This is a genomic window from uncultured Escherichia sp., assembly GCF_948475835.1.
Taxonomy (GTDB): Bacteria; Pseudomonadota; Gammaproteobacteria; order Enterobacterales; family Enterobacteriaceae; genus ECMA0423.
In genome coordinates this window covers 1-53,521 of sequence record NZ_CAOLGM010000013.1, presented here as the reverse complement: position 1 = coordinate 53,521, position 53,521 = coordinate 1, and the positions used below count along the sequence as shown (strand labels likewise).

50 protein-coding genes and 1 pseudogene are annotated in these 53,521 nt (G+C 53.4%); 15 read left to right on the top strand and 36 right to left on the bottom strand.

What is annotated here, in order from left to right; all coding sequences use genetic code 11:
- A pseudogene (gene ligA, locus QZF50_RS04725) lies at positions 1-733 on the bottom strand (NAD-dependent DNA ligase LigA); the annotation flags it as partial.
- Positions 734-803: 70 nt separating this feature from the next.
- Positions 804-1,790: a cell division protein ZipA gene (zipA, locus tag QZF50_RS04720; protein WP_001297862.1), complete on the bottom strand. Its 987-nt coding sequence runs from the start codon at positions 1,788-1,790 to the stop codon at positions 804-806.
- A 229-nt stretch (positions 1,791-2,019) separates the two neighbouring features.
- Here zipA and cysZ point away from each other — a divergent pair, with 229 nt between their 5' ends.
- The 5 genes from cysZ to crr all read left to right on the top strand — a co-directional run bounded on the left by cysZ (position 2,020) and on the right by crr (position 6,900).
- Positions 2,020-2,781, top strand: a complete 762-nt coding sequence (cysZ, locus tag QZF50_RS04715) for a sulfate transporter CysZ (protein WP_000254843.1) — start codon at positions 2,020-2,022, stop codon at positions 2,779-2,781.
- Positions 2,782-2,965: 184 nt separating this feature from the next.
- Entirely contained in the window at positions 2,966-3,937 is a 972-nt protein-coding gene (gene cysK / locus QZF50_RS04710) for a cysteine synthase A (protein ID WP_000034402.1), read from the top strand.
- 383 nt (positions 3,938-4,320) lie between these two features.
- On the top strand, positions 4,321-4,578 hold the full coding sequence (ptsH, locus tag QZF50_RS04705) for a phosphocarrier protein Hpr (protein WP_000487600.1): 258 nt from the start codon (positions 4,321-4,323) through the stop codon (positions 4,576-4,578).
- Positions 4,579-4,622: 44 nt separating this feature from the next.
- On the top strand, positions 4,623-6,350 hold the full coding sequence (gene ptsI / locus QZF50_RS04700) for a phosphoenolpyruvate-protein phosphotransferase PtsI (protein WP_000623136.1): 1,728 nt from the start codon (positions 4,623-4,625) through the stop codon (positions 6,348-6,350).
- A 40-nt stretch (positions 6,351-6,390) separates the two neighbouring features.
- Positions 6,391-6,900 carry a PTS glucose transporter subunit IIA gene (gene crr, locus QZF50_RS04695; RefSeq protein WP_000522247.1) on the top strand — a complete coding sequence of 170 codons (510 nt, stop codon included), beginning with the start codon at positions 6,391-6,393 and terminating at the stop codon, positions 6,898-6,900.
- Between the two features lie 41 nt (positions 6,901-6,941).
- Here crr and pdxK read toward each other — a convergent pair whose 3' ends face one another.
- Entirely contained in the window at positions 6,942-7,793 is an 852-nt protein-coding gene (gene pdxK / locus QZF50_RS04690) for a pyridoxine/pyridoxal/pyridoxamine kinase (RefSeq protein WP_000096660.1), read from the bottom strand.
- A gap of 104 nt (positions 7,794-7,897) precedes the next feature.
- Here pdxK and QZF50_RS04685 point away from each other — a divergent pair, with 104 nt between their 5' ends.
- Complete coding sequence (locus QZF50_RS04685; protein WP_000719943.1) at positions 7,898-8,266, top strand: YfeK family protein; 369 nt, start codon at positions 7,898-7,900, stop codon at positions 8,264-8,266.
- Positions 8,267-8,268: 2 nt separating this feature from the next.
- Here the strand turns inward: QZF50_RS04685 and cysM are convergent, their stop codons facing one another.
- The 7 genes from cysM to murR form a co-directional block, all read right to left on the bottom strand.
- Positions 8,269-9,180 (bottom strand): cysteine synthase B, encoded by a 912-nt coding sequence (gene cysM, locus QZF50_RS04680; RefSeq protein WP_001297645.1) that lies wholly within the window; start codon positions 9,178-9,180, stop codon positions 8,269-8,271.
- Positions 9,181-9,313: 133 nt separating this feature from the next.
- Positions 9,314-10,411 carry a sulfate/thiosulfate ABC transporter ATP-binding protein CysA gene (gene cysA, locus QZF50_RS04675; protein WP_000021039.1) on the bottom strand — a complete coding sequence of 366 codons (1,098 nt, stop codon included), beginning with the start codon at positions 10,409-10,411 and terminating at the stop codon, positions 9,314-9,316.
- Positions 10,401-11,276 (bottom strand): sulfate/thiosulfate ABC transporter permease CysW, encoded by an 876-nt coding sequence (gene cysW / locus QZF50_RS04670; protein ID WP_000852686.1) that lies wholly within the window; start codon positions 11,274-11,276, stop codon positions 10,401-10,403. Before cysW ends, cysA begins: the two co-directional genes overlap by 11 nt.
- Positions 11,276-12,109: a sulfate/thiosulfate ABC transporter permease CysT gene (cysT, locus tag QZF50_RS04665; RefSeq protein ID WP_000458406.1), complete on the bottom strand. Its 834-nt coding sequence runs from the start codon at positions 12,107-12,109 to the stop codon at positions 11,276-11,278. The genes cysW and cysT overlap by 1 nt, the downstream gene beginning before the upstream one ends.
- Positions 12,109-13,125 carry a thiosulfate/sulfate ABC transporter substrate-binding protein CysP gene (gene cysP, locus QZF50_RS04660; protein ID WP_000290223.1) on the bottom strand — a complete coding sequence of 339 codons (1,017 nt, stop codon included), beginning with the start codon at positions 13,123-13,125 and terminating at the stop codon, positions 12,109-12,111. Before cysP ends, cysT begins: the two co-directional genes overlap by 1 nt.
- A 170-nt stretch (positions 13,126-13,295) precedes the next feature.
- Positions 13,296-14,087 carry an SDR family oxidoreductase UcpA gene (ucpA, locus tag QZF50_RS04655; protein WP_000517431.1) on the bottom strand — a complete coding sequence of 264 codons (792 nt, stop codon included), beginning with the start codon at positions 14,085-14,087 and terminating at the stop codon, positions 13,296-13,298.
- Between the two features lie 128 nt (positions 14,088-14,215).
- The gene (gene murR, locus QZF50_RS04650; protein ID WP_000966471.1) at positions 14,216-15,073 is read right to left on the bottom strand and encodes an HTH-type transcriptional regulator MurR; all 858 of its coding nucleotides are present in this window, start codon (positions 15,071-15,073) and stop codon (positions 14,216-14,218) included.
- Positions 15,074-15,236: 163 nt separating this feature from the next.
- Between murR and murQ the strand changes: the two genes are divergently transcribed.
- From murQ to pbp4b, 3 genes are read left to right on the top strand one after another with little or no spacing between them, the layout of a single operon-like run.
- Complete coding sequence (murQ, locus tag QZF50_RS04645; RefSeq protein ID WP_001175648.1) at positions 15,237-16,133, top strand: N-acetylmuramic acid 6-phosphate etherase; 897 nt, start codon at positions 15,237-15,239, stop codon at positions 16,131-16,133.
- A 3-nt stretch (positions 16,134-16,136) separates the two neighbouring features.
- Positions 16,137-17,561: a PTS N-acetylmuramic acid transporter subunit IIBC gene (gene murP / locus QZF50_RS04640; protein ID WP_001040482.1), complete on the top strand. Its 1,425-nt coding sequence runs from the start codon at positions 16,137-16,139 to the stop codon at positions 17,559-17,561.
- A 4-nt stretch (positions 17,562-17,565) separates the two neighbouring features.
- The gene (pbp4b, locus tag QZF50_RS04635) at positions 17,566-18,870 is read left to right on the top strand and encodes a penicillin binding protein PBP4B (RefSeq protein ID WP_061892466.1); all 1,305 of its coding nucleotides are present in this window, start codon (positions 17,566-17,568) and stop codon (positions 18,868-18,870) included.
- 57 nt (positions 18,871-18,927) lie between these two features.
- On the opposite strand, the gene yfeX is transcribed toward pbp4b, so the two are convergent.
- The 4 genes from yfeX to QZF50_RS04615 form a co-directional block, all read right to left on the bottom strand.
- A complete protein-coding gene (gene yfeX / locus QZF50_RS04630; protein ID WP_000084590.1) occupies positions 18,928-19,827 on the bottom strand; it encodes a porphyrinogen peroxidase in 900 nt (299 codons plus the stop codon).
- A gap of 95 nt (positions 19,828-19,922) precedes the next feature.
- Entirely contained in the window at positions 19,923-20,498 is a 576-nt protein-coding gene (locus QZF50_RS04625) for an RpoE-regulated lipoprotein (RefSeq protein WP_000838945.1), read from the bottom strand.
- Between the two features lie 60 nt (positions 20,499-20,558).
- On the bottom strand, positions 20,559-21,008 hold the full coding sequence (locus QZF50_RS04620) for a DUF2919 domain-containing protein (RefSeq protein WP_000842944.1): 450 nt from the start codon (positions 21,006-21,008) through the stop codon (positions 20,559-20,561).
- On the bottom strand, positions 20,995-21,420 hold the full coding sequence (locus tag QZF50_RS04615) for a GNAT family acetyltransferase (RefSeq protein WP_000406000.1): 426 nt from the start codon (positions 21,418-21,420) through the stop codon (positions 20,995-20,997). Before QZF50_RS04615 ends, QZF50_RS04620 begins: the two co-directional genes overlap by 14 nt.
- Before the next feature lie 213 nt (positions 21,421-21,633).
- On the opposite strand from QZF50_RS04615, the gene amiA reads away from it, so the two are divergent.
- Positions 21,634-22,503, top strand: a complete 870-nt coding sequence (gene amiA, locus QZF50_RS04610) for an N-acetylmuramoyl-L-alanine amidase AmiA (protein ID WP_000102891.1) — start codon at positions 21,634-21,636, stop codon at positions 22,501-22,503.
- A 3-nt stretch (positions 22,504-22,506) separates the two neighbouring features.
- The gene (gene hemF / locus QZF50_RS04605) at positions 22,507-23,406 is read left to right on the top strand and encodes an oxygen-dependent coproporphyrinogen oxidase (protein ID WP_000801367.1); all 900 of its coding nucleotides are present in this window, start codon (positions 22,507-22,509) and stop codon (positions 23,404-23,406) included.
- Positions 23,407-23,411: 5 nt separating this feature from the next.
- Here hemF and eutR read toward each other — a convergent pair whose 3' ends face one another.
- The 18 genes from eutR to maeB form a co-directional block, all read right to left on the bottom strand.
- Positions 23,412-24,464, bottom strand: a complete 1,053-nt coding sequence (eutR, locus tag QZF50_RS04600) for an HTH-type transcriptional regulator EutR (RefSeq protein ID WP_000753700.1) — start codon at positions 24,462-24,464, stop codon at positions 23,412-23,414.
- 45 nt (positions 24,465-24,509) lie between these two features.
- A complete protein-coding gene (gene eutK / locus QZF50_RS04595; RefSeq protein ID WP_000606257.1) occupies positions 24,510-25,010 on the bottom strand; it encodes an ethanolamine utilization microcompartment protein EutK in 501 nt (166 codons plus the stop codon).
- A 12-nt stretch (positions 25,011-25,022) separates the two neighbouring features.
- The gene (eutL, locus tag QZF50_RS04590) at positions 25,023-25,682 is read right to left on the bottom strand and encodes an ethanolamine utilization microcompartment protein EutL (protein WP_001111038.1); all 660 of its coding nucleotides are present in this window, start codon (positions 25,680-25,682) and stop codon (positions 25,023-25,025) included.
- A gap of 9 nt (positions 25,683-25,691) precedes the next feature.
- The gene (eutC, locus tag QZF50_RS04585) at positions 25,692-26,579 is read right to left on the bottom strand and encodes an ethanolamine ammonia-lyase subunit beta (protein ID WP_000372364.1); all 888 of its coding nucleotides are present in this window, start codon (positions 26,577-26,579) and stop codon (positions 25,692-25,694) included.
- 20 nt (positions 26,580-26,599) lie between these two features.
- Positions 26,600-27,961 (bottom strand): ethanolamine ammonia-lyase subunit alpha, encoded by a 1,362-nt coding sequence (eutB, locus tag QZF50_RS04580; protein WP_000769961.1) that lies wholly within the window; start codon positions 27,959-27,961, stop codon positions 26,600-26,602.
- 11 nt (positions 27,962-27,972) lie between these two features.
- On the bottom strand, positions 27,973-29,376 hold the full coding sequence (gene eutA, locus QZF50_RS04575; protein WP_001471952.1) for an ethanolamine ammonia-lyase reactivating factor EutA: 1,404 nt from the start codon (positions 29,374-29,376) through the stop codon (positions 27,973-27,975).
- Complete coding sequence (gene eutH / locus QZF50_RS04570; RefSeq protein ID WP_000512372.1) at positions 29,373-30,599, bottom strand: ethanolamine utilization protein EutH; 1,227 nt, start codon at positions 30,597-30,599, stop codon at positions 29,373-29,375. Before eutH ends, eutA begins: the two co-directional genes overlap by 4 nt.
- Positions 30,600-30,715: 116 nt before the next feature.
- A complete protein-coding gene (gene eutG / locus QZF50_RS04565) occupies positions 30,716-31,903 on the bottom strand; it encodes an ethanolamine utilization ethanol dehydrogenase EutG (RefSeq protein ID WP_001297322.1) in 1,188 nt (395 codons plus the stop codon).
- Complete coding sequence (gene eutJ / locus QZF50_RS04560; RefSeq protein ID WP_000929709.1) at positions 31,893-32,729, bottom strand: ethanolamine utilization protein EutJ; 837 nt, start codon at positions 32,727-32,729, stop codon at positions 31,893-31,895. Before eutJ ends, eutG begins: the two co-directional genes overlap by 11 nt.
- A gap of 10 nt (positions 32,730-32,739) precedes the next feature.
- Positions 32,740-34,143 (bottom strand): aldehyde dehydrogenase family protein, encoded by a 1,404-nt coding sequence (locus QZF50_RS04555; RefSeq protein WP_001075690.1) that lies wholly within the window; start codon positions 34,141-34,143, stop codon positions 32,740-32,742.
- 11 nt (positions 34,144-34,154) lie between these two features.
- Complete coding sequence (eutN, locus tag QZF50_RS04550) at positions 34,155-34,442, bottom strand: ethanolamine utilization microcompartment protein EutN (RefSeq protein WP_000762196.1); 288 nt, start codon at positions 34,440-34,442, stop codon at positions 34,155-34,157.
- 106 nt (positions 34,443-34,548) lie between these two features.
- On the bottom strand, positions 34,549-34,842 hold the full coding sequence (gene eutM / locus QZF50_RS04545) for an ethanolamine utilization microcompartment protein EutM (protein ID WP_000387713.1): 294 nt from the start codon (positions 34,840-34,842) through the stop codon (positions 34,549-34,551).
- A 38-nt stretch (positions 34,843-34,880) separates the two neighbouring features.
- Positions 34,881-35,897 (bottom strand): phosphate acetyltransferase, encoded by a 1,017-nt coding sequence (gene pta / locus QZF50_RS04540; RefSeq protein ID WP_000582977.1) that lies wholly within the window; start codon positions 35,895-35,897, stop codon positions 34,881-34,883.
- Positions 35,894-36,697, bottom strand: coding sequence for an ethanolamine utilization cob(I)yrinic acid a,c-diamide adenosyltransferase EutT (gene eutT, locus QZF50_RS04535; RefSeq protein ID WP_000651298.1), 804 nt, complete (start codon positions 36,695-36,697; stop codon positions 35,894-35,896). The genes pta and eutT overlap by 4 nt, the downstream gene beginning before the upstream one ends.
- Positions 36,694-37,395 (bottom strand): ethanolamine utilization acetate kinase EutQ, encoded by a 702-nt coding sequence (gene eutQ / locus QZF50_RS04530; RefSeq protein WP_000733903.1) that lies wholly within the window; start codon positions 37,393-37,395, stop codon positions 36,694-36,696. Before eutQ ends, eutT begins: the two co-directional genes overlap by 4 nt.
- Positions 37,370-37,849 (bottom strand): ethanolamine utilization acetate kinase EutP, encoded by a 480-nt coding sequence (gene eutP / locus QZF50_RS04525; protein ID WP_000820764.1) that lies wholly within the window; start codon positions 37,847-37,849, stop codon positions 37,370-37,372. The genes eutQ and eutP overlap by 26 nt, the downstream gene beginning before the upstream one ends.
- 12 nt (positions 37,850-37,861) lie before the next feature.
- Positions 37,862-38,197, bottom strand: a complete 336-nt coding sequence (eutS, locus tag QZF50_RS04520) for an ethanolamine utilization microcompartment protein EutS (RefSeq protein WP_000356956.1) — start codon at positions 38,195-38,197, stop codon at positions 37,862-37,864.
- Between the two features lie 292 nt (positions 38,198-38,489).
- Positions 38,490-40,769 (bottom strand): NADP-dependent oxaloacetate-decarboxylating malate dehydrogenase, encoded by a 2,280-nt coding sequence (gene maeB / locus QZF50_RS04515; protein ID WP_000342642.1) that lies wholly within the window; start codon positions 40,767-40,769, stop codon positions 38,490-38,492.
- Between the two features lie 288 nt (positions 40,770-41,057).
- On the opposite strand from maeB, the gene tal reads away from it, so the two are divergent.
- Together tal and tkt are read left to right on the top strand one after the other, a co-directional pair.
- On the top strand, positions 41,058-42,008 hold the full coding sequence (tal, locus tag QZF50_RS04510; RefSeq protein ID WP_001003709.1) for a transaldolase: 951 nt from the start codon (positions 41,058-41,060) through the stop codon (positions 42,006-42,008).
- A gap of 19 nt (positions 42,009-42,027) precedes the next feature.
- Complete coding sequence (gene tkt, locus QZF50_RS04505) at positions 42,028-44,031, top strand: transketolase (RefSeq protein ID WP_000087298.1); 2,004 nt, start codon at positions 42,028-42,030, stop codon at positions 44,029-44,031.
- Positions 44,032-44,126: 95 nt separating this feature from the next.
- Here the strand turns inward: tkt and QZF50_RS04500 are convergent, their stop codons facing one another.
- From QZF50_RS04500 to aegA, 3 genes are all read right to left on the bottom strand, one after another.
- Positions 44,127-45,170, bottom strand: coding sequence for a DUF1176 domain-containing protein (locus QZF50_RS04500; RefSeq protein ID WP_001270524.1), 1,044 nt, complete (start codon positions 45,168-45,170; stop codon positions 44,127-44,129).
- 125 nt (positions 45,171-45,295) lie between these two features.
- Positions 45,296-45,871, bottom strand: coding sequence for a GDP-mannose pyrophosphatase NudK (gene nudK / locus QZF50_RS04495; protein ID WP_061892467.1), 576 nt, complete (start codon positions 45,869-45,871; stop codon positions 45,296-45,298).
- A 67-nt stretch (positions 45,872-45,938) separates the two neighbouring features.
- On the bottom strand, positions 45,939-47,918 hold the full coding sequence (gene aegA / locus QZF50_RS04490) for a formate-dependent uric acid utilization protein AegA (RefSeq protein ID WP_001078875.1): 1,980 nt from the start codon (positions 47,916-47,918) through the stop codon (positions 45,939-45,941).
- Between the two features lie 205 nt (positions 47,919-48,123).
- Between aegA and narQ the strand changes: the two genes are divergently transcribed.
- Entirely contained in the window at positions 48,124-49,824 is a 1,701-nt protein-coding gene (gene narQ / locus QZF50_RS04485) for a nitrate/nitrite two-component system sensor histidine kinase NarQ (RefSeq protein WP_000636129.1), read from the top strand.
- Positions 49,825-49,987: 163 nt separating this feature from the next.
- Positions 49,988-53,101 carry a multidrug efflux RND transporter permease AcrD gene (gene acrD / locus QZF50_RS04480; protein ID WP_001273136.1) on the top strand — a complete coding sequence of 1,038 codons (3,114 nt, stop codon included), beginning with the start codon at positions 49,988-49,990 and terminating at the stop codon, positions 53,099-53,101.
- 98 nt (positions 53,102-53,199) lie between these two features.
- On the opposite strand, the gene ypfM is transcribed toward acrD, so the two are convergent.
- On the bottom strand, positions 53,200-53,259 hold the full coding sequence (gene ypfM, locus QZF50_RS04475) for a protein YpfM (RefSeq protein ID WP_001386977.1): 60 nt from the start codon (positions 53,257-53,259) through the stop codon (positions 53,200-53,202).
- Between the last annotated feature and the right edge of the window lie 262 nt (positions 53,260-53,521).

Here is a 53,521-nt window from a genome sequence, read left to right as displayed (position 1 = left end):
GCAGTAAACGGCCAAGATGAGTATCCGGCAGCTCGCCACCTTCCAGAACACCAACGCCATAGCAGAAAAAAGTGAGCGGTCGCTTCGCTGTAATACGCGGATCAAGCTGACGCAGTGAACCAGCTGCCGCATTACGTGGGTTAGCAAAAACTTTCCCGCCCGTGCGTCGCGCATCTTCGTTAATCTTTTCGAACCCCGCCTGCGGCAGGAACACTTCACCACGCACTTCCAGACGCGCCGGGATATTCTCTCCGTGCAGCTTCAGCGGAATAGCGCGAATAGTACGCACATTAGACGTGATATCTTCCCCGGTGGTGCCATCGCCACGGGTCGCGGCACTGACTAAAACGCCATTTTCATACAGAATACTGACGGCAAGGCCATCCAGCTTCAGCTCACAGCACCAGGTGACTTTCTCGTTGTTTTTCAGACGGTCCTGCACACGTTTGTTGAAAGCAAGAAAGCTTTCTTCATCAAAAACGTTATCCAGTGACAGCATTGGTACTTCATGGCGTATCTGGCTGAAAGCCGCCAGCGGCGCAGCGCCTACACGTTGGGTAGGCGAATCAGGCGTAATCAGTTCTGGATGTTTGGTTTCCAGCTCGCGCAGTTCGCGCATCAGCCTGTCGTATTCAGCGTCGGGAATTTCCGGCGCATCCATCACATGATAAAGATATTCATGATGGCGAAGCGTCGTTCGCAGTTCTGTCAGTTGTTGTTCGATTGATTCCATATCGCACCATCAATGCTAAAAACCCCCGACAAGCGGGGGTTCGAAGAGGAGTTAATTTGCCTTAAGTGTATCAGGCGTTGGCGTCTTTGACTTCGCGGATGATGTCCTGGTACTCGCGCAATTTCTGCGGAGTCATCATACGGCGCTGATCGTCAAGCACGACACCGCCCACTTCATCGGCAATATGCTGCGCAGATTGCAGCATCAGCTTGAAGTTCTGCAGCTCGTCACCGTAAGACGGTACCTGCATAAAGATGGTGACACCCGGAGTAGTGAAATCCTTCATTTCAGGATCAAAGGTTCCCGGTTTCACCATATTCGCCAGGCTGAATAACGCCGGGCCGCTGCCATCCGGGCTAAGATGACGATGGTAAATATTCATATCGCCAAAAATGAAGCCCGCTTGTTGAATGCTGTTAAGAAGCAGTTCACCGTTTAGCTCGCTACCGTGATGCGCCGCGACGTTCATGATAATCACCGCTTCTTTGCGCTTCGGTTTATCCATAACTGGAGCCGGTTCCGCTACAGGCTCAGGCTGTGGTGCCGCTACGGGTTCTGCAGGCTGGAAAGCCTGTTGTGCCGGTTGCGGTGCTGAATGCACAGGCTGCGGCGCTGGCGCGACCTGTGGCGAAACTGGCTGCTGCAACGGCTGTTCAGGCTGCGGCTGATAGGCAGGCTGCTGCACCGGCTGCGCTGGACGCGGAGCATGTTGCGGCGGTACCTGCGCTTCAGGCGGCTGCTGGACCGGTTGACGCGGCTGCGCAGACGCATAAGGCGGTTGGTACTGGTGTTGCGGCGACGGACGAGCAGCCTCATGCTCCTGAGCGTTAGCCGGGGCATGATTCACGCGGTGAACACGAACCTCACCAACGCCCTCATCATCTTCGACATCCTCGTCATAAGAATCGTCGTCACGTTTTGACTTCATTCGTTTTAATGGCCGATCGCGGAACATAGAAGATCGTTCTTTACGGCTGGTCCAGAAACCATGTACCAGTAAAGCGATTATGGCGATCGCGCCAACAATGATTAATATCAGACGCAAATCCTGCATCATTATATTCTCTGTTGTTCTAACACCTTGCCACCACGGCAAACATTTACTCACTAAGAGTATTTGCCGATTACCTCAAGTGCAAGTGCACTATTAACTTTCACAGCACAAAGATAGATGAAATCGTGCTTTTTGCTGTTTTTTCGAACATATCCTAACTGTCCATTGCGCAATTACCCGGTAAAATACGCAGAATTTTCCTGGGATTGGTCAAAAGGAGCTCATCCTGATTATGGTTTCATCATTCACATCTGCCCCACGCAGCGGTTTTTACTATTTTGCGCAAGGCTGGAAGCTCGTCTCGCAACCTGGGATTCGGCGTTTCGTTATTTTACCGCTGCTGGTCAATATTTTGTTGATGGGGGGCGCATTCTGGTGGCTCTTTACACAGCTCGATGTCTGGATCCCGACTCTCATGAGTTACGTTCCGGACTGGCTACAATGGCTGAGTTATCTGTTGTGGCCTCTGGCTGTCATCTCTGTGCTGTTAGTGTTTGGCTATTTCTTCTCCACGATTGCTAACTGGATTGCCGCTCCGTTTAACGGTTTATTGGCTGAACAACTGGAAGCACGATTGACTGGCGCTACACCGCCAGATACTGGGATTTTCGGTATCATGAAAGATGTGCCGCGAATCATGAAACGCGAATGGCAAAAATTTGCCTGGTATCTGCCGCGCGCAATTGTATTGCTAATTCTTTACTTAATCCCTGGTATTGGGCAAACCGTCGCGCCGGTACTGTGGTTCCTGTTTAGCGCCTGGATGTTAGCCATCCAGTATTGCGATTACCCCTTCGATAACCACAAAGTGCCGTTTAAAGAGATGCGCACCGCCCTGCGCACACGCAAAATCACCAATATGCAGTTTGGTGCTTTAACCAGCCTGTTTACGATGATCCCGCTGCTTAATCTGTTCATCATGCCCGTTGCCGTTTGTGGCGCGACGGCGATGTGGGTCGATTGCTATCGCGATAAACACGCGATGTGGCGGTAACAATCTACCGGTTATTTTGTAAACCGTTTGTGTGAAACAGGGGTGGCTTATGCCGCCCCTTATTCCATCTTGCATGTCATTATTTCCCTTCTGTATATAGATATGCTAAATCCTTACTTCCGCATATTCTCTGAGCGGGTATGCTACCTGTTGTATCCCAATTTCATACAGTTAAGGACAGGCCATGAGTAAGATTTTTGAAGATAACTCGCTGACTATCGGTCACACGCCGCTGGTTCGCCTGAATCGCATCGGTAACGGACGCATTCTGGCGAAGGTGGAATCTCGTAACCCCAGCTTCAGCGTTAAGTGCCGTATCGGTGCCAACATGATTTGGGATGCCGAAAAGCGCGGCGTGCTGAAACCAGGCGTTGAACTGGTTGAACCAACCAGCGGTAATACCGGGATTGCACTGGCCTATGTAGCTGCCGCTCGCGGTTACAAACTCACCCTGACCATGCCAGAAACCATGAGTATTGAACGCCGCAAGCTGCTGAAAGCGTTAGGTGCAAACCTGGTGCTGACGGAAGGTGCTAAAGGCATGAAAGGCGCAATCCAAAAAGCAGAAGAAATTGTCGCCAGCAATCCAGAGAAATACCTGCTGCTGCAACAATTCAGCAATCCGGCAAACCCTGAAATTCACGAAAAAACCACCGGTCCGGAGATCTGGGAAGATACCGACGGTCAGGTTGATGTATTTATTGCTGGCGTTGGGACTGGCGGTACGCTGACTGGCGTCAGCCGCTACATTAAAGGCACCAAAGGCAAGACCGATCTTATCTCTGTCGCCGTTGAGCCAACCGATTCTCCAGTTATCGCCCAGGCACTGGCTGGTGAAGAGATTAAACCTGGCCCGCATAAAATTCAGGGTATTGGCGCTGGTTTTATCCCAGCTAACCTCGATCTCAAGCTGGTCGATAAAGTCATTGGCATCACCAATGAAGAAGCGATTTCTACCGCGCGTCGTCTGATGGAAGAAGAAGGTATTCTTGCAGGTATCTCTTCTGGAGCAGCTGTTGCTGCGGCGTTGAAACTACAAGAAGATGAAAGCTTTACCAACAAGAATATTGTGGTTATTCTACCGTCATCGGGTGAGCGTTATTTAAGCACCGCATTGTTTGCCGATCTCTTCACTGAGAAAGAACTGCAACAGTAATGCCAGCTTGTTAAAAATGCGTAAAAAAGCACCTTTTTAGGTGCTTTTTTGTGGCCTGCTTCAAACTTTCGCCCCTCCTGGCATTGATTCAGCCTGTCGGAACTGGTATTTAACCAGACTAATTATTTTGATGCGCGAAATTAATCGTTACAGGAAAAGCCAAAGCTGAATCGATTTTATGATTTGGTTCAATTCTTCCTTTAGCGGCATAATGTTTAATGACGTACGAAACGTCAGCGGTCAACACCCGCCAGCAATGGACTGTATTGCGCTCTTCGTGCGTCGCGTCTGTTAAAAACTGGCGCTAACAATACAGGCTAAAGTCGAACCGCCAGGCTAGACTTTAGTTCCACAACATTAAACCTATAAGTTGGGGAAATACAATGTTCCAGCAAGAAGTTACCATTACCGCTCCGAACGGTCTGCACACCCGCCCTGCTGCCCAGTTTGTAAAAGAAGCTAAGGGCTTCACTTCTGAAATTACTGTGACTTCCAACGGCAAAAGCGCCAGCGCGAAAAGCCTGTTTAAACTGCAGACTCTGGGCCTGACTCAAGGTACCGTTGTGACTATCTCCGCAGAAGGCGAAGACGAGCAGAAAGCGGTTGAACATCTGGTTAAACTGATGGCGGAACTCGAGTAATTTCCCGGGTTCTTTTAAAAATCAGTCACAAGTAAGGTAGGGTTATGATTTCAGGCATTTTAGCATCCCCGGGTATCGCTTTCGGTAAAGCTCTGCTTCTGAAAGAAGACGAAATTGTCATTGACCGGAAAAAAATTTCTGCCGACCAGGTTGATCAGGAAGTTGAACGTTTTCTGAGCGGTCGTGCCAAGGCATCAGCCCAGCTGGAAACGATCAAAACGAAAGCTGGTGAAACGTTCGGTGAAGAAAAAGAAGCCATCTTTGAAGGGCATATTATGCTGCTCGAAGATGAGGAGCTAGAGCAGGAAATCATAGCCCTGATTAAAGATAAACACATGACAGCTGACGCAGCTGCTCATGAAGTTATCGAAGGTCAGGCTTCTGCCCTGGAAGAGCTGGATGATGAATACCTGAAAGAACGTGCGGCTGACGTACGTGATATAGGTAAGCGCCTGCTGCGCAACATCCTGGGCCTGAAGATTATCGACCTGAGCGCCATTCAGGATGAAGTCATTCTGGTTGCCGCTGACCTGACGCCGTCCGAAACCGCACAGCTGAACCTGAAGAAGGTGCTGGGTTTCATCACCGACGCGGGTGGCCGTACTTCCCACACCTCTATCATGGCGCGTTCTCTGGAACTGCCTGCTATCGTGGGTACCGGTAGCGTCACCTCTCAGGTGAAAAATGACGACTATCTGATTCTGGATGCCGTAAATAATCAGGTTTACGTCAATCCAACCAACGAAGTTATTGATAAAATGCGCGCTGTTCAGGAGCAAGTGGCTTCTGAAAAAGCAGAGCTTGCTAAACTGAAAGATCTGCCAGCTATTACGCTGGACGGTCACCAGGTAGAAGTATGCGCTAACATTGGTACGGTTCGTGACGTTGAAGGTGCAGAGCGTAACGGCGCTGAAGGCGTTGGTCTGTATCGTACTGAGTTCCTGTTCATGGACCGCGACGCGCTGCCCACTGAAGAAGAACAGTTTGCTGCTTACAAAGCAGTGGCTGAAGCGTGTGGCTCGCAGGCGGTTATCGTTCGTACCATGGACATCGGCGGCGACAAAGAGCTGCCATACATGAACTTCCCGAAAGAAGAGAACCCGTTCCTCGGCTGGCGCGCTATCCGTATCGCGATGGATCGTAAAGAGATCCTGCGCGATCAGCTCCGCGCTATCCTGCGTGCCTCGGCTTTCGGTAAATTGCGCATTATGTTCCCGATGATCATCTCTGTTGAAGAAGTGCGTGCACTGCGCAAAGAGATCGAAATCTACAAACAGGAACTGCGCGACGAAGGTAAAGCGTTTGACGAGTCAATTGAAATCGGCGTAATGGTGGAAACACCGGCTGCCGCAACAATTGCACGTCATTTAGCCAAAGAAGTTGATTTCTTTAGTATCGGCACCAATGATTTAACGCAGTACACTCTGGCAGTTGACCGTGGTAATGATATGATTTCACACCTTTACCAACCAATGTCACCGTCCGTGCTGAACTTGATCAAGCAAGTTATTGATGCTTCTCATGCTGAAGGCAAATGGACTGGCATGTGTGGTGAGCTTGCTGGCGATGAACGTGCTACACTTCTGTTGCTGGGGATGGGTCTGGACGAATTCTCTATGAGCGCCATTTCTATCCCGCGCATTAAGAAGATTATCCGTAACACGAACTTCGAAGATGCGAAGGTGTTAGCAGAGCAGGCTCTTGCTCAACCGACAACGGACGAGTTAATGACGCTGGTTAACAAGTTCATTGAAGAAAAAACAATCTGCTAATCCACGAGATGCGGCCCAATTTACTGCTTAGGAGAAGATCATGGGTTTGTTCGATAAACTGAAATCTCTGGTTTCCGACGACAAGAAGGATACCGGAACTATTGAGATCATTGCTCCGCTCTCTGGCGAGATCGTCAATATCGAAGACGTGCCGGATGTCGTTTTTGCGGAAAAAATCGTTGGTGATGGTATTGCTATCAAACCAACGGGTAACAAAATGGTCGCGCCTGTAGACGGTACCATTGGTAAAATCTTTGAAACCAATCACGCGTTCTCTATCGAATCTGATAGCGGCGTTGAACTGTTCGTCCACTTCGGTATCGACACCGTTGAACTGAAAGGCGAAGGCTTCAAGCGTATTGCTGAAGAAGGTCAGCGCGTGAAAGTTGGCGATACTGTCATTGAATTTGATCTGCCGCTACTGGAAGAGAAAGCCAAGTCTACCCTGACTCCGGTTGTTATCTCCAACATGGACGAAATCAAAGAACTGATCAAACTGTCCGGTAGCGTAACCGTGGGTGAAACCCCGGTTATCCGCATCAAGAAGTAATTCTTGCCGCAGTGAAAAATGGCGCCCATCGGCGCCATTTTTTATGCTTCCGCCAGCGGCGGCAAAATCAATTCATCGCTCTCATGCTGCTGGGTGTAGCGCATCACTTCCAGTACGCGCAACCCCGCACGGTGCACCGCATCGTTTAACGCCTTCCCTTTCAGCAAACCACTGATAAGCTGAGCACAAAACAGGTCGCCAGTCCCTTTCAGGTCGGTTTTTACCCGTGAATGGGAAATGACATTCACGCTGTCGGCACTGACCACCACCACCTGCATCTCCTGATTTTCTTCATTACCGGAGGCGCTGGTAATCACCACCCATTTTAATGTGTCTGAAAGCAGACTTTTTGCGGCAGCAATGGCACTGTCGAGATCGCGGCAATTTTTACCGGTCAGGATTTCCAGCTCAAAGATATTGGGGGTAATTCCCTGCGCCAGCGGCAGTAAATATTGTCGATACGCCTCGGGAAGGTCAGGTTTGACATAAATTCCGCTATCAATATCGCCAATCACCGGATCGACCATGATCAATAGGTCAGGATGGTCTTTGCGTAGCGCAGTCAGCCACTCGGCAAGGATTTTGATTTGCGATGCCGTTCCCATATAGCCCGTGGTTACAGCGCGCAGCTGGCGCAGCGCATCACGCTCCTGAAGCGCACGCAAATAACCGCTAAACCATTCATCCGGAATCGCACCACCGTAGAAAGTGTCATAATGCGGCGTATTGCTCAGCAATACCGTCGGCACGGCAAAAACATTCAGACCGTTCTGTTTGATAGCAGGCACGGCAATGCTGTTGCCCACGCTGCCGTAAACCACCTGCGACTGCACGGCGACGATATCCGCCTGCAGCGCCCTGCTCTTATCGTTAAACAACAACAAACTACTCATTTAATTTTTTCTCCTTGCCGATGATCCTCATCGTATTCCAACCGAAACTTTACCTGATTCTGGCAGTCAAATCGGCTATCACAAAACAAGGATAAGGTAATTCAATGAAGAAAATCATTTGTCTGGTCATTACACTACTAATGACACTCCCCGCTTACGCGAAGTTAACTGCCCATGAAGAAGCCCGCATCAACGCCATGCTGGAGGGATTAGCACAGAAAAAGGATTTGATATTTGTGCGCAACGGTGATGAACATACCTGCGATGAAGCGGTTTCTCATCTGCGTCTGAAGCTGGGCAATACCCGTAACCGCATTGACACTGCCGAGCAGTTTATTGATAAGGTTGCTTCGTCGTCATCGATTACCGGGAAGCCGTATATTGTGAAGATCCCCGGTAAGAGCGATGAGAACGCACAGCCTTTTTTACATGCGCTAATTGCGCAGACGGATAAAACGGTGCCTGCGCAATAATCTTAAATCCCCGCCCCCTGGCTAAAATGCTCTTCCCCAAACACCCCGGTGGAAAGGTAGCGATCGCCACGATCGCAGATGATCGCTACCACCACCGCACCAGGGTTAGCTTTTGCCACCCGCAGTGCTCCGGCAACCGCGCCGCCGGAGCTGACGCCACAGAATATTCCTTCCCGCACTGCCAGTTCGCGCATGGTGTTTTCTGCATCGCGCTGATGAATATCCAGCACCTCATCCACCAGAGAAGCGTTGAAAATCCCCGGCAGATATTCCGCAGGCCAGCGGCGAATGCCGGGAATACTGCTGCCTTCTTCCGGCTGCAGGCCAACAATCGTTACTGGTTTGGATTGTTCGCGCATAAAGCGTGAAACGCCGGTGATAGTGCCGGTTGTTCCCATGCTGGAGACAAAATGGGTAATGCGCCCGCCGGTTTGCTGCCAGATTTCCGGCCCGGTAGTGGTGTAATGGGCGTAAGGGTTATCGGGATTATTAAACTGATCGAGCAGCTTTCCTTCGCCACGATTCGCCATCTCCAGCGCCAGATCGCGCGCACCTTCCATGCCCTGCTCTTTGGTGACAAGAATCAGTTCCGCACCATAAGCACGCATCGCCGCACGGCGTTCCTGGCTCATGTTGTCGGGCATCAGCAATTTCATGCGATAGCCTTTCAGCGCGGCAATCATTGCCAGCGCAATGCCGGTGTTACCACTGGTGGCTTCGATTAAGACATCACCCGGTTTAATTTCCCCGCGCTTTTCCGCCTCGACGATCATCGAAAGTGCCGCACGATCTTTCACCGAACCTGCCGGGTTATTGCCTTCCAGTTTTAACCACACTTCACTGCCGTTATCCGGCCCCATTCGCTGCAACTTCACCAGAGGCGTATTGCCTATTGTTTGTTCTAATGTACTCACGATCTCTATCCATACGTGGTGTTGCCTGATGCGACGCTTGCGCGTCTTATCAGGTCTACAGGTTACAAACCTTGCCATTAAAAAGCCCGGATCGCGGGAAGCGCCTCCGGGCGTTTAACATTCACTCAACCTATCAGGCGCTTTGTGCGAGAGCAAGTTCCTCATCGCGGGTTTCGATACGCTCGTCGCCGTTATACAGCCGCGCATGTTGCAGACCAACGAATAAACGCTCGCCACGCTGCGGGGCATCGTCGCCATGCATCACGACCGTCAGCGGTTCGTTGTACCACCCCAGCGGCTGCACCACTAATTGGGTGTAGTGACCTTTCGGGCTGGCTTCCAGTACCTGTACCGGCAGCGGCGAATCGAGACTGGTACGGCGGCTGATATCCACTTCCCACGGGCGCAGGAAGAGATCCACCGGCCCCTGATAAGCAGGTGTGTAGCCCAGCGGCCAGCGATGTGCGCCAACATGGAACTGCCCGCCGCGAATGGTTCCCTGCAGGCGGTTCACTTCGCCCATAAATTCGAGCACAAAACGGGTCGCTGGTTCGCGCCATACCTGCTCCGGCGCATCAGCCTGTTCAATATTGCCCTGGCTCATCACCACTACACGATCAGCTACTTCCGTCGCTTCTTCCTGGTCGTGGGTCACGAACACGCTGGTGAATTTCAGCTCTTCATGCAGTTGACGCAGCCAGCGACGCAGCTCTTTACGCACCTGCGCATCCAGCGCGCCAAACGGTTCATCAAGCAGCAGAATTTGCGGTTCTACAGCCAGCGCGCGCGCCAGCGCCACGCGCTGTTTCTGGCCGCCGGAAAGCTGTGCCGGATAACGATCTGCCAGATGAGCAAGCTGCACCATCTCCAGCAATTTTGTCACTTTCGCTTTGATGGCTGCGGCATTCGGGCGCTCGCGACGCGGCAGCACCGTCAGGCCAAAAGCGATATTGTCGAACACCGTCATATGACGGAACAGCGCGTAATGCTGGAACACGAAACCGACCTTGCGATCGCGCGCGTGCAGGCGGCTGACGTCGGTGCCGTGGAAGCGAATATGCCCGCTGGTTTGATGCTCCAGCCCGGCGATAATGCGCAGCAGCGTGGTTTTCCCGGAACCGGACGGCCCCAGCAACGCGACCATCTGACCTGAAGGAATATCCAGTGAGATATCGTTCAGCACCTGGGTGCGACCAAACGACTTCTTAATATTGGCAATCTCAATGCTCATGATGTTCCTCCTGCTGTGCGCGTTTTTCCTGATTCTCCAGGCGCCACTGCAACATACTTTTTAAAAACAGGGTGATAATCGCCATCAGCGTTAACAGTGCCGCAGCGGTAAAGGAGCCGACGGTGTTGTAGTCCTGCTCCAGCAATTCAATCTGTAACGGCAGCGAAAGTGTTTCGCCGCGAATCGAGCCGGAAACCACCGACACCGCGCCAAACTCGCCAATCGCGCGGGCGTTGGTCAGCACTACGCCATAAAGCAGCGCCCAGCGGATGTTCGGCAATGTGACACGACGGAACATCTGCCAGCCAGACGCGCCAAGCAAAATCGCCGCCTCGTCTTCCTGACTGCCCTGGCTTAACATCACCGGCACCAGTTCGCGCACCACAAACGGACACGTCACGAAGATGGTGACCAGCACCATTCCCGGCCAGGAGAACATAATTTGCAGATTATGTTCATCCAGCCAACCGCCCAGCGGGCCGTTAGAGCCGTAGAACAGCAGATACACCAGACCGGCAACCACCGGCGATACGGCAAACGGAATGTCCAGTAGCGTCAGCAGTAACTGGCGTCCAGGGAAGTTAAAGCGCGTCACCAGCCAGGCCAGCAGAATGCCGAACACCAGGTTTACCGGTACGGCAATCAGCGCGATCATCACCGTCAGCCAGATGGCGTGTAGCATGTCCGGATCGGCCAGATTCTGTAAAACCGGCATCAGCCCTTTGCTGAACGCCTGTACGAAGATATAAATCATCGGCACCAGCAGGATGAACGCCGATACCAGCATCCCGATGCCAATCAGAAACCATTTGCCCCAGTTAATCGGGCGCGCGTCATAACGCTTCAATTGGGTAACTTCCGCCATTAATGACCTACCACACGCCGACCAAAGCGACTTTGCAGAGTGTTAATTGAGAACAGCAGCAGCAGAGATGCCGCGAGGATCACCGAAGCAATCGCGCTCGCTGCCGGGTAATCAAACTCCTGTAAGCGCACAAAAATCATCAGCGACGTCACTTCCGTCTTCCACGCGATATTTCCGGCGATAAAAATCACCGCGCCAAATTCACCAAGACTACGGGTAAACGACAGCGCCACGCCCGCCACCAGCGCCGGAGAAAGCTCCGGCAGCACCACTTTGCAGAAACTCTGCCAGCGCGTTGCACCAAGCGTTTCCGCCGCTTCTTCATATTCCGGGCCTAACTCTTCCAGCACCGGCTGCACGGTACGTACCACAAACGGAATGCTGGTAAAGGCCATCGCCACCGCAATCCCCAGCCATGTATAGGTGACTTTGATATCAAACTTCGCCAGCCATTCACCGTAAAAACCGTTTACGGAAAAGAGCGAGGCCAGCGTTAAACCGGCGACAGCCGTTGGCAGCGCAAAGGGTAAATCCATCAGCGCATCAAGCAGCGTGCGGCCTGGGAAGCGATAGCGGGTTAGGATCCACGCCATCAGCAGACCGAAAACGCCGTTAAAAATCGATGCCACAAACGCTGACAGCAGCGTTACTTTGTAGGCCGCTACTACCTGCGGGTTGGTGATCACCTCCCAGTACTGCGCCCAGCTCATCTGAGCCAGCTGCATCACCAGCGCGGAGAGCGGCAGCAGCAAAATCAGGCACACAAACAGCAGACTGGTGCCGAGGCTTAAGGTAAAGCCCGGCAGCACGCGTCTGGAGGAGACAGCAAACATCAGTTACGCCCCGCCGCTAACAGCTTGTCTAACTCGCCGCCGCTGGTGAAGTGGGTTTTCATCACTTCCGGCCAGGAGCCAAATTTGTCTTCCACGCGGAACAGCTCGGTCTGCGGGAATTTGTCTTTCAGTTTGTCCATCACCTCCGGGTTATTCACGCGGTAGTAATAGTCGGTGATGATGGTTTGCGCCTGCGGGCTATAGAGCCAGTTCAGATAGGCTTTGGCGGCTTTTTCCGTACCGTTGGCCTGCACGTTTTTATCAACCCACGCCACCGGGAATTCCGCCAGAATGTTGGTTTTCGGAATCACCACTTCAAAGCCCTGCGCTTCATACTGTTTACGGATGTTGTTCACTTCCGATTCGAAGCTAATCAGCACATCACCCAGGCCACGCTCGGCAAAAGTGGTGGTTGCGCCACGACCGCCGGTATCGAACACTTCAACGTTTTTCAGGAACTGGGTCATAAACTGTTCGGTTTTGGCTTTATCGCCACCGTCAGCTTTATCCGCTGCGCCCCATGCCGCCAGATAGGTATAACGCGCGTTACCCGACGTTTTCGGGTTCGGGAAAATCAGCTTCACGTCGGAGCGCACCAGGTCGTTCCAATCGTGGATATTCTTCGGGTTACCCTTACGCACCAGGAAGCCCATGGTGGAGTAGAACGGCGAGCTATTATTCGGCAGGCGCGACTGCCAGTCGGCCGGGATCAGCTTGCCTTTATCGTGCAGGATTTGTACGTCGGTCACCTGGTTATAAGTGACAACGTCGGCTTTTAAGCCCTGTAAAATCGCCAGCGCCTGTTTTGATGACCCGGCATGAGATTGTTTTATCGTCAGTTTGTCGCCGCCGTTATCTTTTGCCCATTGTTGCTCAAACGGCGGATTCAGGGCGGCAAACAGCTCGCGGGAGACGTCATAAGAACTGTTCAGCAGTTCCGTTGCCTGTACATGGCCCGCCAGCAGCAGAGAAGCGACCAGCGCGAGTGAGTTCTTTTTCAGTAAGTTAACGGCCATTGCGCACCCTTATAAATTTAATGACTTTCTAATAGCCATCATATTTATAACGGACGTGAAAGGAGTAACGGTTTTATATACCGTTTGGTGATTTGGAAGTTGAAAAGGGAATAAGAACCGGGTTTAAAACGAAATCCTCCCCACAAATGCAGGGAGGAAACAGAGGTGAATCAGATACCGACGCTAACCGTCTCCGGCAGTGTGCTGCCGCCATCAATCACATTCTGTGTACCGGTTAAATAGCTGGATTCATCCGATGCGAGGAAGGCCGCCAGTTCGCCGACTTCCAGCGGATCGGCGAGGCGACGCATCGGGATTGCTTTCGCCATTTCAGTCAGCACCGACTCTGGATCTTCCGGGTTCGACTGGCGGGCAATGCTTTCCGCCATTGGTGTGCGCACGTATCCCGGGCAAATGGCGTTAACGCGAATACCAGACTGCGCGTACTCCACCGCCAGCGATTTTGTCAGGCCAACAATCGCCGCTTTCGTTAAGGCGTACGCCGTTTCGCCAGGATCGGCCACCATATCGCCAGTGACCGAAGACATCATCACAATGCGACCATCTTTGCGGGCAATCATCTCCGGCAGCACCGCCTTCGTGACGTTCCATACGCCTTTAATATTGATGTCAATATGGAAATCGCGATCGTCATCGCTCATATCGAGGAAACTGCCCAGACGACAAACGCCTGCGTTATTCACCAGGATATCAATGCGCCCTTCTTTTTCCTTCGCGCGTTTGATAGCTGCGGCTACCGACGCCGGGTCACGCACATCGGCGACAACCGCCGTACAGCGATGACCACGACCACACAGTTCGTCCGCCAGCTTTTCGATCTCAGGGGAGATATCCAGCAAGATTAGGTTTGCGCCATGACGCGCAAAAGTTCTGGCAATTCCTTCGCCAATTCCCTGCAATGCGCCCGTAATCAGTGCTGTCTTGCCCGTGAGTTTACCCATTTTAATGCTCTCCTTGTTAATACAGAGCGTTACACTCCATTCCCTCTGAAAATACAGGATAAACAAAATATTGCTGCGGATCAGCTCACTAATTCAGGAAAATCTCAATCCAGTCGCTGCTTTATGCATCATTTCAGGCGTTGTGTTAGCTCACTGCTGCGCTGAATCATTTTCAATGACTCCACATCATTGAGTTGCACAAGACCAACAAACAGTAAATCGGTAACAGAATTTTGCGCCGTGCGGGTAGACATCGACGAGCTACGCCATTCGGTTTCACCGGAAACGGTATCGAGCGTGAAATGCGCCAGCCGCCGCAGCGGAGAATCAGCCAGAGAAGTAATGGCAATCACCGTTGCCCCCTGCTTTCGTGCCGCTTCTGCGCATAAGACAATCTCTTTTTTACTGCCGCTGTAAGAGATAGCGATTTGTACATCGCCTTTTTTCAACGCCTGGGAAACGGTGGCTTGTACGTGCGTGTCGGCTTCGCAGGCCACGCGATAGCCAATTTTCATCAGTTTGAACGACAGATCGCGCCCCACCAGCGCCGATCCGCCCAGGCCCGTTATCTGGATAAACGGTGCTTTACTGATGACCTCAATGATTTTTTGCAGCCGCGCGTAGTCGAACAACGAACAGGTTTGCTCCAGCGCCAGCTCTTTTTCGCGATTCAATTTGCGGGCAATCACTTCCAGCGAATCATCACTGGTAATCGAACTGTGCAGGTGCAGCGCCGTGGCATTCGTTTTCTCCCGGCTGGCACTGTATTCGCCTATTAACGCCATACGCAATTCAGTAAATCCTTGCGCGCCGAGTTTTTGGGCAAATTTCACTATGCTCGACTGGCTAATGCCGAGCTGTTTCGCCATCTGCCGTGAAGAAACGGATTGCAGCTCACTCACGTTGGCCTGCAGAAAGTCAGCGATTTTTTGCTCGTTTTCGGTGAATTCACTCCCCGCATTGCTTATTTTCGTCAGGTACAACATCTTCCACTCTCCTGGGCTGGCAGCATAAATTCCGCTTAAGTTCTTATGACGCTCTTCACACTCTGCGAGTGTAGACTCAATGATTCCTTTAAGTCTGTCAATTCGGGATATATGATTCCATACATCTGCAATTATTTGATCGTAAATAGTAAGGTCACCACCGATGCAACTAGAAAAGATGATTACTGAAGGCTCGAACACCGCCTCGGCTGAAATTGACCGCGTATCGACGCTGGAAATGTGCCGGATTATCAACGATGAAGATAAAACCGTACCGCTTGCCGTTGAGCGCGTCCTGCCGGATATCGCCGCGGCGATCGATGTTATCCACGCCCAGGTCAGCGGCGGCGGTCGTCTGATTTATCTCGGTGCGGGAACATCCGGTCGTCTGGGGATTCTGGATGCCAGCGAATGTCCGCCCACCTACGGCGTGAAACCGGGTCTGGTGGTTGGTTTGATTGCTGGAGGCGAATATGCCATTCAGCACGCGGTGGAAGGCGCTGAAGATAGCCGGGAAGGTGGTGTTAACGATCTGAAAAATATTAATTTAACGGCACAGGATGTGGTGGTTGGCATTGCTGCCAGCGGTCGCACGCCGTATGTGATTGCCGGACTGGAATACGCACGCCAGCTCGGCTGCCGCACAGTGGGAATTTCCTGTAATCCGGGGAGTGCCGTTTCCACCACCGCCGAGTTTGCCATTACACCGATTGTAGGTGCCGAAGTGGTCACTGGTTCTTCGCGAATGAAAGCAGGCACAGCGCAGAAACTGGTGCTCAATATGCTTTCCACCGGGCTGATGATTAAATCTGGCAAAGTGTTCGGCAACCTGATGGTCGATGTGGTCGCCACCAACGAAAAACTGCATGTGCGCCAGGTCAATATCGTTAAAAACGCCACCGGATGTAATGCCGAACAAGCGGAAGCGGCGTTAATTGCCTGCGAGCGCAACTGTAAAACGGCCATTGTGATGGTGCTGAAAAATCTCGATGCCGCAGAAGCTAAAAAACGCCTGGATCAACACGGCGGCTTTATTCGTCAGGTTTTAGACAAGGAATAACCCATGGCCAAAGAGATCAGCAGTGAACTTCTGAACACCATTCTTACCCGTGTCGGCGGACCGGGAAATATCGCCAGTTGTGGTAACTGTATGACGCGCCTGCGTCTGGGTGTACATGACAGTTCACTGGTTGATCCCAATATCAAAACGCTGGAAGGCGTGAAGGGCGTCATTTTGACCAGCGACCAGGTGCAGGTCGTTTTTGGGCCTGGTAAAGCGCATCGTGCCGCAAAAGCGATGAGCGAGCTGCTGGGCGAGGCACCGGTACAGGATGCCGCAGAAATCGCCGCCCAGAACAAACGTCAGTTAAAAGCCAAACAAACCTCCGGCGTGCAACAATTTCTCGCCAAATTCGCCACCATCTTCACGCCGCTGATCCCCGGTTTTATTGCCGCCGGTCTGCTGCTGGGGATAGCGACGTTAATTGCCACGGTGATGCACGTTCCGGCAGATGCTCAGGGAACACTACCCGATGCGCTGAATTTTATGAAGGTGTTTAGCAAAGGCCTGTTCACCTTCCTGGTGATTCTGGTGGGCTATAACGCCGCCCAGGCATTTGGCGGCACGGGCGTAAATGGCGCAATTATCGCGGCGCTCTTTTTGCTCGGTTATAACCCCGCTGCAACCACGGGTTACTACGCCGGATTTCACGATTTCTTTGGTCTGCCCATCGATCCGCGCGGCAATATTATCGGCGTGTTGATTGCCGCGTGGGCCTGCGCCCGCATCGAAGGCATGGTGCGCCGCTTTATGCCGGACGATCTCGACATGCTGCTGACCTCGTTAATCACCCTGCTGATCACCGCTACGCTTGCGTACCTGATCATTATGCCGCTGGGTGGCTGGTTATTCGAAGGTATGTCATGGCTGTTTATGCACCTGAACAGTAATCCGTTCGGTTGTGCGGTTTTAGCCGGGCTGTTCCTGATCGCCGTGGTATTTGGCGTGCATCAGGGCTTTATTCCTGTTTACCTCGCGTTAATGGACAGCCAGGGATTCAACAGCTTATTTCCCATCCTTTCAATGGCAGGCGCGGGCCAGGTGGGCGCGGCGCTGGCACTCTACTGGCGGGCGCAACCGCACAGTGCATTACGCAGTCAGGTACGCGGGGCGATTATTCCCGGTCTGCTGGGCGTTGGTGAACCGTTGATTTACGGCGTCACCCTGCCCCGCATGAAACCGTTTATTACCGCCTGTTTAGGCGGCGCAGCGGGCGGTTTGTTTATCGGCCTGATAGCCTGGTGGGGTCTGCCGATGGGCTTAAACAGCGCCTTTGGGCCGTCTGGTCTGGTGGCGCTGCCGCTGATGACTTCCGCACAAGGCATCCTTCCGGCAATGGCGGTTTATGCTGGCGGGATTCTGGTGGCATGGGTTTGCGGGTTTATTTTCACCACGCTCTTTGGCTGCCGTAACGTCAATCTGGACTGATATCATGAAACGGACAATGCTCTATCTTTCTCTGCTGGCTGTTAGTTGTAGCGTCAGCGCCGCAAAATACCCTGTTCTGACAGAAAGTTCGCCAGAGAAAGCAGGGTTCAACGTCGAACGGCTTAACCAGATGGATCGCTGGATTAGCCAGCAAGTGGACGCCGGTTATCCCGGCGTAAACCTGCTGATCATTAAAGATAATCAGATTGTGTATCGCAAAGCCTGGGGAGCGGCGAAAAAGTACGATGGCAGCGTGTTGATGGAACAGCCTGTCAAAGCCACCACCGGGACGCTGTATGACCTGGCCTCAAACACCAAAATGTACGCCACGAACTTCGCCCTGCAAAAGCTGATGAGCGAAGGCAAACTGCATCCTGACGATCGGATTGCGAAATATATTCCGGGGTTTGCCGATAGTCCAAATGACACCATCAAAGGCAAAAACACGCTGCGGATTTCTGACCTGCTGCATCACAGCGGCGGTTTCCCGGCGGACCCACAATATCCGAATAAAGCGGTCGCGGGCGCGTTATATTCCCAGGATAAAGGCCAGACGCTGGAGATGATCAAGCGCACGCCGCTGGAGTATCAGCCCGGCAGCAAGCATATTTACAGTGATGTCGATTATATGCTGCTTGGATTTATCGTCGAGTCGGTCACCGGTCAGCCGCTTGACCGCTATGTTGAAGAGTCGATTTATCGCCCGCTCGACCTGACACATACGGTATTTAACCCGCTGCTGAAAGGCTTTAAACCGCAGCAAATTGCCGCCACGGAATTGAACGGCAATACCCGCGATGGCGTGATCCATTTCCCGAATATCCGCACCTCCACTCTCTGGGGTCAGGTGCACGATGAAAAAGCCTTTTATTCGATGGGCGGCGTTTCCGGGCACGCAGGTTTGTTTTCCAATACCGGCGATATTGCGGTGTTAATGCAAACGATGCTGAACGGCGGGGGCTATGGCGATGTGCAGCTGTTCAGTGCGGAAACGGTGAAGATGTTCACCACCAGCTCTAAGGAAGATGCCACTTTTGGCCTCGGCTGGCGCGTGAATGGTAATGCCACCATGACGCCGACGTTTGGCACGCTGGCAAGCCCGCAAACCTACGGTCACACTGGCTGGACCGGAACGGTGACCGTTATCGATCCGGTGAATCATATGGCGATTGTGATGTTAAGCAACAAGCCACATTCGCCGGTTGCCGATCCGCAAAAGAATCCCAATATGTTCGAAAGCGGTCAGCTGCCGATTGCAACGTATGGTTGGGTAGTTGATCAGGTGTATGCGGCGTTAAAGCAAAAGTAATAAAAAGGCCAGTCAGTAATGTTACTGCCTGGCCTTTAATCAATGAATCAGAAACGCTTACAGCGCCATCAACTTGTCCAGCGACGGTGCGAAATAATAGCCGCCGGTTACCGGTTTGGTGAAACGCAACATCGCATCACGCTTACCATCGGTATCGCCAAACATGCTCAGCAGTTGCTGCTCAATGTTATGCAGACGCGCGCAGTAGGCGCAGAAGTACAGACCGTGAGTGCCACTGGCAGTGCCGTACGGCAGGCTCTGGCGAACAATCTTCAGCCCTTTGCCATCTTCTTTCAGATCAACGCGGGTGAGGTGAGAGGTTTCCGGACGTTCGTCGCCGTCGATCTCTTCGTTGGCCTCTTTGGTGCGCCCGATCATCATCTCCTGATCGTGAACGCTCATCCGGTTGAGCTGCTTCAGGTTGTGTTCCCAACGCTGGACAAACACATAGCTGCCGCCCGCATCCACGCCGTCTTTGATAACCGCCACTTCGCGACGCGTCTCTTCACCCGCCGGGTTTTCCGTACCGTCAACAAAGCCGCTCAGGTCACGCTCTTCAACCCAACGGAAGCCGTGGATCTCTTCTTTCACTTCAATGCAGTCACCAAAGGCTTCCATCGCCGCCTGGGCGACAGAGAAGTTTACGTCGTGACGCAGAGAAAGAATGTGGATCAACACATCGAACTGGGTGGTCGGCGCAAGGCCTTTACCGTAGCCCGGAAAATCTTTCAGCTCTTCTGCCCCAACGCCGCCGCTCAGAGCGCGCCAGGTGTTGTTACCAAAGGCAACCACCGCACCAAGATGCGCGTCCGGGAATTTCGCTTCAAAAGTTGCCAGTTTGTCGGCAAATGTTTTACTGGCCGCACGCAGGGCGTCAACTTCCCCTTTCACGTTGGCTTCGATCCAAATCGCCGCGCGGCAATGTTCTGGCAAAATGCCACTCTGAACCTGAGACATTGTTCCTCCTGAAAATAATAATGCCACGCAATCCGTGGCATTGTTGAGCGCTATTTTACGTGTTTTTTCGCGGCGGCGGTTTGTTCAGACGCAAATTAACGCCGCCAGATAATTTTACTGACTTTCCAGTTTTTCAGGGTATCGTCCGAAGGCATTAACCCTTCAGGACCACTCCATTCCCCGCTGAACTGGTAGCTAATATGTTGACTGCCTTCGGCTTTACATTCGACGGCACGATTATCATCACCATCAGCTTTTTGGCAATTGCCAAATGCTTTGCTGTAAAGGTCGCTAAACGGTGTACCGATTTTAACACCGGTGTCAGCAGGAATATCGCTATCCAGCACGTCAATGCGACTGATCGTGCCTTGATCGCCGTTAATCACCATCGCCACGTTGTCGCCCTTCATCACTTCAAAAAAGCGCACCACGTTGCCGTTCGCGGTTTTCATTCCGCTGCGCAGGCGATAATCGCCATCAAGCGCATCGGCAATGGCTTGTTCTTGCAGTGGTGTGGACGCCGTTAATTCACCAACGCCCTGCTCGCTCACTTTGGTGGACGACCCAAACCAGTTCCACGGGTTAGCGGCAGACCAGTTAACTGACGACATCGTGGAACAGCCGGTCAGCATCAATGGCATAGCGCATAACATTAAACGCAGCGATTTCATGTCACTTCCTTTGGTTATTCAATAACGTTGCTTGGAGTGCAAATTCACCAAAAAGTGCCGTTATTCTTTTACTTCATTAAAACAAGCGCGTAAACGTCGATTGGTCAGCAGCCAGATTAACGCCACAATATCCGCCACTACCAGCGCCAGACCGATACCGCTAACGGATTCACCGTTCAGCCACAGCCACGGTTGCCAGCAAAGTAAAACCACCTGCGCCAACAGCAACAGAAAATAGAGTACACGCCAGGTGCGAGGAAACGTAGCCCGCCGACCGCTCAACAAAAACGCCAGCACCGCCGGAATGCCAGGAATCAGCCCCAGCCAGAAATTATCGTGATCGGGATAAAACAGATTTAGCAGCGCAGTACCCTGCTCACGCGACGCACCGGCAATGACAAACAGCACCCAGGTTCGCGCCTGAAGCAATAGCACAAGCCAGAAGAGCAAGGGTAAACGCAGGCGTCCGTGCGCATCATAATGGACAGGATGGAACTCAGTACTCTTCATCTTCAATCAAACGCTTACCCAGACTCAGCACGTCGGCGTGTTCATATCCCAGGCGTTCATACATTCCGAGCACCATGTCGTTATCTTCCGGCACATTGATCTGAATTTTCGGGCAGCCACGAGCAATCAGCTTTTTCTCCAGCCGATTAAGCAACGCATTGGCAATCCCACGCCCACGAAACTCTGGATGCACGCCAAGATAATAAGCAGACCCGCGATGCCCGTCATAACCGCCCATCACCGTTCCGACCACTTCACCGTTTACCTCAGCGACCAAAAACAAACTGACGTCATGGTTCATCTTACGCTCGATGTCCATTTCCGGATCGTTCCACGGACGCAGCAAGTCGCAACGCTCCCAAAGGGTGATGACCTCTTCGAAATCTTCCTGGCGAAATACGCGTATCTCCATGGTATTCGTTACCTTTTTGCGGGTTAAAAGGCTGATTATGGCGTGAACGGTCGAATTAGCCAATATCTGACGAAAATCGGTTGAAAAAGTGGCATAATGGGGAGTTGTCAACTATTGAAATGAAAAGTAAAACAATTCTCAACATCAAACCGTCGTAACGGATTACGCGATACGATATAACATCTGGAACTTTATTATTACAACTCAGGCCGTATGAGCACTTTTAAACCACTAAAAACACTCACTTCGCGCCGCCAGGTGCTGAAAGCCGGTTTGGCTGCCCTGACGTTGTCAGGAATGTCGCAAGCCATCGCCAAAGACGAACCTTTAAAAACCAGCAACGGACACAGCAAGCCGAAAGCCAAAAAATCTGGCGGCAAACGTGTCGTTGTTCTCGATCCAGGCCACGGCGGAATTGATACCGGAGCGATCGGACGCAACGGTTCGAAAGAAAAACATGTGGTGCTGGCGATTGCTAAAAACGTCCGTTCCATTTTGCGTAATCATGGGATTGATGCGCGTTTAACGCGTTCTGGCGATACGTTTATCCCACTTTACGATCGCGTTGAAATCGCCCATAAACATGGCGCAGATCTGTTTATGTCAATTCATGCCGATGGCTTTACCAACCCGAAAGCTGCCGGTGCTTCGGTATTTGCCCTCTCTAACCGTGGGGCAAGTAGCGCAATGGCGAAATACCTGTCTGAACGCGAAAACCGCGCCGATGAAGTTGCCGGTAAAAAGGCGACTGACAAGGATCACCTATTGCAGCAAGTGCTGTTTGATCTGGTGCAAACCGATACTATTAAAAACAGCCTGACGCTCGGCTCGCATATTCTGAAGAAGATTAAGCCGGTGCATAAACTGCACAGCCGCAACACCGAACAAGCCGCGTTTGTGGTGTTGAAATCGCCGTCGGTTCCTTCGGTGCTGGTGGAAACCTCGTTTATCACCAACCCGGAAGAAGAGCGGCTGTTAGGCACGGCGGCGTTTCGTCAGAAAATCGCCACAGCGATTGCTGAAGGCGTGATCAGTTATTTCCACTGGTTCGACAACCAGAAAGCACATTCGAAAAAGCGATAAGTTATGAAACCCGACGCACACCAGGTTAAACAGTTTCTGCTCAACCTTCAGGATACGATTTGTCAGCAGCTGACCGCCGTCGATGGCGCAGAATTTGTCGAAGATAGTTGGCAGCGCGAAGCTGGCGGCGGCGGGCGTAGTCGGGTGTTGCGTAATGGTGGTGTTTTCGAACAGGCAGGCGTCAACTTTTCTCACGTCCACGGCGAGGCGATGCCTGCTTCCGCCACCGCTCATCGCCCGGAGCTTGCCGGGCGCAGTTTCGAGGCGATGGGCGTTTCACTGGTAGTGCATCCGCATAACCCGTATGTTCCCACCAGCCACGCGAATGTGCGTTTTTTTATTGCCGAAAAACCGGGTGCAGAGCCCGTCTGGTGGTTTGGCGGCGGCTTCGATTTAACCCCTTTCTATGGTTTTGAAGAAGACGCCATTCACTGGCACCGCACCGCCCGTGACCTGTGCCTGCCATTTGGTGAAGACGTTTATCCCCGTTACAAAAAGTGGTGCGACGATTACTTCTACCTCAAACATCGCAACGAACAGCGCGGTATTGGCGGGCTGTTCTTTGATGATCTGAACACGCCAGATTTCGACCACTGTTTTGCCTTTATGCAGGCGGTAGGCAAAGGCTACACCGACGCTTATTTACCAATTGTAGAGCGACGTAAAGCGATGGCCTACGGCGAGCGCGAGCGCAATTTTCAGCTCTACCGTCGCGGTCGTTATGTCGAGTTCAATCTGGTCTGGGATCGCGGCACTCTGTTTGGCCTGCAAACTGGCGGGCGCACCGAGTCGATCCTGATGTCAATGCCGCCACTGGTACGCTGGGAGTATGATTATCAGCCAAAAGATGGCAGCCCAGAAGCGGCGTTAAGTGAGTTTATTAAGGTCAGGGATTGGGTGTAACTCCCTCACCCCCATTCCCGCATCCGCTGATGCAACGTCAACGACGGCTTCTCGGCAAACAGCTGCTGGTAATCCGTGGCAAATTGCCCCAGATGCCAGAATCCCCACTGCATGGCGGCGTCTTTTACCGTTGTGCTTTGCGACCACGGGCTTATCAGTTCGCGGCGTACGGCGTTCAGGCGAATGCGTTTCAGCCACGCGTTTGGGCCAATGCCTAAAATAGCGTGAAACGCGTTTTGTAGCGTGCGGCGACTGACATGCAGTTGATTACACAAGTCCAGCACCGTCACCGGCTCAGACATATTTTCCAGCACATATTCACGGGCGCGGGAAAGTAATCTACGGTAACTCTGATGACTGATGCTTTCCGCCGTCACCATTGGTTGCGCGTCTTCCAGCATCGCCCCCATCGCCATTAGCAAATTATCCCCCAGCACTTTTCGCACTGCAGGCTGATGGAGATTTTCCGGGTTCTCGCAAAACGTCGCCAGCGCCTGTTGGACAAAGCCCCACAGCGCGGCTTTATGCTGCTCTTTCACTTCCAGCGCCGACTGGCTACGCAGCATATGTAATACCCGATCCGGGTTATGCAAAAAGTTAGCCTGCCGGGTGATGACATCTTCAGAAAGCACCACGCCCAGGATCGTGTAATCATCCGGCGTGCTCAGTTCAAATTCAGTGCCACCAGGGCGGGTGGCGATTTCCGCGCTTCCCAGACATTGCGAACCGATAAATCCCTGCTCACCGCGCGTCGCCGGAATGCCAAACCAGAACGAGTTCGGCCAGACCAGGCACGACTGACGCAGCGCCAGACCGGTGTATTCACGAAAAACCTGAATATCATCGAGTAGAATTTCCGTAAATTCACCATGAAACTTGCCCGGATGCAGCTGATCGTAAATCTGCTGCCAGGCGGTAATCGTTAAAGCATGTTCATAGACATCCGTTGTCTGTCGTTGATGAACATTATCCACTTCGACCTTCGGCGTGAGCTTCAGGTTTTCGGGTAAGGGTTCATGATAAAGATGGTGCAAATTGGCTGTACGGGTCTTTTTCATGATGTTAATGCCGGGTGTTGTAGGACACCCGGCACCTCCGACAGGTTAATGGGGCTTGAGACGATAACGACTACTGCGTTTACGTAACGTCCCGGCAGAAAAGAGCTGTTCGAGCGCATTTCTGGCTTTTTCCAGCGGCCAGCCAAAGTGGGCAGCCACTTCTCCTGCCGTCATTCCCTGACGTACTGATGTTAACAGCGCCAACAACTCGTCAGCAGATTCCGCGACGATAACTGGCGCGTCGGGTTCCCTTACGGGTTGCTTCGGCTGGCGGTTAAAGCCAGTAACCAGCCACTGGGTGTCATCGTCTGGCCGACCGATCTCCTTGCGGCTGATGACACGCCCGGTACGCATCGCGGCAGCACAACCTGCGTCCAGCGCCGCACGACACGCCGCCAGATCGCCTTCCACCACCAGCGTTAAGCGACCAGGGTCAAGCACTTCGTGACTGAGCAGACGAACGTTAGCTGCTTTGAGCATGGCATCCGCTGCATCTATCGCGGCGACCATGCCGTCCACTTCCAGCAATCCCAGTGCATTGATCATCGGCAACCTCCGTTACGCACGCTGGATTGGATTACGCGCGATTTCCAGCACTGCATCGGTAAAGGCGTTACAGGCTGCTTTACACGCGGCCTGGCTACCGGTTAAAAATGCTGCCGAGTAGTTGGTTTCAGACGGTGGCGGGACATAGGTCACCAGCTGTACGTCGGCAGATTTCAACGCTGCATCAATGCCATAGGTCGCTTCCAGCGGCGGTGCCACCAGATACGCCATCGGATCGCCAAGCGTGATCCCGGCGGTTGATGAGAGATAAGAACCGGTACGCGAAACCACATGCGCCAGGAAGGCGGTGTTTTCTGCGTCATTGGCCCACTGGAATGCTGCACCATTTTCAATATGTGCAACCATCGCATCCAGACCGGCACGCACTTCCGCCGGGTTTGGCCCACCAAGCATAATCAGCACTTCACCGGCAGTCGGTGACGGGCCGTGTGCAGCGCCCGCATACAGCGAGCGACCATATACCACTTCCACCATCGCCTGCTTGGTCGCTTCATCAGCGGCAATGTAGGTGACGTCATCGGAATCAGCAGAAATCAGCCCGAGGCTACGAATATGCGGCGGCAATTTTAGTTCACGCGCAAATTCAGCGTTAACGGAGGCAATCACCCGCATGGCGGTTACCGACGGTCGAATCAAATCTAAAGCTGGCATGATGCCTCCTTATCGGGTCATGTTGATGCCGGATGCTTTCTGCTCCAGCATACGTTTCGCCAAATCCACAATGACGGCTGCGGCTTCAACCGGCGGCGTGCCGCCCTGGTGAATGTTAGAGATGCAGGTGCGATCGGCCTCAACGGTGGTCGCCATACGCGGCGAGTAAACGGCGTAACAGGAGAGGCTTTCTGACTGACCCAACCCCGGACGTTCCCCCACCAGCAGGATCACCACTTTCGCGCCGAGGATCTCACCGATCTGATCTTCAATCTTCACGCGACCATAACGAACAAAGAATGGCGTGCCGACTTTCAGCCCGGCCTGTTTCAGGCCCGCCATCAGCGGCGGCAGGATCTCTTCGTAGTTGACGGTGATGGCATCAGTTGACAGGCCATCAGAAATAACGACCTGTACGTCCGGATTAGCAACACACTGTGCTTTCAGCGCTTCAACAGCTTCTGCACACAGGCGGCGGCCCATATCCGGGCGAGTCAGGTAGAGATTTTTGTCGCTAATTTCAGAGCGTACTTCCAGCAAGCCCTGCGCTTTCACCCACTCTTCCGGCACTTCTTTCAGTACGGTATCTTTCGAACGAGAGTGATCGGCCAGGAAACGCAGCAGCGCCTGGGTACGTGGACGCGGACCGGCACGACCGGTACAAACGCGGGCCACGGTGCTGCGGCGCAGTTCTGTTAATACGTCTGCGCGATGCGGGTTTTCAACACCAATCCACGCTTTTGCTTCAGCGGAACCTAAATCCAGCGCACAGCTTTCCGAGGTCACCGGTGCCGCACAGTTGGTGGTGGCGCACTTTGCTTCTGACGGCGCGGGGGCCGTTTGTCCCATTGACGCCATCACGCTGCGTACAATTTCTTCAATCTGTTTTTGATCCATGATGTGTTATCTCCGCGTCATCAGAAGAACAGTGACGGATCGCCCGCCCGTTTGGTCAGGCGACCGTTTGCCATAATGCCCATGCTTTCCAGCCAGCGTTCAAACTCCGGTGACGGACGCAGGTTGAGTAACTGACGCACAGTGGCGGTATCGTGGAATGCGGTGGTCTGGTAGTTGAGCATGATGTCATCACCCAGCGGCATCCCCATGATGTAGTTGCAGCCTGCGGTGGCGAGCAGGATCATCAGGTTTTCGTTGAGGTTCTGGTCAGCGTCAGCGTGGTTGGTGTAGCAGCAGTCACAGCCCATAGAGATGCCGCTCAGCTTGCCCATAAAGTGATCTTCTAAGCCAGCACGGATAATCTGGCGGTCGTTGTAGAGATACTCCGGCCCAATAAAGCCGACCACGGTGTTGACGATAAACGGATCGTAATGACGCGCCAGCCCATAGTTACGTGCTTCCATCGTCACCTGGTCAGCGCCGAAGTTAGCGCCAGCGGATAGCGCAGAGCCTTGTCCGGTTTCGAAGTAGAGGCAGTTTTCCCCGGCGATACGGTTGAACTCTGCACCCACTGCGCGCGCTTCGTCGAGCATCGCCAGTTCCACGCCAAACTCTTTCAGCCCTTTTTCGCTGCCACAGATACTCTGGAAAATCAGTCCGCCAGGCGCGCCGCGACGAATCGCTTCGATCTGGGTGGTGACGTGCGCCAGTACGCAGCCCTGAGTTGGGATGTTGAATTTGTCGATCACGCCGTAAATGGTGTCCAACACGCGGCTTAAGTTTTCCACGTCGTCAGTCACCGGGTTAACGCCGATCACCGCATCGCCCACCCCGAAGGAAAGCCCTTCGTAGATTTGCGCGGCGATACTTTGCACGTCGTCACGGGTGTCATTTGGCTGCAAACGGGCGCTGAAGGTGCCCGGAATACCAATGGTGGTATTGGCCTTTTTGATTACCGGCATTTTCTTCGCGCCGTAGATCAGGTCCGCGTTGGAGCAAATCTTCGCTACCGCCGCGACCACTTCCGAGGTCAGCCCTTTGCGGGTAAAGGCAATGTCGTCCACGCTGGTTTCATCGCTCAGCACATACTCACGCAGTTCGCTGATGCTCCAGTTTTTAATCTGGTTGTAGGCCGTTTCGTTAACATCGTCCTGAATCAGCCGCGTCACGCAGTCATCTTCATAGGCAATCACCGGATTATTGCGGATGTCCGCTACGGTCATTTCCGACAACACCTGCTTTGCCGCCACGCGCTCCTGTGAGCTTGCCGCTGCAACGCCCGCCAGCACATCCCCCGAACGCAGTTCGTTGGCTTTAGCCAGCACCTCTTTTACATCCTTAAACTGATATACATTGCCGAACAATGTGGTCTTTAGTTTCATAAGTCGTTCCCTCAGGAAGGAAATGCGAGTGATTTCACCGTCACCGGCACAACCGATCCGCCAAAAAGAGGCGTACCAATGTCGATATAGTCCCCCGCGCGGACAATCACTTCGTCAATGACTGCCAACGGGAGTTGTTGTAGCTGTGGGCGCAACAACATGCCCAGAGCTTTACCAAAGTCCTGCCCGGCCACCACCAGCAGGGGATGCGGATTCGGAAAACGCGCGACGAAATCGACCAGCGCGTTGATGACCGTCAGTACCGCGGCGTAACGCACAGGCAGCGAGGCGGGAAGCGCCAGCACGTACGCGTCAGTTTTGGGATCAAGATCCAGCTGAAGCAGCGCCTGTTGCCAGGCACTCACCAGATCCGTTTCATCAATCGGGATCGCCACCGGCAAATTGCGCAGCGGCAGTTGTACGCCCTCCAGCCAGATTGTGCTGCCAGAGAGCGAAAGGGTATGTGCACCCGCGCCAATCACCGTGGCGCGTACGGTTTGCGCCGGAAACTGCACATTCATCTCACGCAGGCGCGGATGGTCATGCAGCGCCGTTGCCAGAAGTGGGCCAATATCGGCAAAACAGAACGGGTCGGCGGGCTGGTGGCGATAACATTCGCCCACGCCTCCAGAAAGCGTAATGATTTCGGGCGTAACACCTGCGGGCAGCAAACCGGTTTGCATCAATGCCTGCGCGAGCGGCGAAAGCGTTCCGTCAATCACTTCGACAATCAGCGCCGCCATCCGCCGGGTAACCTGCACCAGCTGCGCGCCGGTCAGCGAACGGGCGTCAGTTCCTGCACCGAAGCACTCATCCACAATCATCTGCCCCGGTTTATGAGCGTAAACCACGCGCCCCTGGCTGTCGGTTTCCAGCAGGCGACCACCGACGTTGAGACAGGCAGTGCCGCTGATTTTTCCGGCATCGAACAGGACGTAGTTCGCGGTGCCACCGCCGATGTCGATATTCAGTACCCGACACAGCCGTTGTTCAGAAAGGGTTTGCGCCCCGGCTCCGTGACCGGCGATCACGGATTCGAGGTGCGGCCCGGCGCTGGCGACGACAAAATCGCCCAGCGACTGAGAGAGCGCCATCACCGCCGGGCGAGCATTGCGGGTTTTCGCGCTTTCACCGGTGATGATGATGGCACCAGAATCAACGCTTTCCGGCGCAATGCCCGCAGCCTGATATTGCTCTAAAATCAGCGATTTCAGTTCCGCTTCTTTTAAACCACCCTGTTTATCGACAGGGGTAAAGAACACCGGGCTTTGCCAGCTAATTTCGCGTTTAATGAATTCGTAGCGCGGCACCTGCGACACCGCCGCACGGTTAACCAGCTCCAGGTGGGAGAAAATCACCTGGGTGGTGGTGGTGCCGATATCGATACCGACGCTCAATAGCTGGCGAGTGTTCACGATTGTGCCTCCGCTTCGGTTTTAGTCGCGGTCGCGTCTTCTTTTGGCACCAGCATCATCGCCACGCCAATCGCCGTTACGCCGCCGATCAACTTGCCGACAATCATCGGGAAGATCATGGCGTTCATGTTGGCAGCGGCGAAGCCTAAGTGGTCGCCCAGGGCGAAAGCAGCGGAAACGGCGAAGGCGCAGTTGATGACTTTGCCGCGGGTATCCATCTGCTTCATCATGCCGAACATCGGGATGTTGTTGGCAAGCGTTGCCACCATGCCGGCTGCCGCGATGTTGTTCATATTCAGCACTTTACCGACGCTCATCAGCGGTTTTTCAAACCAGCGAGTCAGCAGCAGCACCATCGGATACGCCCCTAACAGAACGCAGGAGATAGAACCGATAACTTCAATGGCGCGCATCACCTCACCGGGTTTATCGCCAGGGGCCATAAAGATAGGATCCAGACCGGGGATCAGTTCCCAGCCAAGCAGGAATTTCACTACCGCAGCGGCAAGACCGAGGGTGATCAATGCAACGAGGAATTTGGCGAAGATCTGGAAGCCGTTGATCATTTTTTCCGGGATGAATTTCAGCCCCAGCGCCACCAGAATCGCGACAATGATCACCGGGATCATGTTCATCAGGATCAGGGCGAAAGTGAATTCCACCGGCTGACCGTTGATCTGCACACCGGAGTACATAGCAACCAGACCACCAGCAATACAGCCAATCGGAATGGTCACAATGCCCGCCAGCACGCCGAGCGCCAGATAACGACGATCAGAAGGTTCGATAATGCCGAGCGCCACCGGAATGGAAAACACAATCGTTGGCCCCATCATCGACCCGAGAATTAACCCAGAGTATAGCCACGCTGCTACGTCGCCGCCCGCCAGCTCTTTGGCGAGGAAGAAGCCGCCCATATCGCACGCCAGCAGTGTTCCGGCGAACATTGACGGGTTTGCGCCGAGCATTTCGTAAACCGGGATAATTACCGGCCCGAGTACGTGAGCCAGTACCGGTGCCAGCGCGGTCATACCGACCATCGCCAGACCCAGAGCGCCCATTGCCATAAAGCCTTCTTCGAACTGACCGCCTGATCCTTCGATACTTTTACCGAACTTACCGAGGAAACGAGCAGAACCGCCGAACTGCGACAGGATCCTGTCTACGGCAGCTATCAGCATAAAGAACATCATGATGTACATGATGATTTCGTTAATTCCCATCGCCTTTACTCCCTGTTAGTTGTTATTTATTGGCGGATGCGGCGTAAACGCCTTATCCGCCCTACATGTGCAATCCCGTAGGCCGGATAAGACGCGGCAAGCGTCGCATCCGGCATTTATTGCGCCGCCGCGTACAGTCCGACAATCTGTTCCAGGCTGGCGGTACGCGGGTTGCTGCGCAGACAAATATCTTCCTGCGCGGCCTGCGCCCATGCACCGTAATGCGCAGATGTCGCGCCAACATCGCCCAGTCGTTTACCAATCCCAACTTCCGCAATCAGCTCACTTACCGCGTTAATAGCGTCATGATCGTCGGATTTTTTAGTTCGCAGTGCCCGACCAATCTGACTAAAGCGTTCACGACAAACCATCCGGTTAAATTCCATCACTGTTGGCAGCAACATGGCGTTCGCCAGACCGTGCGGAATATGCAGCGCCGCGCCCGGCTGATGCGCCATCGCGTGGCACAACCCAAGACCCGCACTGGAAAACGCCATTCCCGCCATACATGAAGCCAGCAACATGCTCTCGCGCGCGGCAAGGTCGTGACCGTAGCCCACCGCTTTCGGCAGCGATTTGCCAATCATCGCAATGGCACCAATCGCCAGACTGTCGGTAAACGGTGTAGCGTTCAGGGCGCTGTATGCTTCAATGGCATGGGTTAACGCATCAATGCCGGTCATCGCCGTGACATGCGACGGCACACCTTCGGTCAATGCGGCGTCGAGGATCGCCACATCCGGCATCAGCGAGGCATGGGCTAACACCTGCTTGCGCCCGCTCACCGCGTCGATAATCACCGTTACATTGGTGGTTTCAGAGCCGGTTCCGGCGGTAGTTGGAATGGCAATCAGCGGCAAGCGCGGTTGCAGAACGCTGGTTTCTGACATCTCTGCCAGCGTGCTATCCGGGTTCGTCACCAGCAACGCCACGGCTTTCGCCGCATCCAGCACCGAGCCGCCGCCAAATGCGATCACCCCGTCACAACCTGACTCACGCAACTGCGCCACGGCTGCACACACGTCGGTAATGCACGGTTCGCCCACCGGACATAGCCAGAGCGTCATGGCGATGCCTTTAACGGCCAGGCTGCGCGTCAGCCCGGCGGTCATCCCTGCCTGATGCAAAAAGCTGTCTGCCATCACGAACAGATGTTTCAGCCCACGCGTTTGCGCTTGCTGTCCGCAACTGCTCACCGAGCCCGGACCGCAAAGCGTCACCGGTGGAACGCTAAATGTTTTTACCCGTTGCAGATTCAGGGTATCGAACGCCTGAAAGAGCGCGGTCTGCAATTCATTTTGCATATAGCCCCTCCGCTTTCTCTCGCCCACTACTGGCGATCGCCAGCGGGGTCATAAACAAACTGTGCTGCGGTAAATGCACCTGTAACGCCGGGAATTGTTTGCGAAACAGTTCCGCCACGCCCGGTTGCATACAAGAGCCGCCCGCCAGCCATAAATCAGTAATGCCCTGCCCTTCAATATGCCGGGCGACAATGTCCGCCATTTTTTCGTACACCGGTTTCACCGCGGGCCAAATCTCGTCACCATGACCGCGCTTGTACTGCTCTGCCTCTTCCAGCGAAATACGACGATTTCCGGCGAGAGTCAGAGAGATGTGATGTCCGCCGGTGGCTTCATCCGCCGAGTACGTCACCTTGCCCTTTTTCACGATGGCAATGCCGGTAGTGCCGCCGCCGATATCCACTACACCGGCGTTGTCCAGTTGCAGCAGATCCGCGACTGCGGTTGGCTCATCCAGCACATGGCTCACTTCCAGCCCGGCAGATTCCAGCACGTTGATGGAAATACGCGGGTCCGTACCTGGAGGAAATGAAGTCGCCGCATGGCTAAAACGAAGCCCGAATTGCTGCTCAAGAGTGTCGAGATGGCGACGAACAATGGTGACCGCACCGAAGAAATCCCAGACGATGCCGTCGCGGACCACATCGGCCCAGTCGAGGCATACCGCCACCGGCTGACCGTCGCGGTCAACAACCATCGACACCACATCGCAGGTGCCCAGATCCACCCCCAGCCACAGCGGAGATTCCGTCGCGGCAGGCGTCTGGTTACACAGCGTTGCCGCCGTTTGCAGACGTGGGGTGAGCCATTGTTCGTCGTGCGCCATCGGTTACTCCTTAAACAATGCGAAACGCATCGACTAATACACAGCGACGCAGACGGACAAACGTCCGCGCGCTGGTTACCCCTTCACCGGTTGGCGTGGTGATGGTCATGGTGGTCCAGCCTTCCCCGCCCAGCCCCAGCCCGGCAATGCACGGTCCGTTCTTAACGAAAATGCTGGTATCAATGGCGTTCGCCATCTGGTTCATGTTTTCGATATTGCGCGAGTGCATTGCCGCCGTGTGGTGGCAACCGCCCTCCAGTTTCACCGCCAGCGCAATGGCATCCGCCACGTTGGCGACGCGCACGACGGGCAGCACCGGCATCATCAGTTCGGTCACGGCAAACGGATGTTCTGCAGTGGTTTCCACAAACAGCAAACGCGTTTCTTGCGGCACGTTCAGGCCGATTGCCGCCGCGATTTTCGCCGCATCGCGACCAACCCAGTCACGGCTGACGGTGCCTTTTCCGCGCTCGTCGATATTTTTCAGCAACACCGGTTGCAGCTGCTGCGCCTGTTCTGCGGTCAGTTTCACCGCGTGCTGGCCTTCCATCAGACGCATCAGTTCATCGGCTACGCTATCAACAACAATCAGTACCTTTTCGTCGGCACAAATGATGTTGTTATCGAAAGAAGCGCCTTTGACGATGGACTGAGCGGCACGGGCGAGGTCGGCGGTTTCATCCACCACTACCGGCGGGTTGCCAGCGCCTGCGGCAATCAGACGTTTATTGGTGTGTTTACGCGCCGCTTCTACTACCGCTTCGCCGCCGGTTACCACCAGCAGGCCGATACCCGGAAACTTGAACAAGCGTTGCGCGGTTTCGATATCCGGATTTGCCACAGTAACCAGTAAGTTTTCCGGCCCACCTGCGGCAACAATCGCCTGGTTGAGCAGCGTAATCGCCCGCTGGGAGACTTTTTTCGCCGCCGGATGCGGGGCAAAAATGACGCTGTTGCCCGCGGCAATCAGGCTGATGGCGTTATTAATTACGGTTGCCGCCGGGTTAGTGGACGGAGTTACCGAAGCCACCACGCCCCAGGGCGCGTTTTCAATTAAAGTCAGGCCGTTGTCGCCGGTCAGCACCTGCGGAGAGAGACACTCAACGCCTGGCGTGCCGCGCGCCTGAGCGACGTTTTTGGCAAATTTATCTTCAACGCGGCCCATGCCGGTTTCACTGACGGCAAGTTCCGCTAAATCTCTGGCGTGTTTTTCGCCTGCCTCACGAATGGCAGCAATGGCTAACTGGCGCATTGCCACGCTTTTTAACCCTTGCTGGGCGACTTTGGCTGCCGCAACGGCGTCATCCAGGGACGCGAAAACGCCCATCTCATGAACGGCGGCGGGCGGCGTGTCACTGCTTTGCATTTTCAGCAGTACCGCTTTCACCACCTGTTCAATATCCTGTTGATTCATGATGTTCTGCCTTATTTGTGGAAAATTACCTGACCGCCAGACACCACCTCATCGACAATGCCAATCACGCACAGATCGACCGGTGACGTTTCGCTTTTATGCGCCTGGCGGGCGGAACTGCCACTCACCAGTAACACCCACTCCCCGGTTCCCGCGCCAATATTGTCGATGGCGACGGCGCATTGCCCGTCAGGATTACCTTGTGGATCAATCATTTCCACCATCAGCAATTTGTCATGCGCCAGTCCGTGATGGCGTACGGTACAAACAATTTGTCCAGTGACGACTGCCAGTTTCATACCCGCCTCCGTGGCGTATTTCAGGTAAAAGCTCCCCCTACCCTCCGCAGAAGGTAAAATGAAAAAGGAGAGAGCGTGACGCCCGAATCGACGTCACACAGGGTGATTACAGGTTGCTGCTATCGCCTTTCAGGCCGATCGGGAAGACTTCTTCCAGGTCGCCGTGCGGACGCGGGATAACGTGTACAGATACCAGCTCGCCGATACGCTGTGCCGCTGCGGCACCTGCATCGGTCGCGGCTTTACAGGCTGCAACATCACCACGAACCATGGCAGTACACAGGCCGCCGCCAATCTGCTTAACACCAACCAGCTTGACGCGCGCAGCTTTCACCATCGCGTCAGAAGCCTCAATCAGTGCAACCAGGCCCCGGGTTTCGATCATTCCTAATGCTTCCATTGTGCTTTCCTCTTTATCAGGGTCCAGAACGGGACCGTTCATTCAACCAGTGTTTGTAAACTGCTTTCGCGGTTCACTTCTGTCTGACGCGGCACAGCTGCCACCAGCGCCAGCTCGATAATTTCCTGCACGCTACAACCACGAGAGAGATCGTGCATCGGCGCGGCAAGTCCTTGTATCAGTGGCCCGACGGCACGATATCCGCCGAGTCGTTGTGCGATTTTGTAACCAATATTTCCGGCTTCCAGCGACGGAAAAACCATCACATTGGCCTTGCCCTGTAGCGGGCTGGCAGGCGCTTTTTGCGCCGCCACTTCCGGCACGAAGGCGGCGTCAAACTGTAACTCGCCATCCACCACCAGCTTTGGTGCGCGCTCACGGACGATTTCTGTCGCCTGCTGGACGTTAGCAACACAGGGGTGACGGGCGCTACCATTGCTGGAAAACGACAGCATCGCCACGCGCGGCTCTTCTCCGGTGATGGCGCGCCAGGTTTCGGCACTGGCAAGCGCGATATCCGCCAGCTGCGCCGCCGTCGGCTGTGGCACCACGCTGCAATCGGCAAAGCCCAACGCCGGGCCGCTGTACTGTGGCAACATCAGGAAAATGGAAGAGAGCGTTTTACAGCCTGGCTGCAAGCCGATAATGCGTAATCCGGCACGCAGCACATTTGCCGTGGAAGAGAGGTTGCCCGCGATACAGACATCCGCTTTACCGGCGCTGACCATTGCTGCGGCGAACATCAGAGGGTCGGTAAGTTTTTCCAGCGCATCCGGCGGCGTTTTTTCGCCCGCGCGGGCCAGCCAGCGATGAGCAAATTCTTCCCGCATTGCGAGGTTGCCATGCGGATCAATCACCTGTAGCCCGTCCATCGCCACGCCGTGACTGAGCGCAAACTGACGAAGTTCAAACGGATTGGCGACCAGAATGGGCGTTGCCAGACCTTGTTGATGTAAATATTGCGCGGCTTTCAGCACACGTTGGTCTAACGCATCCGGAAAAACCACTCTGGCGGGCGCTCGCAACGCCAGTTCACGACAACGTTCAATAATCATTGCGTTTCCCCCAGTCGTTGTTGGATCTGCTTCACCGTTAGCGGCTGCTTCGTTACGCTCAGGATCATCATCACGTAGACCGTGCTGGAAAGGCGGTTCAGCGCCTGCAAAATGTCCGGGCGTAATACTTCAAAGCTGCGGGTGATAAACACCTGCGCCGCTACGGTTTCGGTTTCCCGCACTTTGGTACGTAGCAGATTGAGCAACGCCGCATCGCGCCCGTGGCTGGCTTCCGGCACCAGATGATCGTGGTCGAGATAGCGCAGAGGCTGGTGAGAAAGTCGATGCAGATCTTCGTCAGAAAGCCCGACAATCGCCTGGCAGCCCAGCGGTTCACCCAGCGCATCGGCGCGCATAATGTTGCCAAGACGCGAACGGATATCCGCCAGCCACGGCTGCCACGGTTCCGCCAGTTCAATTTGCAGCCACACTGCCAGCGCAATGGTGCTGTCGAGAACCGCGCGAAAACCCAGACGCGGATCGCTTTTGGCGACCATTTTTTCCGCCGACAGGTGAGTCAGCGTATCCGGCTTTTTTGCCACCGGCTGGCGGCACAGTTCGCAGCACGCCTGCGGATGTTCATCGCTACTGGTCAGCCCATGAACGGGCTGCGGCTGCTGCTGTTCATCGTCAACAAACAGGCGGCCCTGCTCGTCAATAAACTTGATGCGCAGATGGCGGCTTTCCAGTAACTCCCGGGCAGAGGGCGTCAGGCGACTGTCCGCAGGGAGATGGATCTCTGCGCCTTCGCTGAGCGTATGGTTCGCTCTTAGCCATGCTTCGGTGATGAAATCTTTCATAGGGATTGCCAGTTAGCCGGCCAGGCGACATACAGGAATTTCACGCTGGATGTCGTACCAAATTCGATACTGGAGCCTTTCGGGATAAACATCACGTCACCCGCTTTGGCGATCATGGTTTCGCCTTCGTGGCGAACATGCAGCTCCCCTTCCAGCACCATGTCGATTTCGTCGTAGTTCAGGGTCCACGGGAAGAATGCGTTCTCCCACTGCATAAAACCAGCGGCCATGCTGCTGCCGTCGTCTCCGGTCACAAGATCAGTCAAGCCCACGCAATGCGGCTCTGCGCCGTCGAAACGACCAAACTTGACGCTGCTGCCATCAATCACTTTGATGCCGCCTTTGCCGGTCACCGATTTGAAGCTCGGCTGCATTGCGCCCTGCTCCAGCGACTGTTTTTCCTTCATCACTTTTTCCATCAGCTGTGCGACCAGGCTTTCGGTAAACTGGCCTTCCGGCAGCTGGGCAATGATGGTTTCGCGGATGCGCTGGCTTTCGGTTTTGTCGGCTGGCACGCTGGCGGGCACGGACGCCGTTACCGGGATCGATTCATCACATTCGGTGATGGTAAAACCCAGTAGATCCGCCACTTCACGGGCTTCCGGGGTAATAATGCTGGCGCGCAGAACCACGGACATTGCCTGTTCGCCGCGCGCGTGTGCTTCACGAATATCATTCGCTGTGATGAGTTTTTTCACCTGCTTCCTCCTGTTTGGTGAGAGATGCCAGATAATCCACCAGTTGCTGCACGCTTTGCGGGTCGTGGCTGTTTAGCTCGAAAATCGGCTCTTCGAAACCCGTCTCAAGCAATAACTTTCGCGTTGCGGCGACGTCAGCATCTGGCATGTCCGTTTTACTGATGACGGCGATTTGCCGTTTGCTGACGCCAATATCCAGCAACCCGGCAGGCAACCGACTTTCCGGGTCATTTGCGCCATGGACATAGATCAGCATGTCTACATCCTGTAGCGTGGTAATTAAGGCGTGATACCAGCGGGGATGGCTAAAATATTCACCCGGCGTATCAATATCGCCCTTATCATTAAATTCCACGGCCTGTGTTTTTCTGGCGAGGGTATAATTCCCCTGCAACGCATTAAATAACGTTGTTTTTCCTGCCCCAACGCTACCCACAAACGCAATTCGTTTCATGAATGCCTCGTATTAACTTTTGGTCATTTCACAAAGCGTATAATTTAATAAGCGACCTAAACCGCTGACGGTTTGTGATAACGCTTCTTCTACTGCGCCCACCGAGCCATAAATCACCAATGCACCGCTGAAGCGGTCGAGAAAACCGATATGCACATCAGCGGCTTTCAGCGCTAAATCACCGGCGATCATCGCCGTTTCGCCGGGAGTTAGCGTCATAATGCCAATTGCGCCCGCATCCGGAACGCCGATTTTCTTCGCCAGTTCCTCACCGGGATGCGCGATGAGATGCGCCAGTGTGACCTGTTTGCCGGGCACAAATTCCTGAATGATGCGTTCTTTATCCATGAGTCGCCGCCTGTGAAAAACTTTCGTGTATCGTGACAATTTTTCGTCAGAGTAAATAACAAAATTCGGCAAGCGCGTTTAAAAGGTGAGGTAGATCACTAAGAATGGAGAGATATTCGCTGTGGTGCATAAACTTTCATATGCAACGCATGAATATAAATAAAATAATATCGAGATATTATATAGACTGCTTTTTTTATTATTCGCAAACTCAGTAATAAGCTTTACTAATATATTGCAGCCAAACCGCTTACCCTGAATATTCAGGGTAAGCGTGAGAGTTAAAAAAGAATTACAGCGGTTGGGTTTGCGCTTCAACCACGGCCAGCGCCACCATGTTGACGATACGACGCACCGATGCGATCGGCGTTAACACGTGAACCGGTTTCGCCACGCCCATCAGCACCGGACCGACAGTCACACCTTCCGAGCTGGAAACGCGCAGTAAGTTGTAACTAATGCGGGCAGCTTCCATGTTCGGCATCACCAGAATATTGGCAGAACCTTTCAAAGGGCTGTCCGGCATACGGTCGTTGCGAATCGCTTCCACCAGCGCTGCATCGCCGTGCATTTCACCATCAATCATCAGATCTGGCGCACGATCCCTGACCAGTTCCAGCGCCTGACGCATTTTGCTCGACGACGGGCAGTCAGAAGAACCAAAGTTGGAGTGCGACAACAGAGCAACGCGCGGCTCAATACCAAAACGACGGACAGTTTCTGCCGCCATCAAGGTGATCTCCGCCAGCTCTTCTGCGTCTGGTTCGTCATTGACGTAGGTATCGGCAATAAAGGTGTTACCACTCGGCAGCAGCAGCGCGTTCATTGCACCTGCGGTGTGAACGCCATCGCGATAACCAAAGACATTTTTCACCACGCTAAAATGTTCATGATAATCGCCCACCGTACCGCAGATCATTGCATCGGCTTCCCCACGCTGAACCATGATCGCGCCGATCACTGTCGGGTTACTGATCAGCGCCCGCTGCGCCTGTTCCTGAGTGACACCGCGACGCTTCATGATCTGGAAGTATTCGGTCCAGTACTCTTTAAAGCGCGGATCGGATTCGTTATTGACGATCTCAAAATCAACGCCCGCTTTGATCTGCAAGCCCAGTTTCTGAATGCGCATTTCGATCACGTTCGGACGACCGATAAGGATCGGTTTCGCCAGTCCCAGCGTTACCAGTTCCTGAGTGGCATGCAGAACGCGCGCCTCTTCCCCTTCTGGCAGAACAACGCGCTTCGGCGCTTTGCGAGCCTGGGAGAAAATCGGCTTCATAAACAGGTTGGTTTTGTAAACGAACTCAGTCAGCTTGTCGATGTAGACGTCGAAATCAGCAATCGGACGCGTCGCCACGCCCGACTCCATCGCGGCTTTAGCGACCGCAGGAGCGATCTTAACGATCAAGCGCGGATCAAACGGTTTTGGAATGATGTATTCCGGACCAAAGCTCAGATCCTGATCGCCATACGCTGAAGCCACCACTTCGCTCTGTTCGGCGTGGGCCAGTTCCGCAATCGCGCGTACCGCCGCCAGTTTCATCTCTTCATTGATAGCCGTTGCGCCAACATCCAGCGCGCCACGGAAGATAAACGGGAAGCAAAGGACGTTGTTGACCTGGTTTGGATAGTCAGAACGACCGGTGCAAATGATGGCATCCGGACGCACTTCTTTCGCCAGCGGCGGCAGAATTTCCGGTTCCGGGTTCGCCAGCGCCAGGATCATTGGCGCACGAGCCATTTTCTTCACCATTTCCTGGGTCAGCACTTTCGGGCCGGAACATCCAAGGAAAATATCCGCGCCTTCAATCACATCATCGAGGGTACGTTTGCCGTCATCCACCACCGCATATGCGGCTTTGGTTTCCGCCATGTTTGGCTCACGGCCCTGATAGATAACGCCTTTTGAATCGCAAACCACGATGTTATGTTTTTGCAGACCCAGCGCTACCAGCAGGTTCATACAGGCGATTGCTGCGGCACCCGCGCCGGAAACCACCATCCGCACGTCGGAGATGTTTTTCTCCACCACGCGCAAGCCGTTGAGGATGGCGGCAGTGCTGATGATTGCCGTGCCGTGCTGATCGTCGTGGAATACCGGAATATTCATCCGCTCGCGCAGTTTCTGTTCAATATAGAAACATTCTGGCGCTTTAATGTCTTCGAGGTTGATTCCGCCGAAGGTCGGTTCGAGCGCAGCGACAACTTCAATAAATTTGTCCGGGTCGAGTTCATCAACTTCAATGTCAAATACATCAATCCCGGCGAATTTCTTAAACAGAACGCCCTTGCCTTCCATCACCGGTTTGCCAGCCAGCGCGCCAATGTTGCCTAACCCCAGCACCGCCGTACCGTTAGAGATCACCGCCACCAGGTTACCGCGCGCGGTATATTTGTAGGCTTTTAACGGGTCTTTTTCGATTTCAAGACAAGGTGCGGCAACGCCTGGTGAGTAGGCCAGCGCCAGATCGCGCTGCGTTGCCAGAGGCTTGGTTGGAGAAACCTGGATTTTCCCTGGAACTGGAAATTCATGGAAATCAAGTGCACTTTGTTTTAACTGGTCATCCATTTGGTTGTTCCTTTCACGTAACGTTCACAAATAAAGTGTGTGGGCAACAGCCCCTGCCCACAACGTGGCGCACATTATTACCCTGCCGGAGTCTACAGACTTTGAGCAAGTCCAAACTCTCACCATTAATATAATGTTTTGGTAATAATCCTATAACACTGATGTTACCTGCTTAATCCAGCAATACCATGCCTGTCTGCTATGCTTTTTTGATGCGTTTAGCGAAATTTCTCAGAAGTGTGAATTAACGCACTCATCTAACACTTTACTTTTCAAGGAGTATTTCCTATGAACGAGTTAGACGGCATCAAACAGTTCACCACTGTCGTGGCAGACAGCGGCGATATTGAGTCCATTCGCCATTATCATCCCCAGGATGCCACCACCAATCCTTCGCTGTTACTCAAAGCTGCCGGATTATCACAATATGAGCATTTAATAGACGATGCTATCGCCTGGGGTAAAAAAAATGGCAAGACCCAGGAACAACAGGTGGTCGCAGCGTGTGACAAACTGGCAGTCAATTTCGGTGCTGAAATTCTCAAAATCGTACCCGGTCGCGTGTCAACAGAAGTTGATGCACGCCTCTCTTTTGATAAAGAAAAGAGTATTGAAAAGGCGCGCCATCTGGTGGACTTGTATCAGCAACAAGGCGTTGAGAAATCACGCATTTTGATCAAACTGGCTTCGACCTGGGAAGGAATTCGCGCGGCCGAAGAGCTGGAAAAAGAAGGTATTAACTGCAACCTGACGCTGCTGTTTTCTTTTGCCCAGGCGCGGGCCTGTGCAGAAGCGGGCGTTTTTCTGATTTCGCCGTTTGTCGGGCGTATTTATGACTGGTATCAGGCACGCAAGCCGATGGACCCGTATGTGGTGGAAGAAGATCCGGGCGTTAAATCGGTGCGCAATATCTACGACTACTATAAGCAACACCACTATGAAACCATTGTGATGGGCGCGAGCTTCCGTCGCACCGAACAAATCCTCGCCTTAACCGGCTGCGATCGACTGACTATCGCACCGAATTTGCTGAAGGAGCTGCAGGAAAAAGTTTCGCCAGTGGTACGTAAATTAATCCCGCCTTCTCAGACGTTCCCACGCCCAGCACCCATGAGCGAAGCGGAGTTCCGTTGGGAGCACAATCAGGATGCGATGGCGGTAGAAAAACTGTCTGAAGGCATTCGTCTGTTCGCTGTTGATCAACGCAAACTGGAAGATCTTCTTGCCGCCAAACTATAAACCAGCCACGGAGTGTTATATGTCCCGAAAAGACCTTGCCAATGCGATTCGCGCACTCAGTATGGATGCGGTACAAAAAGCCAATTCTGGTCATCCCGGCGCGCCGATGGGCATGGCTGATATTGCCGAAGTGCTGTGGAACGATTTTCTTAAACATAATCCTACCGACCCAACCTGGTATGATCGCGACCGCTTTATTCTTTCCAACGGTCACGCGTCGATGCTGCTCTACAGTTTGCTACATCTGACCGGTTACGACCTGCCGCTGGAAGAACTGAAGAACTTCCGTCAGTTGCATTCGAAAACCCCAGGCCACCCGGAGATTGGCTATACGCCAGGCGTTGAAACCACCACCGGCCCGCTTGGACAAGGTTTGGCGAACGCCGTCGGGCTGGCGATAGCAGAGCGTACACTGGCGGCGCAGTTTAACCAGCCAGACCATGAGATCGTCGATCACTTCACCTATGTGTTTATGGGCGACGGCTGCCTGATGGAAGGTATTTCCCACGAAGTCTGTTCGCTGGCAGGCACGCTGGGACTGGGCAAGCTGATTGGTTTTTACGATCACAACGGTATTTCCATCGACGGTGAAACAGAAGGCTGGTTTACCGACGATACGGCAAAACGTTTTGAAGCCTATCACTGGCATGTGATCCATGAAATCGACGGTCACGATCCGCAGGCGGTGAAGGAAGCGATCCTTGAAGCGCAAAGCGTGAAAGATAAGCCGTCGCTGATTATCTGCCGTACGGTGATTGGCTTTGGTTCGCCGAATAAAGCAGGTAAGGAAGAGGCGCACGGCGCACCACTGGGGGAAGAAGAAGTGGCGCTGGCACGGCAAAAACTGGGCTGGCACCATCCGCCATTTGAGATCCCTAAAAAGATTTATCACGCCTGGGATGCCCGCGAAAAAGGCGAAAAAGCGCAGCAGAGCTGGAATGAGAAGTTTGCCGCCTATAAAAAGGCTCATCCGCAACTGGCAGAAGAGTTTACCCGTCGGATGAGCGGTGGTTTACCGAAGGACTGGGAGAAAACGACTCAGAAATATATCAATGAGTTACAGGCAAATCCGGCGAAAATCGCTACCCGTAAGGCTTCGCAAAATACGCTTAACGCTTACGGGCCGATGCTGCCTGAGTTGCTCGGCGGTTCGGCGGATCTGGCTCCCAGCAACCTGACCATCTGGAAAGGTTCTGTTTCGCTGAAGGAAGATCCAGCGGGCAACTACATTCACTACGGGGTGCGTGAATTTGGCATGACCGCTATCGCCAACGGCATCGCGCACCACGGCGGCTTTGTGCCGTATACCGCGACGTTCCTGATGTTTGTTGAATACGCCCGTAACGCCGCGCGGATGGCGGCACTGATGAAAGCGCGGCAGATTATGGTTTATACCCACGACTCAATTGGCCTGGGCGAAGATGGTCCGACGCACCAGGCTGTTGAGCAACTGGCCAGCCTGCGCTTAACGCCAAATTTCAGCACCTGGCGACCGTGCGATCAGGTGGAAGCGGCGGTGGGCTGGAAGCTGGCGGTTGAGCGCCACAACGGACCGACGGCACTGATCCTCTCAAGGCAGAATCTGGCCCAGGTGGAACGTACGCCGGATCAGGTTAAAGAGATTGCTCGTGGCGGTTATGTGCTGAAAGACAGCGGCGGTAAGCCAGATATTATTTTGATTGCCACCGGTTCAGAGATGGAAATTACCCTGCAAGCGGCAGAGAAATTAGCAGGAGAAGGTCGCAATGTACGCGTAGTTTCCCTGCCCTCGACCGATATTTTCGACGCCCAGGATGAGGAATATCGGGAGTCGGTGTTGCCTTCTAACGTTGCGGCTCGCGTGGCGGTGGAAGCAGGTATTGCCGATTACTGGTACAAGTATGTTGGTCTGAAAGGGGCAATTGTCGGGATGACGGGTTACGGGGAATCTGCTCCGGCGGATAAGCTGTTCCCGTTCTTTGGCTTTACCGCCGAGAATATTGTGGCAAAAGCGCATAAGGTGCTGGGAGTGAAAGGTGCCTGATGGTGATCGCCGGATGCTGATTGCCGGATGCGACGCTGACGCGTCTTATCCGGCCTACAGCGTCTTATCCGGCCTACATGTCCCCGCAATTTTGTTTAACGGGTGATCCACAACGTGGGCCAGGCGTCTGGCCCATGCCAGTTATCGCAGGTGGGTTCTGCGGCATAACGCACCAGGCGAAAACGCTGACCGTCAAAGCGCCAGCGCGCCTGAATGCCACAATCGCTTAATCCGCGCCCTTTCGCTAAGGTCACCAGTTCACGCGATTTCTCATCAAATGTTGCGTTCATCAGTTCCAGTTCATTCGTCTCCTGACCGTTGTTGAACGGCAAACGCAACCGAACCGGGCGCGAGGCTAGTGGCTTTTTACGCGACACAATCCATGCCAAATCAATGGTGTTATAGGCCCCTGCCTCACAGCTAATCATCATCAGCGCTTTATCATCAGTCAGCGCAGTGACATTCACCTCACGACGTAACGGATCAAGCGAGCAGCGCAGACCATTCATCCGCCAGTTTCCATAATCCAGCAAATCGTTGCGTTCTTCGAGTGAGAGTGGCGTCGGCGTTGGGTTAACCACCGCGACCTCTTTCAGCGCAGGCGCGGGCGGTACGCTGAGCGGCGGTTCGTCCCCTTTCTTGATCCACGCGGTTTCACTGCCAACGCGCTTTTGCTGAGCATCAATAAACAACAACGCCGCTTTTAAGCCACTCAGAGAAATGGTCTGATTGCCGTCGCGTAAGGTGATCGCCTTCCCTTCCTGAATCATCTGCAAAAACGCGGTGATGGTTGCCGTATCATCGGTTACTAATAACCATGGTGAAATCCGCCACTTGTCACCACTTAACGCCAACGGCTCACCATCTAACAGCAGCCGTGGCGCTATCTCTCCTTCAGACGCATCCGGCGACTTCAACCCGCCGCGCTCAATACGTAAAACGGCATCGGTATGCGCCCCGGCGCTGCGGCTCAGGGTCATCACCAGTCCATTATGATCGCCCGTATTGCGCGCCACGCAGAAGTTTTGGTTATTACAGGTGACCTGCCAGTCGGAAAACGCCCGTTGCGCTGGTGCCGCCCACACCAAAGACGTCGGCAACAAAGCGAAAAAAAAGAGAAGGAAAATGCGATAGCGCATGGACGGTACGACCCCAGAAGTTCAAACAAACAGCACAAGTCGTATCTTCGTTGCGCAGGTAGCGCGGCTCAATCAGATTTGTCGGATTGAGCCAATAATAAACAACGAAATATTATTGTTATTTTTCAGTCCATTAAATGTGACGTTTGCAAATAGTTAAGCAATAACACCGTCTTACCGTCACGTATCTCGCCGGTTTTGATCATCTCCAGCGCCTGGCTGAACGGCAGCTCGAGCACTTCAATATCTTCATCTTCAACACCGCCACCGGCGTTAGCGCGCTGATTGTCACTGTATTCGGCGATAAAAAAGTGGATTAGCTCAGTCACACCGCCAGGCGACATATACAGTTCAAATAATTTGCGCACTTCGCCCACTTCATAGCCCGTCTCTTCAATCGCTTCTTTACGAATGCACACTTCCGGTTCGTCGTTATCCAGCAGCCCGGCGCAGGTTTCAATCAGCTGCCCGCTTTCATTGCCATTAACACAGGTAGCGACACGGAACTGACGAATCAGAACCACGCTCTTTTTCTTCGCGTTGTACAGGAGGATCGTCGCACCATTACCGCGATCGTAAACTTCACGTTTATGGCGGATAACTTCGCCATCTTTGCGCGTGAGATCGTAGGTAATGTTGTGCAGGGTGAAATAGTTATCGGAGAGAATTTTGTCTTTAATGAGGGTGATTTGTTGCGTCATACCGACTCCACAGCGCGAAATGAACAATTATCTTACGCTGTGAAGTCGGGTTTGTCTGCGCAGGCTATCAGTGAGATTTGACTGATTTTACCCCCAGCCAGTCAATAATCCCCTGTGCCGCATGACGTCCTTCTGCCATTGCGGTAACCACCAGATCCGCACCACGCACGGCGTCGCCACCGGCGAAGATTTTCGGATTGGTGGTCTGGTAACGGTACTGGCTTTCCACATCCGCGATGATGCGGCCCCATTTGTCTACCGTTACACCGTGCGACTCCAGCCACGGCATCCCGTGTGGATTGAAGCCAAACGCCATAATCACCGCATCGGCTGGCATGACAAATTCACTGCCCTCAATCGGTACAGGTCGCCGACGCCCCTGGGCATCCGGCTCGCCAAGACGCGTGCGCAGGAAACGAATCCCGCAGACGTGACCTTGTTCATTCAGCTCAAGCGCCACCGGCTGGACGTTAAATTCGAAGTTGGCCCCCTCTTCGCGGGCGTTCCTCACCTCTTTCTTCGAGCCTGGCATGTTAGCTTCATCACGACGATAAGCGCAGGTGACGTTACTCGCGCCGTGGCGCAGCGCAGTACGCACACAGTCCATCGCGGTGTCGCCGCCGCCCAGTACCACGACGTTAAGTCCGGCGGTATTGATAAACGGCTCTTCCGGTAGCTCTTCGAGCCCCATCACCTGTTTAGTGTTGGCAATGAGGAACGGCAGCGCGTCATAAACGCCCGGCGCATCTTCATTGGGTAAACCCGCTTTCATGGAACGGTAAGTGCCTACGCCAACGAAGACCGCGTCGTATTGTTCCAAAAGCGAATCCAAAGAGACATCTTTACCCACTTCACAATTGAGTTCGAAGTGAATCCCCATCGCGCTGAAGATTTCCCGACGGCGTGCCAGCAGGGATTTATCCAGTTTGAAAGAAGGAATGCCGAAAGTGAGCAAGCCACCAATTTCTGGATGGCGATCGTACACCGTCACCGCCACGCCATTGCGGGTCAGAACATCCGCACAGGCCAGCCCTGCCGGGCCTGCCCCGATAATCGCCACCCGCTTGTCCACTTTGGTGACATGACTTAAGTCAGGACGCCAACCTTTCGCCAACGCCTGATCTGAAATATAGCGTTCAATGTTGCCGATAGTTACAGCACCGTGCTCATCGCGAATAGTACAGGCACCTTCACACAAACGGTCTTGCGGACAAACGCGTCCGGTAATTTCCGGCAGGGTGTTGGTCTGGTGAGAAAGCTCGACGGCGGCGTCGATGTTTCCGGCTTTCACCAGTTCAATCCACTGCGGAATATGGTTATGCAGCGGGCAGGTCCATTCACAAACGCTGTGCTCGCCGCACTTAAGGCAGCGCGAGGCTTCCCGTTGTGCCTGGTCGGCGCGAAATGGCAGATAAATTTCATCAAAACCGGTTTTGCGCGCTTCAATCGCCAGTTTATCCGGCTCGCCACGCGCGGGCGTTGCCTGCATTTGTTCGACTTTACTCATTACCGGCATTTCTTGCGCCGCGGTACTGGCATGCCACGGTTGATGTTCCTGACGCGCGGTGCGCAAGCGGCGGGATTTCGCCATGCCGGAGAGTGCGACGTCAGTGACCAGTTGCAGCGCGTCCGCCGGGCAATTCTCAACACAGGCAGGACCGTTTTCGCGCCCCGCACAAAGGTCGCATTTATGCGCCGTGGCTTTTACTTTTCCTGCCGCGACGGGTGTCAGGACGATTTGCATCGTACCAAAAGGACAGGCCACCACGCAGGATTTACAGCCAATACACTTTTGCTGATTGACCTGAATGCTGTCATCAACGTGGCTGATTGCGCCATTAGGGCAGCTACGGGCGCAGGGCGCATCTTCACAATGGTGACAGGTCACTGCACTACGTTGCTGTTGATGTTTGATAACCGTAATTCGGGGATGAAAATGGTGTTGGCTCAGGACATGTTGCTCATCATTGTGAGCCATGACACAGGCGATTTCACAAGCATGACAACCCAGACATTGCTGACTGTTGGCCATAATAAAACGATTCATAACGACCTTCTTTTTTGGTTGTAAAAACCTTATTCTTTATATGAGTGTTGTTATTACCCGACTTACAGGGGAATCGGCAATGTTCATGTGCCCAGAATAAGTAACTATTTCGCTATAAACTGTGGCAGATCAAATAATCCCATCACTGACTAAATTGTGTTTCAGCTAACTGGAACATTAATGATTTTTTGTGGAGAAGACGCGTGTGATTGTTAAACGACCCGTCTCGGCCAGTCTGGCCCGGGCCTTTTTTTACATTGTGCTGCTGTCGATTCTTTCCACGGGTATCGCTCTGCTAACTCTGGCGAGCAGTTTGCGCGACGCTGAGGCTATCAATATTGCCGGATCGCTACGTATGCAGAGTTACCGCCTGGGCTACGACTTGCAAAGTGGCAGTCCACAACTCAATGCACATCGCCAGTTGTTTCAGCAGGCACTGCATTCACCGGTATTAACCAATCTCAACGTCTGGTATGTGCCAGAAGCAGTAAAAACTCGCTATGCGCATCTGAATGCCAACTGGCTGGAGATGAATAATCGGCTCAGCAAGGGCGATTTGCCGTGGTATCAGGCCAATATTAATAATTATGTTAATCAGATAGACCTGTTCGTGCTGGCTTTACAGCACTACGCTGAACGCAAAATGCTGCTGGTGGTGGCGATTTCCCTGGCTGGCGGTATCGGTATTTTCACGCTGGTCTTTTTTACTTTGCGCCGTATACGCCATCAGGTGGTTGCCCCGCTGAATCAGCTGGTTACCGCCAGTCAACGTATTGAACACGGGCAGTTCGACTCGCCGCCGCTGGATACCAGTCTGCCGAATGAGCTTGGTCTGCTTGCAAAAACCTTTAACCAGATGTCGAGCGAGCTGCATAAATTGTACCTTTCGCTGGAGGCGTCAGTAGAAGAAAAGACCCGCGATCTCCACGAGGCCAAGCGTCGTCTGGAGGTGTTGTATCAATGTTCCCAGGCGCTGAACACCAGCCAGATTGATGTGCATTGTTTCCGCCATATTTTGCAGATTGTTCGCGACAATGAAGCGGCTGAATATCTGGAGTTAAATGTCGGTGAAAACTGGCGGATTAGCGAAGGGCAACCAAACCCGGAATTGCCGATGCAGATTTTACCGGTGACAATGCAAGAGACGGTTTACGGCGAACTGCACTGGCAAAATAGTCACGTTTCATCATCAGAACCGCTGCTTAACAGTGTTTCATCGATGCTGGGACGCGGTTTGTACTTTAATCAGGCGCAGAAGCATTTTCAGCAGTTATTGTTGATGGAAGAACGTGCAACCATCGCCCGCGAATTGCACGACTCGCTGGCTCAGGTACTTTCTTACTTACGTATCCAGTTGACGTTACTGAAGCGTTCGATACCGGAAGATAACGCCACCGCACAAAGTATCATGGCCGATTTTTCCCAGGCGTTGAATGATGCTTATCGGCAGTTACGCGAGCTGTTGACTACTTTCCGCCTGACGCTGCAGCAGGCGGATCTCCCCTCCGCGTTGAGGGAAATGCTGGATACGTTACAAAATCAAACCAGCGCCAAACTGACCCTCGACTGCCGTCTGCCAACCCTGGCGCTGGATGCGCAAATGCAGGTGCATTTGTTGCAAATTATTCGCGAAGCGGTGCTGAATGCGATGAAGCACGCCAACGCCAGCGAAATCGCCGTCAGTTGCGTCACCGCGCCGGACGGCAATCACACGGTTTATATCCGTGATAACGGGATTGGTATCGGTGAACCGAAAGAACCCGAAGGTCATTATGGTCTGAATATCATGCGCGAACGCGCGGAACGGCTGGGTGGGACGCTGACTTTTTCACAACCTTCCGGCGGCGGCACGTTAGTGAGTATTAGCTTTCGCTCTGCGGAGGGTGAGGAAAGTCAGTTGATGTAATGCCTCCTACTGACCAAAGAATACTTGCACTTAAGGTTCAGTATAAAAGGGCATGATAATTTACATTAACTCCTTTTTTTCTCCACGATTGGCTCGTACCTTGCCGCTACAGTGAAGCAAGTCAAGCCTACAACGATACGCAGAAACACGAGGTCCTCTTTTAATGGCGAATTTCTTTATTGATCGCCCCATTTTTGCCTGGGTGCTGGCAATCCTGTTGTGTCTGACAGGGACCCTGGCGATTTTTTCATTGCCCGTTGAACAATACCCCGATCTCGCGCCACCGAATGTGCGAGTGACCGCTAACTATCCCGGCGCATCGGCCCAGACGCTGGAAAACACCGTGACCCAGGTTATCGAGCAAAATATGACCGGCCTCGATAATCTCATGTATATGTCATCTCAGAGCAGTGGCACCGGTCAGGCATCTGTCACTTTAAGTTTTAAAGCAGGCACCGATCCGGACGAAGCCGTGCAGCAAGTACAAAACCAGCTGCAATCAGCCATGCGAAAGTTACCGCAGGCGGTGCAAAATCAGGGCGTGACGGTGCGTAAAACCGGCGATACCAATATTCTGACCATTGCTTTCGTCTCTACCGATGGTTCGATGGATAAACAGGATATTGCCGATTATGTTGCCAGTAATATTCAGGACCCGTTAAGCCGCGTGAATGGCGTCGGGGATATCGATGCCTATGGTTCGCAATATTCCATGCGTATCTGGCTGGACCCGGCGAAACTCAACAGTTTCCAGATGACGGCTAAAGATGTCACTGATGCCATTGAGTCACAGAACGCGCAGATTGCGGTTGGGCAACTTGGTGGTACACCTTCCGTCGATAAGCAGGCGCTCAACGCCACCATTAACGCCCAGTCACTGCTGCAAACACCAGAACAGTTCCGCGATATCACCTTGAGGGTGAATCAAGACGGCTCAGAGGTAAGGCTGGGCGATGTCGCCACCGTCGAAATGGGGGCGGAGAAATACGATTATCTTAGCCGCTTCAATGGTAAGCCAGCCTCCGGGCTGGGGGTAAAACTGGCCTCCGGCGCAAACGAAATGGCGACAGCGGAGCTGGTGCTCAATCGTCTCGACGAGCTGGCGCAGTATTTCCCGCACGGACTGGAATACAAGGTGGCGTATGAAACCACCTCGTTTGTTAAAGCCTCCATTGAAGACGTGGTGAAAACGCTGCTGGAAGCTATCGCTCTGGTTTTCCTCGTTATGTATCTGTTCCTGCAAAACTTCCGCGCCACGCTGATACCCACTATCGCCGTGCCGGTGGTGTTGATGGGAACCTTCTCCGTACTTTACGCCTTCGGTTACAGCGTCAACACCTTAACCATGTTCGCGATGGTGCTGGCGATCGGTCTGCTGGTGGATGACGCAATCGTGGTGGTGGAAAACGTCGAACGTATTATGAGTGAGGAAGGACTCACTCCTCGCGAAGCCACACGTAAATCGATGGGGCAGATCCAGGGGGCACTGGTCGGGATTGCGATGGTTCTTTCGGCGGTATTTGTACCAATGGCCTTCTTCGGCGGCACCACCGGTGCCATCTATCGCCAGTTCTCTATTACCATTGTTGCGGCGATGGTGCTGTCAGTACTGGTAGCGATGATCCTCACTCCGGCTCTGTGTGCCACACTACTTAAGCCACTGAAAAAAGGTGAGCATCACGGGCAAAAAGGCTTTTTTGCCTGGTTTAACCAGATGTTTAACCGCAACGCCGAACGCTACGAAAAAGGGGTGGCGAAAATTCTCCACCGTAGCCTGCGCTGGATTGTGATTTATGTCCTGCTGCTTGGCGGCATGGTGTTCCTGTTCCTGCGTTTGCCGACGTCGTTCTTACCGCTGGAAGACCGTGGCATGTTTACTACCTCGGTACAATTGCCCAGCGGTTCAACCCAACAACAGACCCTGAAAGTCGTTGAGCAAATCGAGAAATATTACTTCACCCATGAAAAAGACAACATCATGTCGGTGTTTGCCACTGTTGGTTCTGGCCCCGGGGGTAACGGGCAAAACGTGGCGCGAATGTTTATCCGCCTGAAAGACTGGAGCGAACGCGACAGTAAGACCGGCACCTCATTTGCCATTATCGAGCGTGCAACGAAGGCGTTTAACAAGATTAAAGAAGCTCGCGTTATCGCCAGCAGCCCGCCAGCAATTAGCGGTCTTGGTAGTTCTGCAGGTTTTGATATGGAGTTGCAGGACCACGCTGGAGCAGGTCACGATGCGCTGATGGCAGCACGTAACCAGTTGCTGGCGCTGGCGGCGGAAAACCCGGAGCTAACCCGTGTGCGCCATAACGGCCTCGATGACAGTCCGCAGTTGCAGATTGATATCGACCAGCGTAAAGCTCAGGCGCTGGGCGTTGCTATCGACGATATTAACGACACACTGCAAACCGCCTGGGGTTCGAGCTATGTGAATGACTTTATGGATCGCGGTCGCGTGAAGAAAGTCTATGTGCAGGCAGCTGCGCCGTATCGCATGCTGCCAGATGACATTAATCTCTGGTATGTCCGAAATAAAGATGGCGGCATGGTGCCCTTCTCTGCTTTCGCGACCTCACGCTGGGAGACAGGCTCGCCGCGTCTGGAACGCTATAACGGTTATTCTGCGGTTGAGATTGTTGGGGAAGCCGCACCGGGGGTCAGTACCGGTACGGCGATGGATATTATGGAATCGTTAGTGAAGCAGTTGCCAAACGGCTTTGGTCTGGAGTGGACGGCGATGTCGTATCAGGAGCGGCTTTCCGGCGCGCAGGCTCCGGCGCTGTACGCCATTTCCTTGCTGGTAGTATTCCTGTGTCTGGCGGCATTGTATGAAAGCTGGTCGGTACCGTTCTCGGTAATGCTGGTCGTGCCGCTGGGGGTTATCGGCGCGCTGCTGGCAACCTGGATGCGCGGGCTGGAAAACGACGTTTACTTCCAGGTGGGCCTGTTAACGGTCATTGGTTTATCGGCGAAAAACGCCATCCTGATCGTCGAGTTTGCTAACGAGATGAACCAAAAAGGCCACGACCTGTTTGAAGCGACGCTCCACGCCTGCCGTCAGCGTTTACGCCCGATTCTGATGACCTCGCTGGCATTTATCTTCGGCGTATTGCCAATGGCAACCAGCACGGGTGCCGGTTCCGGTGGTCAGCATGCGGTGGGTACTGGCGTAATGGGCGGGATGATTTCGGCCACTATTCTGGCTATTTACTTCGTGCCGCTGTTCTTTGTGCTGGTGCGCCGCCGCTTCCCGCTGAAGCCGCGCCCGGAATAAGCAATAAAAAAGGCGACATGCCAATGTGTCGCCTTTTTCAACTTTCCGATTAAGAACCTGCTCAGCGGGTTCTTGCTGTTTATACTTTGTCTCGGGAATTACTTACGAAGCATAACTTCGATAAAGTCTTTCCAGTTCCCCAGTTCACGTTCAATCATAACAACCTCTCTTATAATTATGGGTATTCTACGGAAACAATATACCGTGGTGAAGCTAATTTACTCGATTGCTGCGATGACTACCTCCGGGGGACAAACCTTATGTAAATACTATGGTCCTGCGGTGATAATTTGTATGTGATACACAGCAACATTTCGAGATATTCATACGGCATCTAATACTGATTTAATTCTGGTTAAAATACAGACAGATAACAAGATGAATATTCTTAATGTTTACGTTAAAAATGTTTAATATTAT

What these genes read in the sequence shown, in the direction of transcription:
- QZF50_RS04685 (WP_000719943.1), top strand. Translation starts at nt 7,898, where the DNA reads ATGAAGAAAATCATTTGTCTGGTCATTACACTACTAATGACACTCCCC.
- eutJ (WP_000929709.1), bottom strand. Translation starts at nt 32,729, where the DNA reads ATGGCGCACGACGAACAATGGCTCACCCCACGTCTGCAAACGGCGGCA.
- eutG (WP_001297322.1), bottom strand. Translation starts at nt 31,903, where the DNA reads ATGCAAAATGAATTGCAGACCGCGCTCTTTCAGGCGTTCGATACCCTG.
- amiA (WP_000102891.1), top strand. Translation starts at nt 21,634, where the DNA reads ATGAGCACTTTTAAACCACTAAAAACACTCACTTCGCGCCGCCAGGTG.
- acrD (WP_001273136.1), top strand. Translation starts at nt 49,988, where the DNA reads ATGGCGAATTTCTTTATTGATCGCCCCATTTTTGCCTGGGTGCTGGCA.
- QZF50_RS04500 (WP_001270524.1), bottom strand. Translation starts at nt 45,170, where the DNA reads ATGCGCTATCGCATTTTCCTTCTCTTTTTTTTCGCTTTGTTGCCGACG.
- nudK (WP_061892467.1), bottom strand. Translation starts at nt 45,871, where the DNA reads ATGACGCAACAAATCACCCTCATTAAAGACAAAATTCTCTCCGATAAC.
- cysP (WP_000290223.1), bottom strand. Translation starts at nt 13,125, where the DNA reads ATGGCCGTTAACTTACTGAAAAAGAACTCACTCGCGCTGGTCGCTTCT.
- eutS (WP_000356956.1), bottom strand. Translation starts at nt 38,197, where the DNA reads ATGGATAAAGAACGCATCATTCAGGAATTTGTGCCCGGCAAACAGGTC.
- cysK (WP_000034402.1), top strand. Translation starts at nt 2,966, where the DNA reads ATGAGTAAGATTTTTGAAGATAACTCGCTGACTATCGGTCACACGCCG.
- murQ (WP_001175648.1), top strand. Translation starts at nt 15,237, where the DNA reads ATGCAACTAGAAAAGATGATTACTGAAGGCTCGAACACCGCCTCGGCT.
- cysZ (WP_000254843.1), top strand. Translation starts at nt 2,020, where the DNA reads ATGGTTTCATCATTCACATCTGCCCCACGCAGCGGTTTTTACTATTTT.
- maeB (WP_000342642.1), bottom strand. Translation starts at nt 40,769, where the DNA reads ATGGATGACCAGTTAAAACAAAGTGCACTTGATTTCCATGAATTTCCA.
- hemF (WP_000801367.1), top strand. Translation starts at nt 22,507, where the DNA reads ATGAAACCCGACGCACACCAGGTTAAACAGTTTCTGCTCAACCTTCAG.
- eutN (WP_000762196.1), bottom strand. Translation starts at nt 34,442, where the DNA reads ATGAAACTGGCAGTCGTCACTGGACAAATTGTTTGTACCGTACGCCAT.
- aegA (WP_001078875.1), bottom strand. Translation starts at nt 47,918, where the DNA reads ATGAATCGTTTTATTATGGCCAACAGTCAGCAATGTCTGGGTTGTCAT.
- eutT (WP_000651298.1), bottom strand. Translation starts at nt 36,697, where the DNA reads ATGAAAGATTTCATCACCGAAGCATGGCTAAGAGCGAACCATACGCTC.
- crr (WP_000522247.1), top strand. Translation starts at nt 6,391, where the DNA reads ATGGGTTTGTTCGATAAACTGAAATCTCTGGTTTCCGACGACAAGAAG.
- eutH (WP_000512372.1), bottom strand. Translation starts at nt 30,599, where the DNA reads ATGGGAATTAACGAAATCATCATGTACATCATGATGTTCTTTATGCTG.
- QZF50_RS04615 (WP_000406000.1), bottom strand. Translation starts at nt 21,420, where the DNA reads ATGGAGATACGCGTATTTCGCCAGGAAGATTTCGAAGAGGTCATCACC.
- eutB (WP_000769961.1), bottom strand. Translation starts at nt 27,961, where the DNA reads ATGAAACTAAAGACCACATTGTTCGGCAATGTATATCAGTTTAAGGAT.
- cysA (WP_000021039.1), bottom strand. Translation starts at nt 10,411, where the DNA reads ATGAGCATTGAGATTGCCAATATTAAGAAGTCGTTTGGTCGCACCCAG.
- cysW (WP_000852686.1), bottom strand. Translation starts at nt 11,276, where the DNA reads ATGGCGGAAGTTACCCAATTGAAGCGTTATGACGCGCGCCCGATTAAC.
- cysT (WP_000458406.1), bottom strand. Translation starts at nt 12,109, where the DNA reads ATGTTTGCTGTCTCCTCCAGACGCGTGCTGCCGGGCTTTACCTTAAGC.
- eutR (WP_000753700.1), bottom strand. Translation starts at nt 24,464, where the DNA reads ATGAAAAAGACCCGTACAGCCAATTTGCACCATCTTTATCATGAACCC.
- ucpA (WP_000517431.1), bottom strand. Translation starts at nt 14,087, where the DNA reads ATGGGTAAACTCACGGGCAAGACAGCACTGATTACGGGCGCATTGCAG.
- eutM (WP_000387713.1), bottom strand. Translation starts at nt 34,842, where the DNA reads ATGGAAGCATTAGGAATGATCGAAACCCGGGGCCTGGTTGCACTGATT.
- pbp4b (WP_061892466.1), top strand. Translation starts at nt 17,566, where the DNA reads ATGAAACGGACAATGCTCTATCTTTCTCTGCTGGCTGTTAGTTGTAGC.
- ptsH (WP_000487600.1), top strand. Translation starts at nt 4,321, where the DNA reads ATGTTCCAGCAAGAAGTTACCATTACCGCTCCGAACGGTCTGCACACC.
- pta (WP_000582977.1), bottom strand. Translation starts at nt 35,897, where the DNA reads ATGATTATTGAACGTTGTCGTGAACTGGCGTTGCGAGCGCCCGCCAGA.
- zipA (WP_001297862.1), bottom strand. Translation starts at nt 1,790, where the DNA reads ATGATGCAGGATTTGCGTCTGATATTAATCATTGTTGGCGCGATCGCC.
- eutL (WP_001111038.1), bottom strand. Translation starts at nt 25,682, where the DNA reads ATGCCAGCTTTAGATTTGATTCGACCGTCGGTAACCGCCATGCGGGTG.
- eutC (WP_000372364.1), bottom strand. Translation starts at nt 26,579, where the DNA reads ATGGATCAAAAACAGATTGAAGAAATTGTACGCAGCGTGATGGCGTCA.
- murR (WP_000966471.1), bottom strand. Translation starts at nt 15,073, where the DNA reads ATGTTGTACCTGACGAAAATAAGCAATGCGGGGAGTGAATTCACCGAA.
- eutK (WP_000606257.1), bottom strand. Translation starts at nt 25,010, where the DNA reads ATGATCAATGCACTGGGATTGCTGGAAGTGGACGGCATGGTCGCCGCG.
- tal (WP_001003709.1), top strand. Translation starts at nt 41,058, where the DNA reads ATGAACGAGTTAGACGGCATCAAACAGTTCACCACTGTCGTGGCAGAC.
- ptsI (WP_000623136.1), top strand. Translation starts at nt 4,623, where the DNA reads ATGATTTCAGGCATTTTAGCATCCCCGGGTATCGCTTTCGGTAAAGCT.
- eutP (WP_000820764.1), bottom strand. Translation starts at nt 37,849, where the DNA reads ATGAAACGAATTGCGTTTGTGGGTAGCGTTGGGGCAGGAAAAACAACG.
- pdxK (WP_000096660.1), bottom strand. Translation starts at nt 7,793, where the DNA reads ATGAGTAGTTTGTTGTTGTTTAACGATAAGAGCAGGGCGCTGCAGGCG.
- QZF50_RS04620 (WP_000842944.1), bottom strand. Translation starts at nt 21,008, where the DNA reads ATGAAGAGTACTGAGTTCCATCCTGTCCATTATGATGCGCACGGACGC.
- yfeX (WP_000084590.1), bottom strand. Translation starts at nt 19,827, where the DNA reads ATGTCTCAGGTTCAGAGTGGCATTTTGCCAGAACATTGCCGCGCGGCG.
- tkt (WP_000087298.1), top strand. Translation starts at nt 42,028, where the DNA reads ATGTCCCGAAAAGACCTTGCCAATGCGATTCGCGCACTCAGTATGGAT.
- QZF50_RS04555 (WP_001075690.1), bottom strand. Translation starts at nt 34,143, where the DNA reads ATGAATCAACAGGATATTGAACAGGTGGTGAAAGCGGTACTGCTGAAA.
- QZF50_RS04625 (WP_000838945.1), bottom strand. Translation starts at nt 20,498, where the DNA reads ATGAAATCGCTGCGTTTAATGTTATGCGCTATGCCATTGATGCTGACC.
- murP (WP_001040482.1), top strand. Translation starts at nt 16,137, where the DNA reads ATGGCCAAAGAGATCAGCAGTGAACTTCTGAACACCATTCTTACCCGT.